The sequence below is a fragment of the Halalkalibacter suaedae genome (genome assembly GCF_017939705.1).
In the GTDB taxonomy this organism is placed as follows: Bacteria; Bacillota; Bacilli; order Bacillales; family Bacillaceae_D; genus Halalkalibacter; species Halalkalibacter suaedae.
Window position 1 is genome coordinate 1 of the sequence record NZ_JAGKSQ010000004.1, and the last position, 57,671, is coordinate 57,671.

50 protein-coding genes, 1 pseudogene and 1 riboswitch (1 of these 52 running past the window's edge) are annotated in these 57,671 nt (G+C 36.5%); of the genes and pseudogenes, 40 read left to right on the forward strand and 11 right to left on the reverse strand.

The window, feature by feature from the left end; translation table 11 throughout:
- Positions 1 to 261: 261 nt before the first annotated feature.
- Positions 262 to 1,110, reverse strand: a complete 849-nt coding sequence (locus J7W16_RS10345) for a mechanosensitive ion channel domain-containing protein (protein WP_210597243.1) — start codon at positions 1,108 to 1,110, stop codon at positions 262 to 264.
- A 306-nt stretch (positions 1,111 to 1,416) separates the two neighbouring features.
- Positions 1,417 to 2,148, reverse strand: coding sequence for a YqcI/YcgG family protein (locus J7W16_RS10350; protein WP_210597244.1), 732 nt, complete (start codon positions 2,146 to 2,148; stop codon positions 1,417 to 1,419).
- Between the two features lie 469 nt (positions 2,149 to 2,617).
- Here J7W16_RS10350 and J7W16_RS10355 point away from each other — a divergent pair, with 469 nt between their 5' ends.
- Both J7W16_RS10355 and J7W16_RS10360 read left to right on the forward strand, forming a co-directional pair.
- Positions 2,618 to 3,451, forward strand: coding sequence for a GGDEF domain-containing protein (locus J7W16_RS10355; protein ID WP_210597245.1), 834 nt, complete (start codon positions 2,618 to 2,620; stop codon positions 3,449 to 3,451).
- Positions 3,452 to 3,910: 459 nt separating this feature from the next.
- Positions 3,911 to 6,466, forward strand: a complete 2,556-nt coding sequence (locus J7W16_RS10360) for a diguanylate cyclase domain-containing protein (RefSeq protein WP_210597246.1) — start codon at positions 3,911 to 3,913, stop codon at positions 6,464 to 6,466.
- Between the two features lie 86 nt (positions 6,467 to 6,552).
- Here the strand turns inward: J7W16_RS10360 and J7W16_RS10365 are convergent, their stop codons facing one another.
- Positions 6,553 to 8,415 carry a sialate O-acetylesterase gene (locus J7W16_RS10365; protein ID WP_210597247.1) on the reverse strand — a complete coding sequence of 621 codons (1,863 nt, stop codon included), beginning with the start codon at positions 8,413 to 8,415 and terminating at the stop codon, positions 6,553 to 6,555.
- Positions 8,416 to 8,579: 164 nt separating this feature from the next.
- On the opposite strand from J7W16_RS10365, the gene J7W16_RS10370 reads away from it, so the two are divergent.
- From J7W16_RS10370 to J7W16_RS10470, 21 genes and pseudogenes are all read left to right on the forward strand, one after another.
- Positions 8,580 to 9,356, forward strand: coding sequence for a class I SAM-dependent methyltransferase (locus J7W16_RS10370; RefSeq protein WP_210597248.1), 777 nt, complete (start codon positions 8,580 to 8,582; stop codon positions 9,354 to 9,356).
- A gap of 551 nt (positions 9,357 to 9,907) precedes the next feature.
- Entirely contained in the window at positions 9,908 to 10,915 is a 1,008-nt protein-coding gene (locus J7W16_RS10375) for a sodium-dependent bicarbonate transport family permease (protein WP_210597249.1), read from the forward strand.
- An 11-nt stretch (positions 10,916 to 10,926) separates the two neighbouring features.
- Positions 10,927 to 11,412, forward strand: coding sequence for a carbonic anhydrase (locus J7W16_RS10380; RefSeq protein WP_210597250.1), 486 nt, complete (start codon positions 10,927 to 10,929; stop codon positions 11,410 to 11,412).
- Between the two features lie 214 nt (positions 11,413 to 11,626).
- Positions 11,627 to 12,058, forward strand: coding sequence for a VOC family protein (locus J7W16_RS10385; protein ID WP_210597251.1), 432 nt, complete (start codon positions 11,627 to 11,629; stop codon positions 12,056 to 12,058).
- Positions 12,059 to 12,135: 77 nt separating this feature from the next.
- Positions 12,136 to 12,288, forward strand: coding sequence for a hypothetical protein (locus tag J7W16_RS10390; RefSeq protein ID WP_210597252.1), 153 nt, complete (start codon positions 12,136 to 12,138; stop codon positions 12,286 to 12,288).
- Positions 12,289 to 12,339: 51 nt separating this feature from the next.
- Entirely contained in the window at positions 12,340 to 12,756 is a 417-nt protein-coding gene (locus J7W16_RS10395; protein WP_210597253.1) for a VOC family protein, read from the forward strand.
- 189 nt (positions 12,757 to 12,945) lie between these two features.
- Positions 12,946 to 13,503: a VanZ family protein gene (locus J7W16_RS10400; RefSeq protein WP_210597254.1), complete on the forward strand. Its 558-nt coding sequence runs from the start codon at positions 12,946 to 12,948 to the stop codon at positions 13,501 to 13,503.
- Positions 13,504 to 13,522: 19 nt separating this feature from the next.
- A complete protein-coding gene (locus tag J7W16_RS10405; protein WP_210597627.1) occupies positions 13,523 to 14,209 on the forward strand; it encodes a response regulator transcription factor in 687 nt (228 codons plus the stop codon).
- Entirely contained in the window at positions 14,199 to 15,308 is a 1,110-nt protein-coding gene (locus tag J7W16_RS10410; protein WP_210597255.1) for a sensor histidine kinase, read from the forward strand. The genes J7W16_RS10405 and J7W16_RS10410 overlap by 11 nt, the downstream gene beginning before the upstream one ends.
- Before the next feature lie 503 nt (positions 15,309 to 15,811).
- Positions 15,812 to 16,432: an NUDIX hydrolase gene (locus J7W16_RS10415; protein ID WP_210597256.1), complete on the forward strand. Its 621-nt coding sequence runs from the start codon at positions 15,812 to 15,814 to the stop codon at positions 16,430 to 16,432.
- 4 nt (positions 16,433 to 16,436) lie between these two features.
- Positions 16,437 to 16,594 (forward strand): annotated as a pseudogene (locus J7W16_RS10420) (GNAT family N-acetyltransferase); the annotation flags it as partial.
- A gap of 20 nt (positions 16,595 to 16,614) precedes the next feature.
- A complete protein-coding gene (locus tag J7W16_RS10425; RefSeq protein ID WP_210597257.1) occupies positions 16,615 to 16,872 on the forward strand; it encodes a hypothetical protein in 258 nt (85 codons plus the stop codon).
- Between the two features lie 20 nt (positions 16,873 to 16,892).
- Positions 16,893 to 17,267, forward strand: a complete 375-nt coding sequence (locus J7W16_RS10430; RefSeq protein WP_210597258.1) for a GrpB family protein — start codon at positions 16,893 to 16,895, stop codon at positions 17,265 to 17,267.
- Between the two features lie 26 nt (positions 17,268 to 17,293).
- Entirely contained in the window at positions 17,294 to 17,500 is a 207-nt protein-coding gene (locus tag J7W16_RS10435) for a hypothetical protein (RefSeq protein ID WP_210597259.1), read from the forward strand.
- A gap of 26 nt (positions 17,501 to 17,526) precedes the next feature.
- Positions 17,527 to 18,258: an alpha/beta fold hydrolase gene (locus J7W16_RS10440; RefSeq protein WP_210597260.1), complete on the forward strand. Its 732-nt coding sequence runs from the start codon at positions 17,527 to 17,529 to the stop codon at positions 18,256 to 18,258.
- Position 18,259: 1 nt separating this feature from the next.
- A complete protein-coding gene (locus J7W16_RS10445; protein WP_210597261.1) occupies positions 18,260 to 18,448 on the forward strand; it encodes a DUF4083 family protein in 189 nt (62 codons plus the stop codon).
- Between the two features lie 308 nt (positions 18,449 to 18,756).
- Entirely contained in the window at positions 18,757 to 20,388 is a 1,632-nt protein-coding gene (gene abc-f / locus J7W16_RS10450) for a ribosomal protection-like ABC-F family protein (protein WP_210597628.1), read from the forward strand.
- Between the two features lie 113 nt (positions 20,389 to 20,501).
- Entirely contained in the window at positions 20,502 to 21,167 is a 666-nt protein-coding gene (locus tag J7W16_RS10455) for an HAD family hydrolase (RefSeq protein ID WP_210597262.1), read from the forward strand.
- Positions 21,168 to 21,200: 33 nt separating this feature from the next.
- A complete protein-coding gene (locus J7W16_RS10460; RefSeq protein WP_210597263.1) occupies positions 21,201 to 21,929 on the forward strand; it encodes an AAA family ATPase in 729 nt (242 codons plus the stop codon).
- A gap of 281 nt (positions 21,930 to 22,210) precedes the next feature.
- Positions 22,211 to 24,511, forward strand: a complete 2,301-nt coding sequence (locus J7W16_RS10465) for a sensor domain-containing protein (protein ID WP_210597264.1) — start codon at positions 22,211 to 22,213, stop codon at positions 24,509 to 24,511.
- Positions 24,512 to 24,653: 142 nt separating this feature from the next.
- On the forward strand, positions 24,654 to 25,292 hold the full coding sequence (locus tag J7W16_RS10470) for a pyridoxamine 5'-phosphate oxidase family protein (protein ID WP_210597265.1): 639 nt from the start codon (positions 24,654 to 24,656) through the stop codon (positions 25,290 to 25,292).
- A gap of 21 nt (positions 25,293 to 25,313) precedes the next feature.
- Here J7W16_RS10470 and J7W16_RS10475 read toward each other — a convergent pair whose 3' ends face one another.
- The gene (locus J7W16_RS10475) at positions 25,314 to 25,535 is read right to left on the reverse strand and encodes a DUF5391 family protein (protein ID WP_210597266.1); all 222 of its coding nucleotides are present in this window, start codon (positions 25,533 to 25,535) and stop codon (positions 25,314 to 25,316) included.
- Between the two features lie 141 nt (positions 25,536 to 25,676).
- Here J7W16_RS10475 and J7W16_RS10480 point away from each other — a divergent pair, with 141 nt between their 5' ends.
- The 7 genes from J7W16_RS10480 to J7W16_RS10510 all read left to right on the forward strand — a co-directional run bounded on the left by J7W16_RS10480 (position 25,677) and on the right by J7W16_RS10510 (position 30,510).
- Positions 25,677 to 26,255 carry a GNAT family N-acetyltransferase gene (locus J7W16_RS10480; protein WP_210597267.1) on the forward strand — a complete coding sequence of 193 codons (579 nt, stop codon included), beginning with the start codon at positions 25,677 to 25,679 and terminating at the stop codon, positions 26,253 to 26,255.
- Positions 26,239 to 26,412 (forward strand): hypothetical protein, encoded by a 174-nt coding sequence (locus J7W16_RS10485; protein WP_210597268.1) that lies wholly within the window; start codon positions 26,239 to 26,241, stop codon positions 26,410 to 26,412. The genes J7W16_RS10480 and J7W16_RS10485 overlap by 17 nt, the downstream gene beginning before the upstream one ends.
- Before the next feature lie 167 nt (positions 26,413 to 26,579).
- Positions 26,580 to 26,906 (forward strand): PadR family transcriptional regulator, encoded by a 327-nt coding sequence (locus J7W16_RS10490; RefSeq protein WP_210597269.1) that lies wholly within the window; start codon positions 26,580 to 26,582, stop codon positions 26,904 to 26,906.
- A 2-nt stretch (positions 26,907 to 26,908) separates the two neighbouring features.
- The gene (locus J7W16_RS10495) at positions 26,909 to 27,667 is read left to right on the forward strand and encodes an HAAS domain-containing protein (RefSeq protein WP_210597270.1); all 759 of its coding nucleotides are present in this window, start codon (positions 26,909 to 26,911) and stop codon (positions 27,665 to 27,667) included.
- Positions 27,660 to 28,109 (forward strand): YhfM domain-containing protein, encoded by a 450-nt coding sequence (locus tag J7W16_RS10500; protein ID WP_210597271.1) that lies wholly within the window; start codon positions 27,660 to 27,662, stop codon positions 28,107 to 28,109. The genes J7W16_RS10495 and J7W16_RS10500 overlap by 8 nt, the downstream gene beginning before the upstream one ends.
- Before the next feature lie 231 nt (positions 28,110 to 28,340).
- The gene (locus J7W16_RS10505) at positions 28,341 to 29,843 is read left to right on the forward strand and encodes a malate:quinone oxidoreductase (RefSeq protein WP_210597272.1); all 1,503 of its coding nucleotides are present in this window, start codon (positions 28,341 to 28,343) and stop codon (positions 29,841 to 29,843) included.
- 133 nt (positions 29,844 to 29,976) lie between these two features.
- A complete protein-coding gene (locus J7W16_RS10510) occupies positions 29,977 to 30,510 on the forward strand; it encodes a GNAT family N-acetyltransferase (RefSeq protein ID WP_210597273.1) in 534 nt (177 codons plus the stop codon).
- 60 nt (positions 30,511 to 30,570) lie between these two features.
- Here the strand turns inward: J7W16_RS10510 and J7W16_RS10515 are convergent, their stop codons facing one another.
- Positions 30,571 to 31,095 carry a CBO0543 family protein gene (locus J7W16_RS10515; RefSeq protein WP_210597274.1) on the reverse strand — a complete coding sequence of 175 codons (525 nt, stop codon included), beginning with the start codon at positions 31,093 to 31,095 and terminating at the stop codon, positions 30,571 to 30,573.
- 563 nt (positions 31,096 to 31,658) lie between these two features.
- Complete coding sequence (locus J7W16_RS10520) at positions 31,659 to 33,761, reverse strand: DUF2339 domain-containing protein (RefSeq protein ID WP_210597275.1); 2,103 nt, start codon at positions 33,759 to 33,761, stop codon at positions 31,659 to 31,661.
- 203 nt (positions 33,762 to 33,964) lie between these two features.
- Here J7W16_RS10520 and J7W16_RS10525 point away from each other — a divergent pair, with 203 nt between their 5' ends.
- Together J7W16_RS10525 and J7W16_RS10530 are read left to right on the forward strand one after the other, a co-directional pair.
- Complete coding sequence (locus J7W16_RS10525) at positions 33,965 to 34,351, forward strand: BlaI/MecI/CopY family transcriptional regulator (protein WP_210597276.1); 387 nt, start codon at positions 33,965 to 33,967, stop codon at positions 34,349 to 34,351.
- The gene (locus tag J7W16_RS10530) at positions 34,344 to 36,233 is read left to right on the forward strand and encodes a M56 family metallopeptidase (RefSeq protein ID WP_210597277.1); all 1,890 of its coding nucleotides are present in this window, start codon (positions 34,344 to 34,346) and stop codon (positions 36,231 to 36,233) included. The genes J7W16_RS10525 and J7W16_RS10530 overlap by 8 nt, the downstream gene beginning before the upstream one ends.
- Positions 36,234 to 36,302: 69 nt before the next feature.
- Here the strand turns inward: J7W16_RS10530 and J7W16_RS10535 are convergent, their stop codons facing one another.
- On the reverse strand, positions 36,303 to 36,617 hold the full coding sequence (locus J7W16_RS10535; RefSeq protein ID WP_210597278.1) for a hypothetical protein: 315 nt from the start codon (positions 36,615 to 36,617) through the stop codon (positions 36,303 to 36,305).
- A 65-nt stretch (positions 36,618 to 36,682) separates the two neighbouring features.
- A riboswitch (cyclic di-GMP riboswitch) is annotated at positions 36,683 to 36,766 on the reverse strand.
- Positions 36,767 to 37,027: 261 nt separating this feature from the next.
- Here J7W16_RS10535 and J7W16_RS10540 point away from each other — a divergent pair.
- The 5 genes from J7W16_RS10540 (at position 37,028) to J7W16_RS10560 (ending at position 44,005) form a co-directional block, all read left to right on the forward strand.
- Entirely contained in the window at positions 37,028 to 37,996 is a 969-nt protein-coding gene (locus J7W16_RS10540) for an alpha/beta hydrolase (protein WP_210597279.1), read from the forward strand.
- Between the two features lie 223 nt (positions 37,997 to 38,219).
- Positions 38,220 to 41,042 carry a sensor domain-containing protein gene (locus J7W16_RS10545; RefSeq protein WP_210597280.1) on the forward strand — a complete coding sequence of 941 codons (2,823 nt, stop codon included), beginning with the start codon at positions 38,220 to 38,222 and terminating at the stop codon, positions 41,040 to 41,042.
- A 213-nt stretch (positions 41,043 to 41,255) separates the two neighbouring features.
- Positions 41,256 to 43,079 carry a MotA/TolQ/ExbB proton channel family protein gene (locus tag J7W16_RS10550; RefSeq protein ID WP_210597281.1) on the forward strand — a complete coding sequence of 608 codons (1,824 nt, stop codon included), beginning with the start codon at positions 41,256 to 41,258 and terminating at the stop codon, positions 43,077 to 43,079.
- On the forward strand, positions 43,072 to 43,776 hold the full coding sequence (locus tag J7W16_RS10555; RefSeq protein ID WP_210597282.1) for an OmpA family protein: 705 nt from the start codon (positions 43,072 to 43,074) through the stop codon (positions 43,774 to 43,776). Before J7W16_RS10550 ends, J7W16_RS10555 begins: the two co-directional genes overlap by 8 nt.
- 67 nt (positions 43,777 to 43,843) lie before the next feature.
- Positions 43,844 to 44,005 (forward strand): hypothetical protein, encoded by a 162-nt coding sequence (locus tag J7W16_RS10560; RefSeq protein WP_210597283.1) that lies wholly within the window; start codon positions 43,844 to 43,846, stop codon positions 44,003 to 44,005.
- A 78-nt stretch (positions 44,006 to 44,083) separates the two neighbouring features.
- On the opposite strand, the gene J7W16_RS10565 is transcribed toward J7W16_RS10560, so the two are convergent.
- Both J7W16_RS10565 and J7W16_RS10570 read right to left on the reverse strand, forming a co-directional pair.
- The gene (locus J7W16_RS10565; protein ID WP_210597284.1) at positions 44,084 to 45,031 is read right to left on the reverse strand and encodes a GGDEF domain-containing protein; all 948 of its coding nucleotides are present in this window, start codon (positions 45,029 to 45,031) and stop codon (positions 44,084 to 44,086) included.
- A gap of 45 nt (positions 45,032 to 45,076) precedes the next feature.
- On the reverse strand, positions 45,077 to 45,916 hold the full coding sequence (locus tag J7W16_RS10570) for an EAL domain-containing protein (RefSeq protein WP_210597285.1): 840 nt from the start codon (positions 45,914 to 45,916) through the stop codon (positions 45,077 to 45,079).
- A gap of 305 nt (positions 45,917 to 46,221) precedes the next feature.
- Between J7W16_RS10570 and J7W16_RS10575 the strand changes: the two genes are divergently transcribed.
- From J7W16_RS10575 to J7W16_RS10585, 3 genes are all read left to right on the forward strand, one after another.
- On the forward strand, positions 46,222 to 52,548 hold the full coding sequence (locus J7W16_RS10575; RefSeq protein WP_246879957.1) for a pullulanase: 6,327 nt from the start codon (positions 46,222 to 46,224) through the stop codon (positions 52,546 to 52,548).
- Between the two features lie 125 nt (positions 52,549 to 52,673).
- Positions 52,674 to 53,486, forward strand: coding sequence for a hydroxyethylthiazole kinase (thiM, locus tag J7W16_RS10580; RefSeq protein WP_210597286.1), 813 nt, complete (start codon positions 52,674 to 52,676; stop codon positions 53,484 to 53,486).
- A 177-nt stretch (positions 53,487 to 53,663) separates the two neighbouring features.
- Positions 53,664 to 54,752 carry a GGDEF domain-containing protein gene (locus J7W16_RS10585; protein ID WP_210597287.1) on the forward strand — a complete coding sequence of 363 codons (1,089 nt, stop codon included), beginning with the start codon at positions 53,664 to 53,666 and terminating at the stop codon, positions 54,750 to 54,752.
- A 123-nt stretch (positions 54,753 to 54,875) separates the two neighbouring features.
- Here the strand turns inward: J7W16_RS10585 and J7W16_RS10590 are convergent, their stop codons facing one another.
- Together J7W16_RS10590 and ltaS are read right to left on the reverse strand one after the other, a co-directional pair.
- Positions 54,876 to 55,850, reverse strand: coding sequence for an aldo/keto reductase family protein (locus tag J7W16_RS10590; protein ID WP_210597288.1), 975 nt, complete (start codon positions 55,848 to 55,850; stop codon positions 54,876 to 54,878).
- A gap of 165 nt (positions 55,851 to 56,015) precedes the next feature.
- Positions 56,016 to 57,671: the 3' portion of a lipoteichoic acid synthase gene (gene ltaS, locus J7W16_RS10595; RefSeq protein ID WP_210597289.1), read on the reverse strand. Its footprint extends 345 nt past the window's final position; 1,656 of the gene's 2,001 nt are visible here — the last part of the coding sequence; the start codon falls outside the window, past its right edge; the stop codon is at positions 56,016 to 56,018.

A 57,671-nucleotide genomic window follows, 5' to 3' on the forward strand; every position in this document is an offset into this window, starting at 1 on the left:
TGCAAATAAGCTTGAATGGAAGTGTTTTACACACTGCCAACGCAACGCGTCAAAGCTTTATCCATATTCTGTTTTAAATTACAGTATGTGTATATTAATCTTGGAGGACTGTACTAAAAGTTTTTTTAAGAGGACAAAAAAAGACGAAGACCCCCGTCAGATCAACTTTCTCTGAGGGAGTCTACGTATATTTCATCCGCTTCGTGATTGCTTTGTTCGGTATTTCAGTTAGACACTTTAAATATGTTCCAGCTTTTTGTTTTACGCTAGTTTAATTGCGGGATTATCTTTTGTGTACTGTAAAATCTCACGCCAGATGAGATCTTCGGTTACTCGTGAGTTTGTCGGATCAGTTAGGTACCGCATCGTTAATTGGATTACACCATTTTTTACAGTTATATAGATCAATGGTGTGAGAGTAAGGTTTTCATAATGCAGTCGGTACATTCTTGATGCTTCGTGAACTTTTTCCTTTGCCTCTTCTGCTAATGGCTGTGCATGCTTATTAACGATAGCCTCAAGCTCTGCTTTTGCAGCTTCCCAATCACTATCAAGTGTAAGCATGACATTAATTTCATTCCAAATGTATTCAAAGCCTTTGTTGGCGTTAGTGATCGAGTGTAGAAAGATATAGTTGTTTGGTATATGAACAATCTTCCCAGTACTTTGTTCGCCATCTGTTTTTGGAGACACTTCCATAACGACGAAGTGAAAGATTTTTTGATTGATTACATCTCCAGTCCGATCATTCACAGTGATCCGATCCCCAACCACAAATGGTTTTTGAATAACGATAATTAGTAATGCAGCGATATTTGTAAAGATCTCTCTAAGAGCAATTGCTATTCCAGCAGAAATAAAGCCTACATAGATTGTCAAATCTAATCGTGACTCTGACCACATAATGATAAAGATAACGAATAAAATAACGAAGTGAACATAATACAATCTTTTTCGAGTTGTATAATAGACGCCGTTATCTTTAATTGATTTGAACAAGAGTTTGTTAATAATCCGAATTAGTTTAAAGTAGATCATTAGGATGATAAATGACGACAAAAGTTTATAGATCATAGGATTTTGATTGAAATATTGAATGATATCTTGCATAGTTAGGTCCTTTCTGCTAAGTAAAAGTATATAAACGTATATACATAGCATTTTAGCAGGTTGCCTTCTTGGTAACAATTAAATGTATGTTTTGATTAGGCGCATATTCAGAAGGATGTAAGTGGATAGGTAATTAAGTGTAAGAATTGCGGGAAGTTTTGTTAGTGGTGAATTGTTAGTCCTCAATTAAGGTTGAACGTAGGTTTGTCCCCTGACCCCCAGCGTATCAGCAGTAGGAGTCAGGAACCTATTTAGTAGTAATCGATTTTCAATTGTAAAAATCATAAGAAAATATAAAGAGTTTAATTAGCTTTCCTTATGATGAAAAGGGCATTTTCCTTCGATTGGTTTACTATCGTCCCCAATGAAAAATTGCTTCCATTCATTATGTTCAGGGTCGCCGAAATGAGATATGTCGGGATGTTTTGGGAGGTTATCCCATTTCTCTACTCGTTCCCTAACTTTCTCGCGCGACATAATACCACCTTTTTCTGTTCCCTCAAGTCCCTCAAAAATTCTTCGTGGTTGAAAGCCAAGGACGAGACTGTTTCCGAGATCACGTGTTTTTCTTTGTTTATAGGCAGGAGCATTTCCGAAAACAAAAATCGGTTCTCCTGCAAAATGAAAATCCCATAAGTAATGTTCAGGGTCCTTCGGTTTGTTTGAAGGCCACGGCTTCGAATCGTGTTCGTGAAGGTTTTGTAAGATATCCCAAAAACGTTGTCGATAATGCTCAAGATCGTCCTGCTCTTCTTCAGGTTCGACAAAGACAAAAAGACCATGACGAATAAGTGGTGGTTGATCAAATAGCTTGAGAAAATCTTCTAAAGCTAGTGGCAGATTTGACCAATCATCTTGGGTGATATAGGCATAACGCAATTCACCCTTGTTTTCTGCCTTCATTCCGAAATAACATGGAAATGTTTTATTGGTAACTGTTTCATGGAAAGTTGTGTACTCGCGTATGACCCATTCAGGTACAATTGTCGGATCAGTCATTTCTTCTTTAGTTAGTAGCTTATTTGCTGTACGCTGCATCGTATCGTTCTCCTTTGCCGTTATCTCTCTTCTTAAGTACCCACAGACCGAGCAAATGAAACCCATCATGAATAATCATTATATTCTCAGAGTTGAATGTTTAGTATAAAATAATCCCATGACAAGAGGCATGAATGAATATATTAATGGGAGGGGAGAGTCGCTAATCATAGCAAGTAAATTTATATACAAAAACCCCTTTGAGAAATTGTTTCTTAAAGGGGTTTCTGTATTTACTGGCTGCTCATATTTCATCTTACCAATATTCCTCTTCTTAATTCCTTAAGAAAACAGCACTTAAAATTACTAATACACCATAGCTTATTTTCTCTAAATACAGGACTAATTAGAGGAGGAATAATGTAAAAACCATTGATTAGTAAAAAGCTTGATCTACTTACAGGAATTGCCCTTTGCTTTATTTTAAAATATAGGGCAATATGAAAATAAACGCTAAGGGTTGATCACCATGAGATATAATTGGCTACTATGGTTACTAGCTATATTGGCACTAATTATACCGATTTTTCTTAGAAGAGAGTTCCCTCCAGAGGCATGGAATCTTCTGCAAGTGTCTACTTTAATCATGATTTTTCTATATCCTAGCTGGGGCGTTTTTATCGCTATGATGAGTATCACTGGCTTAATTATATACACGGCGGAATTGCTGTTTCTTCATAACCCGGTTCCAGCAGCTCCTATTGCACTAGCAAACATTCTTTCAAATGGTTTCCTTCTGTGCTTTGTGGTGTATTACAGAATTCAAAATGATAAATCAATTAAAAAGTTACAAAACTTATCATATCGGGATCCAATGACAAATCTTTATAATCGTCGTTATTTAGATAATTATATGGTTATAGAACTTCAGCAATCTAATAAAAAGTTTGAGGAATCTAGTGTAATTATCTGTGATATTGACAAGTTTAAAAAAATCAATGATACATATGGTCATTTGTACGGTGACCACGTGATAAAGACGGTCGCACTTCAGCTTGAAAAATTCATTCATCAAGATGATGTATTAATTCGTCTTGGTGGAGAGGAATTCCTAATTTTTCTTCCTAAGTCTAATAAGAATGAAGCATATGAGATGGCTGAGGCGATTCGTCGTCAGATTAATCAGAGTGACATCTACTATATGGACCAAACGATTGCGATTACGATGAGCTTTGGAATTTCAGGGTTCAACTGCACGGGAACGATTGAAGAGGTTATTGACAACGCAGATAAGGCACTATACAAGGCAAAGAAAGAGGGACGAAATAGATCGTATATGTATGATAGCACCATCTCCAGTTGAGGAATGGGCTTCCCTTATTTAAGTAGGAATGGTGATAAATTAGCGTGTTGCAGTCTATACTTGTTAAATTTAGCATGATAGAATTACTTTGTCTGGCTATTTGTTTACATAAGTTTCTAAAATTCTTTTGTTAAGTAGTCGATCTATGACTAAGATGATTTCACTTCTTCGATTTCAATAGCACTCGCTGAAGGACTTTAAAAAGCATACACCCATAGACATAGATTCGGAGGATAAAGAAAAATGAATTTAGTTGCTTCTCATTCATATAAAAGACTAGAGAAATCGGCTCAACATATATTTAAATTATTAAGCAAAAACATGCATGTGAACACGTTTTGTATAACTCAGGTAGCTGACGGAGTACAAAGTAATGTTATTTACGTGTTCAACAGAAATCAAGTGCTATTTGAATCTGGCATCTCTCTTCCACTAGGAGATGCTTATTGACGTTTACTTATGGAAAGTGGTCGGGAACCACTTAAGATAGAAGACACTGCACAACATCCTATCGCAAGTAATCTTCCTCCAACAGAAGAGTTTGGAATTAAGTGTTTTTTAGGGGCTCCGATTATTTTAGGGGATGGTACACTATTTGGAAATATCTGTGCAGTAGGAACCGAAGAGTATACTTTTTCAGAAGATAATATTGAAATTATTAAAAGCATGGCTGATTTTTTTGCATATGTGATCGAGCTTGAGAATTCAGTATTTCAAGATTCATTGACAGGATTAAATAACCGCCGCTTTGTTGATCAGTTTTTATCAACGATCACTTTTCAAAGAGGTGCAGTTCTCTTTTTAGATTTGGATAACTTTAAAAGTATAAATGACAGCTACGGTCACGATATTGGGGATGGGGTACTAATAGAAGTGAGTCAACGATTAAAAAAGATCGTGCGGAAAAATGATCATCTAGTCCGACTTGCTGGCGATGAATTCTTAGTTATTCTACCTGATTTAGATCAAGAAGAATCGAGTCAGGTTGCAGAAAGAATGTTAGATGCTCTTTCAGAGACTGTGACACTAAAAGGTTATTCGTTCTCAGTGACTGCAAGTATAGGTAGTAGCTTCTTTCCTGAAGATGGAAAAACGCTAGAAGTATTGATGAAAAAGGCTGATATTTCGATGTATGCAGCCAAAAGGCAAGGGGACAACGTATATAAGACCTACTCAGAAGATAGGGATATTGAAAGTACTTCCTACTCAAAAGCTACTGAGGATTCCTCTATGGGTAGATCAGCATCGTTAATTAATGGTCAGAAGAAAATCCTGGAAATGGTATTAAATGAGTTTCCTCTCCAGGATATTTTACATTATTTAGTTAGCTGGATAGAAAAGCAAACTGATTCACATATTTGCTCTATTTCCCTATTTGATGAGATGTTACAATCGCTCATTTTGACTGCTGCCCCTAACTTACCAATTGAGTTTAGGGATGAAATAAAAGTACTTCCTATTGGTACGAATATCGGTTCATGCGGAGCGGCTGCAGCTGAAAAGCGTCTCGTTATTACTGAGAATATTTCTTTAGACCCAAAATGGACAGACTATAAGGAATCCGCATTACAATCAGGACTGCATTCTTGTTGGTCGATGCCAATACTCTCCTCAAAGAATAAATTAATAGGAACCTTTGCTATTTATGGTCTAAGTCCCAAAACACCGAATGAAGCAGATATTTATTTTCTTCAGAGTGTTAGTTATCTCATTTGTTTAGCAATTGAGCGAAAAGAGGCTGTAGAATCATTAGATCAACTATCTAATTGTGATTTGCTTACTGGTGTTGGTAACCGAACGTTTTTTTATCAACAGCTTAATCAGAGCCTTAAGACCTTGAACGATTCAACTAAATTGGCTTTACTCTTTGTTGATATAGATCGATTTAAAAAAATGAATAGTTCAATGGGTCTTTACTTCGGTGATCAAGTTTTAAAGGTGACAGTTGAGCGAATGAATCATGTGATTGATCAGACTCGTCATAAATTATTTCGGATTGATGGGGATGAATTTGTCATTATTTTGGATTTGAATCCGGGAGAAAATCCATCTGAAATAGCAAAAGATATCTTAAACGTCTTTAAGGAGCCTTTCCATTATCAAAATGAAGAGTTTACGATTCCGATAAGGGTCGGTGTGAGTATTCACCAAGAAGGTGAAGAAATAGAACAGCTAATAAACAAGGGATTAAAAGCACTCGTTTATGCAAAGAAATCCGACAATCTTTATATTGCAGGAAAGGTAGCTTCAGATACCTCACAGGATCATAACCGTTTTATACTCGAAAATGATTTGAGAAAAGTGATCGAACGTAATGAACTGTCTTTGGTCTATCAACCACAGTATGATATGAATCGTAATGAAATGATAGGGATGGAAGCTTTAATTCGTTGGAAACATGCAGAAAAGGGCTTTATATCTCCAGTCGACTTTATTCCGCTTGCTGAAGAGAATGGCTCCATTATCGCAATTGGAAATTGGGTATTACTAACAGTCTGTAATCAAATAAATGAATGGAAGGCTAAAGGCTTTCTCGTACCTACAGTTGCAGTCAACATCTCTCCAGTGCAGCTTCAAAATGAGAATTTCGTCCAATCTTTATTAGATATATTTACCTTAACTGGCTGTGAACCAACATCAATCTCTCTTGAGATCACAGAAAGCATGACATTAGACATTGAAAAGACAATGAGTCTCTTTAAGCAATTAAATGACATAAACATCAATATAAGTGTCGATGATTTTGGTACGGGCTATAGCTCATTGTATTATCTGGATCAATTGCCGATTGACCAAGTTAAAATTGATAAATCCTTTATTCAAAATAAGAGTAAGCAAGCGATTGTAAAAAGCATTGTTGAAATGGCTAATAATCTGCAAATAGAGGTCATTGCTGAAGGGGTAGAAACAAGTGAACAGGTACAATTTCTTCAGGAAATAAACTGCACCTATGCACAGGGTTACTACTTTAGCAAACCTATCTCCGATGTAGAAAAGTTATTACGATTGAAATAAATGAAAGCCCACCTGTAAAGAAGGTGGGCTTTTGTCTATTAGCCTAGTTGAAATCTCACAGCAATGAGACTCAATTAAACTAGCGATTACTGACCAGTTTCTGTTGAGAATGGTGATGCTGGTAGCCCTTCTTTATTATAAAGATTTGCTTCTACGGGATTATCCTCCCATGCATACCGAACATGGCAAGGTTCGTTTATTTGCTCGTGGTAAACAACGACCGTAGGGCCATGAATACTTGCTGTTGCGGGGACAAATCGACCATCCTTCCCACTTATCATAAAGCATTGTAATGCTCCATTTCGGGCGGTCAGTCCGCCTCCCACATGATCAAAATGCAAGTGAATCGAACTTCCGATTCGCTCCATTTTTTGATACAATGGGCCACTATATATAATGTCATCATTATAAGCAAGCTTCCTAGCAGATAAGGCTAGACGTTGTCCCAGTGTTTTCTTATTTTGTGGGTGTAAGTCATTAGACTCACCGATGTCAATCGTCACAGCCATTGCTGTATTGGGAAGAGTAAGCGACTTCCGCTGTTCTTCACGTAAGACGGCCCAGTTATTATTTTCGGTGTCTTTTGCCCCGGTATCGAAATTCGCAAGTTGAGTATAGATAAAGGGAAACTCACTGTTATCCCAATTAGCACGCCAGTCCTTAACGACGTTTCTGAACAGAGTCCTATACCCTTCAGGAGTGTGGGTGTTTGATTCCCCTTGATACCAAAGGACACCTTTTACTTGATAGTGATTTAGTGGTGCAATCATTCCATTATATAAACCAGCCGGTTCGTATTGAAAAAAAGTAGCTGGTTCAAGTTGCTTCATCATTGCTCCGATTCGGTAGTGCCAGGTTCCTGATAAGTCTAGTTCCTGATCATTTGCAAATAGCTTATATGGCATTTCTTTAATGAAGCTACCAGTATTCTGGGTTGTCATGACTCTGACTGCAATTGAATTTCTCCCAGGTTTCAGTAATCCACTTGGAATTGAATACCTTCTTGGCGGATACATATAGCCTGTGCTGCCAATAAGGATTCCATTAATATACGTTTCGTCAGCGTCAATAATTGTCCCCATTGCTAACTTGGCCTCGCAATCAGTCATTAAAGCAGGTAGCTCAAATTCTTTTCGAAACCAGACTGACCCGCGTATTGCTTCAAGCTCGCTTCCATGCCATGAGTTTGGTAGTTGAAATTCACTCCAAGCTGATGAATGAGCCAATTCCTTGTTAAACCAAGCTTCTTTTAGTCCAAGATCCTTTTCATTGAGAACATTAAACCAATTTGTCTGTCGTTCTTCGTCAGCTGATTTCGTTGTGGCAATATAAGAATCATCCTTACACTGAATTAGACGGTTTTCGTACCCACCTAGTTCTAGTAAGGTTTTCTCACTGATCCAAGCTTCTGCAGGTGTTCCACCTACAGCTGTGTGAATTAATCCGATGGGAACGCCATATAATTCATAAAGTTCTTTAGCAAAAAAATAACCAACTGCACTAAATTCTAAGACAGATTCTTGATTAGCAGCAACCCACTCACCTCTTGTTAAGATATGCTGTGGTTCATGAAAATCATAGTTCTGTGGAACATGAAACTTCCTAATAAAAGGTGAATTAACCGCTTTCATTTCTTCAGAAAATAAATCAAGCGTTCGGCTAATTGGCAGCTCCATATTTGATTGCCCACCAAGCACCCATACATCGCCAATTAATATATCTTGTAATAATATCTCTTCGTCTGCGCTGATTCTCATTTGGTGGGGACCACCTGCTTCTAAATTTTCCAACGTAATCTTCCATACTCCGTTACTATCTGAGATCGTTCGATAGGATTTTCCGAGAAAAGACATTTCCACCTGTTGAAATGGAGTCGTGTTACCTGATAGTGTTACTTTTTTATTACGCTGGAGGACCATACCGTCACTTATTATGCTTGATAGAATCATAGTTTCACCTCTTATAAGAAGAATTATCATCTTTAAAATGATCATACCTATTAAAGGGTTCAAAAGCAAAATCTTTCTTTGGATTAGTTCGGCACATCTAGCCTGTATGGATATTTATGGTAAACTGTAGTGGGTTTGATTAGTTAAGAGAAGAGGGATGAAAGATGGCAATTGATTTTCATAGTCAAGAAAACCGTAATACGTATACAACTAGAAGTGCGGACCATTCATGGACGGACATCATTAAAGGACTTGTACCTATCGAGAATCTATCTAAAGCTCTGGATATTGGCTGTGGTGGAGGAATTTATGCCAAGGCTCTATCAGACATGGGAGTGGACACAGTCACTGGTATTGATTTTTCCGAGGCAATCCTTGAAGGTGCAAGGCAGAACTGTAAAGAATACAAGAATATTTCATTCCAACTTGGTCATGCTTTTGAAACTAATTTAGATAGTGATAAATATGATTTACTGCTTGAAAGAGCATTGATTCACCATATTAAGGATTTGTCCTCATGTTTCCGAGAGGCATTTAGAGTGTTAGAACAAGGCGGAACGTATATTGTTCAAGATCGAACTCCAGAGGATTGTTTATTAGAGGGAGATGAAAATCATGTAAGGGGATATTTCTTTGAATTGTTCCCAAGGTTAATTGAAAAAGAAACTGAACGGCGTCATAAGAGCACTGTTGTTATCGAATTACTGAAGAAAGCTGGATTTAATAACATTCAAGAAGTTAGGTTATGGGAAACACGACAAGTTTGGAAACATAAAGAGCAGTTACTAACAGATCTAAGTGGACGAACAGGAAGAAGCATTTTATATGAATTAGATGATAATGAGATGAGGTTACTTATTACTCATATTGATCAGTCACTAACCAAGGATACGAATATAGTTGAAAAGGATCGATGGACTATATGGAAGGCGACCAAATAGTCTAAAGGTCTGCTGACAAACAGTAGACTTTTTTAATCATAGTAAAAGAAAACACCACGAAATTATTAATGTTCATAAAAAAGAAGATCTGTGCTATTGACTTTTTGGATAAATACGGTATAATATTTATAAATTAATAACCGAGAGATGCTTATTCAAACTCGAATCGATTAGGTCGCTTTAGCCAATTTTTAATAATAAATTATTGATTGTTGGAAAAAGAATCCTATTTGAAGTTCAGAGAAGAATAAAATAAATCGGTATATTTCTTGACTAAGTGACTAGTCTAGGGGTATACCGATTTTTTGTTTTTTGGGAGAGGATGCTTATTGAAAAGAGTAAGAAGGATGTTTTCTGAATTAGTGTGTATAAAAGGGTATGATTTGTGCTAGCTTACTAGCTAAATAACCTGTTAAATGAAAGGGAGATCTTTAAAAGACTCTAGGGTCAGTTAAAGGTAAACCGACAAATTTGTTTCAAATGACGAAATCATTTGAAGCTTGAATTTGTCGGTTTTTTTATTGGGTAATTAATCTTAAGGAGGAGTATTAATGAGCGAAATTATTTTACAGAATTTACTATCACCTGTTGTCTTATTTTTTATATTAGGTATTATTGCGGCTATATTTAAATCGGATTTGAAATTTCCAAGCGGTCTAAGTGAGGCACTAAGTATCTATTTATTAATTGCAATTGGAATCAAAGGAGGCATCGAGCTTTCACATTATTCGATTGAATCTGTAATAGCTCCAATTGCGGGTGCGTTATTCATAGGAATTATTATCCCGATCATTACGCTATTAATCTTAAAATTGATCAAAATGGATTTTAAAAATTCTATAGGTTTAGCTGCCACATACGGTTCAATCAGTATTGTTACATACGGAGCGGCAATCTCGTTTCTTGATAAAAGCGGGATAAGCTATGAAGGGTTTATGAATGCAATCGTTGTGCTTATGGAAAGTCCAGCAATTTTAGTTTCATTGCTACTATTAAAGATCGTTGAAAATAAGGATAATCCATCATCTCTTCCTACACAAAGTATGGGACTAGTTCATAGTTCTGGGAGTTTAATTAATAAAGAAGTCATAAGAGAGAGTCTTTTTGGGAAAAGTATTTTGCTTTTAGTCGGGAGTTTAGTTATAGGACTCATTTTAGGAGAACGTGCTGTTCCAATGGTTAAACCTTTATTCATGGATTTATACAATAGTGTCTTAATTCTCTTTTTATTAAATATGGGGCTAATTGCCGGACAGCGTCTGCCAGAGGTTAAAAAACACGGATTGAAACTATTATTATTTGGATTATTGACACCACTTCTTTTTGGAAGTTTAGGAGTACTTGTTGGTAGTGTAGTTGGTTTGTCTTTAGGTGGAACGACCTTAATGGGTGTATTAGCAGGGAGTGCCTCATATATCGCTGCTCCTGCAGCATTAAAAACGTCTGTACCAGAAGCAAACCCATCGATTTATTTAGGACTATCTTTAGGAGTAACCTTTCCTTTTAATCTGATCATTGGAATACCAGTTTACTATGAAATAGCGAAATGGATACAATAGGAGGAAGAGACATGGAAACGATAGATAAGACTAAGAATACAAAGTCCTTAACTATAACGAGTCTTAATGAAGAGGTTCTTTCTTTCCTGCCAGTCATTACAAATAAGAAGACGGACGAACTACTAGTTTTGAACTGTTTTGGAGAAATGAATTCAGATCAAGAGAGCTGTTTAATTAGAGATATTATTTTAGCCGTATATAGCGAACGGGTAGAAGAGGTATATATCATTGTTGAAGAAGATTATAAACCATATAGTATTACTGAGGACATACTACTTAGCAAACATAGTGTGTCAAAGACTGCTCTCAAAACCATCCGGCCTAATCAAATAGACGAGAAAAGCGTAACCGATTGGTTAAATGGTACAAGGTCTGTGACTGAAACAATAAGAAACAATCTAGAGATGATCAGGAATCATCCATTACTACCAAATTCAGTTTCAGTAAACGGTTTTATTGTCAATATAGAAACAAGTCAGTTTAGCGTTGTAGACTAATCATCTATGCTAGTAAATTGTATAAATCCATAATTCAAAAAATAGTTAAAATAAAGTTAAAGAGTTCTAAAACAATTAGACAACAACCAAGATACGCAGAAGTTAGAGCGAATCTTGGTTGTTTTTTTACTTACTTTTATTTGGGATTTTATGTTAAATTAATAGTGTGAAAAGAGGATTAGAAGTTGAACTTATACATAAGGAGAGGTACTGTATGAATCGAATTAATTTAATTACTTTAGGTGTGCATGATATGAAAGTCTCGTTGAAGTTCTATAGAGATGGACTGGGTTTTACAACATCTGTTAGTGAAGAAAACCCAGGTGTCGTCTTCTTTAGTAATGGTGGCACTAAGTTAGCTCTATATCCTCTAGATGAGTTAGCAAAGGATATTAATCAAGAGGAACCTCCAACTCGGAATGGTTTTTCGGGCATAACCTTGGCATATAACGCTAAATCAGCTGAAGAAGTAGATCTAATGATCAAAAGAGCTAAAATAGCTGGAGGGAAAATCGTCAAAATGCCCCAACGGGTTTTTTGGGGAGGGTATAGTGGATATTTTACCGACCCTGATGGCTACTATTGGGAAGTAGCTTATGGAGAAGACTGGAAATTTGATGAGCATGATATGTTAGTTGTTGGATAAATTTTTATATTGAAATAAGAGTTGAACGTGGGAATAGCTGTCTTAGATATGACAGAAAAGTATAGGGAGGCAATAGTATGATGAGGGTGATGTTTATCCTTGCTGCTTTATGTATTCCTTTTTTTGCTTATATTGATAAAGGAGCTACTGGGATTTTACTAGGGTTATTCTTTATGATTCTTGGTGCTTTTTTTAGTAAACCGAGATTTGGTAGGGACCGCAAGAATTGAATTGAGAGTTGCAGCCGACAGAAGTAGTACTAATTAGAAGGGGTTATGTAAATGAAAGAAAAATTAGTTAGAGTAGGAACAACCTATATACCTGTCACAAACATAGAGCAGTCTTCTGAGTGGTATACGAGTAATGTAGGAGCAGTATTAACCTATAAGGATCAAGACAAAGCAATCCTTAATCTAGCAAACCAAAGTATGTTCCTCGTGAAATCAAAAGAAAACCAACGAGCAAATTTCATTGATAGTTATGGTGAAGAGCGATTTTCTTTAACATTTGAAGTTGATGGGTTAGATGCGTTAAAGGCAATACATCAAGAATTTACTGATAAAGAAATAAGAGTTGGAGAAATTGAGGATAGAGGACATGCTGGCCGGAATTTCATTTTCTACGATATCGATGGAAATAAATTCGATGTTTGGAGTGAATTGAGTCCAGATTTCAAAGGTAATTCAAAATCTTATTAGAAAAAAAGTAGCAAGAGCAGCCCCGAATAAGTGATGGAGCTGCTCTTTTATTTTAATTTAACATTTAATAGATTTATCTTTTTCGATTTTTGTTAGATAATTTAGAAATCCTTAAATCCTTCTTTAGACTTTCTTTAGATTTGCTTTCTATACTGAGAAAGCAACAAAGAGAAATTGAGGAGGATGGTTATGGGAGATTCAGTTATGTTTACGATTCATTCATGGTATTTACTTGTTCCAATCTTTTTTATAGGGTTATTGTGGTTGGTGATATGGGCAAAACGAAGGAAAGAGAGAGTCAATCCAGCTCAGTTTGTTGTCTTACTTTCATTTGGGATATACTTGCTTTGCGTCTTTCATTTAGTATTTTTTCCGATTGATGTGAATATAGGGACATATGCAAATCAGACTCCGTGGTATAAGAGTATTAATTTTTTTCCTGTATTAACGATTGATCTAACAACTTTTGTGTTGAATATTATAATGTTAGTCCCGTTTGGAATGTACCTTCCGTTTCTGAAAAAAACCGTTGATTCTGTTAAAGATGCGGCAAAGCTGGGTTTCATGTTGAGTTTATCGTTTGAGATGATACAACTGCTTATACGGATAACATTGGGTAGTGGACGTAGCACAGATATTAATGACTTACTAGCAAATACAGCAGGTGCGGCTATCGGTTATCTTATCATCAAGAAATTGTTTCAGGTCTCACCTATTAAGAATTTGTTTGCAAAGTTTCAACTCTGACCTATGTAAGGAGGCAAAGCTGATGACGAGAATAGTCATTGTAGATGATGATCAGCATATAGCTGAGTTAATCGAAGTGTATCTCAAGAATGAAGGATATGAAATTGAAAAAGCAGGAGACGGACTAGAAGCACTAAAACTTATAGAGCGTGCTCCTGCAGACCTCATCATACTAGATATTATGATGCCAAGGATGGATGGGCTAGAGCTTTGCAAACATATCCGCAAAACAAATCAAGTTCCAATCCTAATGATCAGTGCAAAGGTTGAAGATATGGACAAGATTGTCGGCTTAATGACAGGAGCAGATGATTATATGAGTAAACCGTTTAATCCTTTAGAGTTAACAGCAAGGGTTAAAGCCCTCCTCCGACGAGCGAATTACAAATCTTTAGTGACTGAAGAGGATGTGATACAAATTGGTTCCTTAGAAGTTGATAAACAAAGTCATACGGTGATGGCAGCTGGAGTTGTAATTAAGCTCACGGCAATTGAATTCAATATTCTATTTCTACTAGCCAAAAATCGAGGACGTGTCTTTGCATCTGAAGAGATATTTGAAAAAATCTGGAATGAAGATGGTACTGGATCAAACAAAACCGTAATGGTCCATATTAGCAATCTTCGCGATAAAATCGAAGCGGCTTTGCCCGGGGAAGTGATTATCCAAACGGTTTGGGGAGTTGGGTATAAAATTGAAAAATAATCTGATTAAAGTCATTCGTTTTGTACCTAAGTGGAAGATTTTAGGGTATATTCTTCTCTCATTTTTCCTCGCGATGGGTACAGTAGTTATTCTATTTCCTGTTGTGTGGTATTTAGAGGACGAATCAAGATTTTTTGAGAGTTTATTTATTGTCCTATCTTATTTCCATTTGTTTGTCGTTTTCATATTTTATGGAATGGTCATGTGCTTATATTTACTACTCTTTTATCTATATGAGCGAAAACAGTATCTGGTGTTTCATTTGAAAAAAATAACGGAAAATGTTCAGCAATTAGCTGGAGGGAAACAATTCTCGGGAACTATTTCAGAGACAGAAGAATTCCAATCACTTGCTAGGGGTATTGAGCAAATAATGATAAGAGCCGAACAGGCAATCGAAGATGTGAAAAAAGCTGAACAGACGAAGAGTGAACTTATCACGAATGTAGCTCATGATCTTAGGTCACCACTCACCTCGATAATTGGCTATTTAGATCTTATTAATGAAGATCGTTATAGGGATGAAGTGGAGCTTCGTTATTACATTCAGGTGATACACGATAAGACCGCGAGCTTGCATGGGTTAATTAATGATATTTTTGATTATACATATGTCCAAAATCAGCAAGTCATTCTCAAACAAGACCAAATTGATATTGAAGAAATGATTAATCAATTAGTCGTTCAAACTCGAATTCAAGTGGAAGAAGCAAATATGGAATTACGACAATTGTCATTAGCTGAGGAAGCAATCATCCATGGCGATGGAAGTAAGCTTGCAAGAGTATTTGAAAATCTCTTTCAAAACGCGATTCGTTATGGTGAGGAAGGTACCTTAATTGACGTAAGCATTAGTGACACCGAGAAGGCAGTTAAGGTTGCCATTACAAACTATGGTCAAGTCATCCCAAGTTTTGATATACCTCATATTTTTGAACGATTTTATCGAGTAGAGAAATCACGGTCTCGCTTTACTGGGGGTTCTGGATTAGGGTTAGCCATTGCAAAAGGGATCATTGACCTCCACAAAGGAACCATTGAAGTGGAGAGTGCTAACGGGAGAACGACTTTTACAGTGGTGCTTTTAAAAGAACGATGAAGTAATAATTAGTATGATAGAAATAAATAACTGTTCAAACAATAGTCTGAATGTGGATTTTTGGGGAAGTAGAATCTGTGATCAAATAAAGCAACGAAATGTGCAACCAGTTCCTATGGGTTGCTCTTTTTTTGGTTCGATTGTTCATGAAAATACAGACAGGAACTTTTGATTATTGTTATAATTACCATAATATAGTTAATTTGCTCAGGAATATATACTACTAATAATCTTAATATGTTAAAAACAATGTTATGTGATTACTAGTGTCACACTAAGCGTATAGATTGGATGCGATAAAAATGTTCTATAAAATATTAATAATCATGGCGACAATTATTTTCATCGTAGATTTGTATCTAGCTCCTCTTATTTTTAACGTTGAACCAAACAATAATGGCTTATTCTTAGGTTTGATGTTTCTCTGTATTGTGATTCACAAACTACTAAATGACAATCAAAAAAGTAACAAGGAATAAATTATAATAGTAAGGAGAGTCTGTATGGAAAATGAACAGTTAAAAGTTTTTGATGACAACAAAAACCATATCGGTGTTGCTACTCGTGAGGAGGTACACCGAATAGGCTACTGGCATGAAGTGTTTCATTGTTGGTTCGTTAGCAAGGAAGGGGATACAGATTATCTTTTGCTTCAACTTCGGAGTGAAATGAAAAAAGACTATCCAAATCTTTTTGATATCACTGCAGCTGGACATTTACTTGCAAGTGAAACGGTTCAAGATGGAGTGAGAGAGATTAAAGAAGAGTTAGGTGTGAATGTGTCTTTTAATGAACTGGTTCCTCTAGGAGTCATTAACTATCATGAAACGAAAGGGAATTTTATAGATAAAGAAATAGCAAATGTATTTTTATTGAAGCGTAATTTAGCTTTTGAAGACTTTACGCTTCAAGATGAAGAAGTTGCAGGAATTGTGAAAGTGAAATTTAAGGATTTTGCTGATCTATGGCTTAGTGATAGAGAGGCTATTAACATTAAGGGATTTAAACTGAATAAGGATGGAACGACATGTTTAATTGATGAATACATAGGTAGAGATCAATTCGTATCTCATCCATTGTCGTTTTATCAAACGATTGTTCAAAAGATAAGAGTAAATCTTTAGAGATACGACCTGGTCAGGTAATGAGCGATGGTAAAAGTCGGTGAGAAGCTTGGTATGAAAATGGAAGCAAGATTAAGGAAGTGTCGCTATTATAATGGTGAATATTATGACTCAATTCGGATGGGTTTACTGCGTGAGGAATGGGAAGATCCAACTGATTAGTTATGTGAGGAGGTTATTTCATGAACTTTTTTCACGAAAATGAGAAGAAATTAGTGAAATCTTTAATCTATGGGCTTATTGCAGGAGTGTATTACAGTATTCTATATGTTAATAGAACGAAGGAGATCATTAACGGGAATACCCATACCTTTCATGAGGCTACTATATTTGAATACATAATAGAGATTTTGAGAACATCCGTAACGATATCGATTACAACTTTTATTATTGTAATGGTATATCTATATGTTCAACAGAATCAAAGGAAACTAAATTAGATTTTAGTAGGTGATAAATGATGATGAATCCAGAAATCTATTTGAGTGAACCTAATCCCCAATGGCAGAATCAATTTGCTTATCAGAAAAAAAGAATTATCAATGCTATTGGTAAAGAAATAATTGGAATTGAACATATCGGTAGCACCTCAATACCTAGATTAATGGCTAAACCAATCATTGATCTAATGTTCGGTATCAAGGATGTAGATGATGTAGCTAAGCTTATTGCTCCATTAGCTGAGTTTGAATATGTACCAAAACTAGAATTAGTAGGCAGGTACTTTTTTAGAAAAGGAGAATCTAAGTATGCGTTCGATAGATCTATATATACACTGAAGAAAGAACCCTTTATTAAAGAAATAATTGAAAAAGCAAAAAATGTCCTAAGCTAGACCGTATTTAATGAGGAGGGATTGGGATGACAGTAAGCTTTGTAGATATTTTACTACTCGGAGTACCGACAATACTAGTGATTGTTGGCATCTATTGGAATATGAAGGATGCTTTTTTCACCTTTTCTGAGAATAATAATAAGAGACTAGATCAACTTCAACAGCAGAATGCTGAAATATTGAAGGAGTTAGATGTATTAAGAAAAAAGCTTGAAGAAACAACTACTAAATAAGACATTAACAAAAAGAGGTGCACAATTTGATCTTACATACAACGATAAATGGTGAAGGGGAACCGCTAGTGCTTATTCATTCTGGTGGGATGACAGGACATACGGAATATGAAGAGCAAAGTGATTATTTTGCTGCTAATAATTATAAAGTCATTCGGCCTGATTTGAGAGGGCATGGGAAGTCTAACGGAAGGATTGAAAATTACTTTAGTCATTGTGCAGATGATATTCATGACACATTAGATTCGCTAAACCTTGAAGAATGTCATATTGCCGGTGTTTCAATAGGTGGAATCGTTGCATTACTTTTCGCTAAGAATTATCCAGAAAAGGTGAAATCCCTCAGTTTTTCGGGTATCTATCCAATTGAACCAGATAATTGGAATGAGCTTTCTAGAGAAGAGGCTGAAAGATATGAACAGTTATTTAATAACATGGAAGCAGTAGACTATCTAAGTGAAATTCATGGGGGAAATGATTGGAAGTCATTGCTTCATTCCTTTTGCGAAGACGACTTTTATCCTTTTCACGAAACAGGTGATGTATCGATGATCACCATTCCAACATTATGTATCGTAGGTGAAAAAGAGAACGTAGAGGTTTCGGCTGCCATCACATATAAACAGTTAAACCCTGCGTTTCATATCGCTATTATTCCATTTGCCGGACACCTAGTTCATAGAGAGCAACCAGAATTATATTCACACACATTAGAAGCATTTCTGAAAAATCAACAAATTGAAAGTGAGGAGAATTAGTATGGAGGTTCCTTGGGGGTCAATCATTTATCAGATATTTTCCTTTGCGGTTATCCTTTTTTTCATTATTTTTATAGGGATTGCAATAAAAAGATTCCTTAATAAACCAAGCCAAAGCACTGTTCAAAATGATCAGCTTGAGAAGAAGCTAGATAGAATTATAGAGTTGTTGGAGAAGGACAAGAAATAGCTGTAATGCTTTTGTTAAAAAATGTTAAAATGCTTTGCGCGAGAAGCTGAACCTGTGCTAAACTAAAAATATTAAAGTAGAAGGGAAGATGGGTGGCTAATGTATAACTAATCTAACTTTTGAGAAATTTGAAATTTTTTTATATTTCAAGTCTAACGAAATTGGATTAGTCTGCCCATTTCCTTTATATGAATCACTAGATTATTATCATACTAGTTCTTATTTAGTGATCTTTAGGTGCGGCTAATCCTTCCAAGTGAATTGGGAGGATTTTTTTGTTCTCCCTTTTAAAGAGAGGGATTGATGGATTGAAGGAATTATTAAAGTTAATAAAAGTGGGCTATGAAGTGGAAAATGTTAACATTTTTGCCGAGGTCGAAGCAAGTATACAACAGCGGGATGTGATCGGGATTATTGGCAAAAATGGTGCTGGGAAATCGACGCTTCTACAGTTATTGAACAATGATCTCATGCCAACAGCTGGACAAATAAAATGGTTTGACCAGAATTTAAGGATTACGATCGTCGAGCAGGAGATTGAAGAGTATACTAGCTCTCGAAATCAACCTATGGAGAAGAAGCTCTTAGATAAGTGGAGGGTACCTAATCATCATTTTTCGCAATTAAGTGGTGGTGAAAGATTAAAGGCGAGACTTGCCAAAGGTTTTTCAATGGAGGCAGATCTTTTACTTTTAGATGAGCCAACCAACCATCTTGATAATCAAAGTACTGAATTGCTCAAACATCAAATTGAAGCATACAAAGGAACGATTGTCTTTGTCTCGCATGATCGTTATTTCTTAGATGCTGTTGCAACGAAAATCTGGTCAATTGAAGACACTAAATTAATTGAACATAAAGGGAATTATTCTAGCTATATGGACGCTAGGAAACAGAAGAAATTGACAGAGCAACGTGAATACGAAAAGCAACAAAAAATGATTGAACAGATTAAGGGGCAAATGAGTGAGCTTGAGTCTTGGTCACAAAAAGCCCATAGCCAATCGACGAAAAAGGAAGGGTTTAAAGAACATTATCGTGTAAAAGCGAAGCGTATGGACGCACAGATCAAATCAAAACAAAAGCGTCTAGAAATGGAGCTTAAAAAAGCAAAAGCTGAACGACCTGAACTAGATCATGAGGTGTATTTTTCATTGAACGCGAACGCTAAGGTTGGAAAACGTTTTTTAGAAGTGAAAAACGTAAGAAAAGCTTTTGGTGACAGAACACTGTTTGAAAATGTGAATTTCACGATCCAACATGGTGAAAAGATAGCAATTATTGGACCGAATGGGTCAGGAAAGACGACATTCTTGAAACTTATTATGGCGGAGGAAACGACAGAAGGAGAAGTTTGGCTATCGCCCTCAGCGAAAGTCGGTTATCTAACACAAGAAGTCTTTGATTTACCACTTGAGCAAACACCGGAGCAATTGTTTTATACTGGAGCATTTGAAAAAAGAGGGAAGATTCAAACACTGATGAAGCATTTAGGATTTAGTGCTTCTCAATGGACGGAACCTATTAAGAATATGAGTATGGGCGAGCGGGTGAAGTGTAAACTAATGGGATATATTATTGAAAATAAAGATGTACTCATTTTAGATGAGCCAACGAACCACCTTGATTTACCATCGCGTGAGCAGCTTGAGAATACGTTAGCTGAATATTCTGGTACGCTACTCATTGTCTCACATGATCGTTATTTTCTTGATAAGACAACAACTAGCAAGCTTGTGCTCGTAAATGGAAGCGTCCAAAAGCAATGGAAAGAACCATTAGAAGAATTAGAACATTATGATGAAGTACTGCTTACTCTTGAGACAGAAAGACAAGAAGTGTTAGGGAAGCTCAGTTATATGACAGTAGATGATAAGGAATACTGTGGTCTTGATAAGCGTTTTAAAGACTTAACCAAGCAGATTAATGAATTGAAGTAGCGTTTTTGATGCGTTCTTTGCAGTTATAGCAGAGACGCATTTCTTATTTCCATTTTAAGGAATAGGTGCTAAGATCGTTATAGGAGAGCTTTTCGAGAGAGGGGGAAAGATCGATGATTAAAGCAGCTATATTTGATTTAGATGGAACTTTATTGAATAGAGATGAATCGGTCAAACAGTTTATCTGCAATCAGTATGATCGATTGATTGATTTTCTAGGACATATTGAAAAAGCTACATACGTTAACCGTTTTATCGAACTTGATATGCGAGGATATGTCTGGAAGGATAGAGTCTATCAGCAACTAGTTGAAGAATATAGTATTAATGGCATCACTCCGGAACAACTACTAGAGGATTATAAGAAAGAGTTTAAGAATTACTGCATTCCTTTTCCTCACTTAACTGAGATGCTAGTTACTTTAAAAGAAAACAATCTTCTTCTAGGTATGATTACAAATGGATATGGTCAGTTTCAAATGGACAATATCAACGCTTTGGCTATTAAAGAGTACTTTAATGTAATCCTAATATCTGAATGGGAAGGAATAAAAAAACCAGACCAGGAGATTTTTAATAGAGCGATACAATCATTAGGTGTAGAACCGGGGGAATGTGTCTTTGTAGGAGATCATCCAGAGAACGATATCCGAGCAGCTAAAAAGGTTGGGATGATTGGGATTTGGAAGAAGAATTTCCAATGGGAACATGTCGCTTCAGATTACACCATAGAAGATTTGGCTGAACTACGTGTAATTGTTAAACAACATAAGGTTTAATGCGAGCTACTATACTATCCGCGGGTGATAAAAATGTTTTTGAAAAGAATAACACTTTTACAAGAAAAGGTCCCTTCCACTAACCGGTTTCCTTTTTCGATTCCATCGATAAAAAACCTTGATGAAATTCAATTAGAAAAAAATGTAACCTTCTTTGTCGGAGAAAATGGTTCTGGTAAATCAACCTTGTTAGAAGCGATTGCAGACAAATGTGAGTTCAATACTGCTGGTGGTGGACGAAATAATTTGTATGATGTCCATAAGTCGGAATCGGTGCTAGGTGACTATATCAGACTTTCATGGTTACCGAAAGTATCAAATGGCTTTTTTTTACGTGCTGAATCTTTTTATAATTTTGCCACGCATATTGATGAACTTGATCCGTCTATTTTAAGTGCGTACGGCGGGCGTTCTTTACATGAACAATCACATGGGGAATCATTTCTCTCACTATTTCTCCATCGCTTCAAAGGTGAGGCAATCTATCTTTTGGACGAGCCAGAGGCGGCCTTGTCACCAGCTAGACAATTAACCTTCCTAAAAATCATTCATGACTTAGCATCTACAGGGAATGCTCAGTTTGTTATCGCAACACATTCTCCCATTCTACTCGGATATCCAGAAGCAGATATACTAAGCTTTGATGATGATCGGATCTCAAAGATTGACTATGAAATGACAGAGCATTATCAAATAACAAGTTATTTTTTGCAAAATCGTCAAAGGTTTTTGTCTGAATTGTTTCGAGATGATGATGAATAGGTATAAGATTAACAATCATAATCGATTTTTACTAGATCTTAACGAAGTCGTTAAAAATGACTTCGTTTTTGATTTGAGCTACTTTCCTTATAGATAATGAAAAAGATTGACCAAGCAAGAACCTTCATTTAAAATTGAAATTGATAATCATTATCAGTGTAAGGAGTAATATATAATTAGAGAGAGAATGAGCAATCAGGTAAATAAGTAATCTATCGTTCTTGTCATAATAGAATATGATAATTTCTAAAGGTTACCCTAATTGTTTTATGGGGTGGGATATGAGAACAATTGGTAGCAAGAATGTACTTAAGATCTTAAAAAAGAATTTCAAAATTATTAGTATCTTTTTCAGTTTAACTTTCATGAAAGAGATTCTTGAATTAAGTGGTTTGAATGTTAGCAACACAATTTATGAGCCAACTATAAGGCTCTTATCTTTCTTGATCATTGTTTATATCTTCTATCATTATCTAAAACGATTAGCTGAAATTAAAGAAAAGTTGAGATTTAATGAGTCATTCGGCAATAGTGTGCTTGAAAATATGGAAGATGGCATTACAATCTATGATAAACAGGGACAAGTCCTTTATTCAAATGAAGCTGCTCGGACATTTGGCATTTCAGAAATAAAGGATCCGCTCGAGCAATGTAGTGAGGTGTATGGATTATACTACCCTAATTGGACATCGCATCTATTAAAGGAAGATCTACCAATTTCAAAAATTCTACATGGAGAATCTGTCTATAATCAGGAAGTTTGGGTGATGCCAAAGGGGAAGCCATTACGGGTTTTATTATTTAATGGAAAACCAGTACAACTTTCTTCACATGACACTGTCCTATACTTAATGATGGCCCAGGATGCGACACAGCGTAGATGGACTGAACAGAGGTTAGCTGTTAGTGAGCAAAGATTTAAATCCCTATTCAAGCATAATCCAGATATGGTGTTTTGGATTGATGTAAATGGACGCTTCTTAGGTGCGAACGCTGTTGCAGAAACAATAATCGGGTACGAAGAGAGAGAACTTCTTCAAAAATCGTATAGAGATGTAATGGCTGATGATGAGGTTGACCAAGTAATCAAGCAATTTAAACAAACAATTAAAGGAGAACCACAGACTTTCGAATCACGAATAATGAATAGTGAGAAGGATGTTCTGGAAGTGAATGTAACGGTTATGCCAATTACAGTTGATCAAAACATTGTTGGTGTTTATGCAGTTGTAAAGGATATCACCGAGCGAAAAAAGACTGATGAAATGGTCCAATACTTAGCCTATCACGATACATTGACTGGTCTAGCTAATCGGCGATTATTTTATAATGAATTGAGTGAAGCCTTTTCGGCAGCGAAACAACATGATCATATAGTAGGTCTAATGTTTCTTGATTTAGACCGTTTTAAATTTATTAATGATACATTGGGTCATGACATTGGTGATCTATTACTAGTAGCTGTAGCAAGAAGATTGGAAGGTTGTATAAGCAGTTTGGATACGATTTCTCGACTTGGTGGCGATGAATTTACGTTTATTCTACCAAATAGTACGAGAGAGAAGACAGCCAAAGTAGCAAAGAAAATTTCAGAGGTGTTATCACAAGTCTTTATCATTGAAGGACAAGAGGTATACATAACAGCTAGCATTGGGATTAGCATCTATCCATCAGACGGGGGAAATATAGAAACGTTAATTAAGCATGCTGATACGGCGATGTACGCTGCTAAGGACAGTGGAAAAGACAATTTCAGATTCTATACTCCTAGCATGAATGAAGTTTTCTCTCGTCATATGCTGCTAGAAAAGGGGCTTCGTGAGGCATTAAAGAACAACGAATTGGAGCTTTATTATCAACCGAAAATACATATTATCACAGGTCAAGTCGTCGGTTTCGAGGCGTTAATTCGTTGGAATCATCCATATTTGGGACTCGTTTCACCGGCAGAATTCATACCTTTAGCAGAAGAGACAGGATTAATCATTCCAATAGGTAAGTGGGTACTGAGATCGGCATGTTTACAAGCGAGGATTTGGCAGCAACAAGGGTATTCATTTGTCAAAATGGCTGTAAATTTATCGGTGGTCCAATTTCAAGATGAGGGATTGATTAGTGAGATTATTCGTGTTTTAGCAGAGACGGGTCTTGCTCATGATAGTTTGGAACTAGAAATTACTGAAGGGATTTCAATCGACGATAATCAATCGTTCCTTGCAAAGTTAATAGAGTTAAAGGCATTAGGTATTCGGATTTCAATAGATGATTTCGGAAAAGGATATAGTTCGCTCAGTTATTTACAGAAACTACCTATTGATACATTAAAGATTGATAAATCATTTATTCAAGGAATGACAAGCGAAAAAGGAATAGATTTAGTTGAAGCGATCTTAACAATAGGACATCAACTTAATCTCACTATCGTTGCAGAGGGTGTAGAGGAACCCTCTCAGTTAGAGATGTTGAGAAGGTTAGGTTGTGATGAATTACAGGGATACTTATTTAGTAAGCCAATCCCAGCAGAAGCGGTCGAAGAGAAGCTAATTGAGCTTGGTCAAATAAAGTATCTAGAGCACCATTAATTATATAGGCATTCCTGCAACTGAGTGCAGGGATGTTTTTTTGTTATCCTCCAAAAGGAAATTAATGTTAAAATAATTATAGATGTTGTTGTATAAGCTGGTGTTCTAAAGAGAGAACAAACAAACTACTGGGGGCTCTTATATGAATGAAACCTATCAATTTAATAATACAATTCGCACAGAAAAAGAACTCCGATCTCTGATTGGATTTCCTAGTGAGTTAGTGAAAAATAAGGCGATTACCTATTTAGATGAAAACTGTCGAGAGTTCATCTCGAAATCACCATTTGTGCTTCTCTCTACTTCTGATCAAAATGGTCATTGCGATGTTTCTCCAAGAGGTGACAAGTCTGGCTTTGTTCAAGTCTTAAGTGAAAAGCAGTTAGTTATCCCTGAAAGACCAGGAAATAAGCGAATAGACTCGATGAGGAATATTATAACAAATCCTAAGGTAGGTCTTCTTTTTCTAATACCAGGATTAGGTGAGACGTTACGAGTGAACGGTAAAGCAACACTGGTAACTGATGACTTGCTCCTTGAGAGAATGAAGGTTAACGGGAAAAAACCGCTCTTAGCTATTGGGGTAGAAGTCGAGGAATGCTTCATTCATTGTGCCAAGGCTTTCAAACGTTCGCACCTGTGGGAGCCGGATTCATGGATGGACCGAGAATTATTACCGTCGGCTGCACAAATCGTATTTGCTCATGCCAAGTTACCAAATACGAGTGTTGAAAGTATTCAAGCAAGACTTGAAGAAAGCTATTCTAAGAGACTTTATTAGTGTGTAGAGACTAGAAGAAGATCATCTAGGGAACGAAAGGTTGAAAAACAGTATCAATGGCAGAAGAAAAAGAATTAAAACGAAGCCTACTGCTGACCACATTCCAATATCACCGAACTGATTTGTGTTTGTTCCCAAATCAGCAAGTGGTGAAAGGGAACCCACTACTATCATGGAGCAGAAAAGAAAAGCAGATAGCAGGGTTAATAAAACAATACTGGATTTTGAATCATTATTTTTCATAAGATATCTCTCCTTTATTTCTATTACATATACCAATAAAATACCATTTTTTGGATAATGCGTTAAACGTTTTATTTCGATCTTAATAACATTATTTAGTATTTAGAGTGTAACAAAAGCTGAAGGAAAGGTGTTGAATATATGGTCAACGTTCAATTAGTGCCTCATTGCGACGATTTTTGCGAGCGGATTTACGACCTGTCCTCGGACCCACCAGTTAAAGATGCATTAGGACTTCCAGACGGAACGATTGAAAGTACGAAACAATTTATTAAGTCTATGATTTTAGAAGAAGCTGAGGGCAAGACAGTGTCACGAGTAATTCTTGATGAAAATAGCAAAGTAATAGGAATTACTACGTTAATGTTTATTGATCATGTCACTAAATCTTGTCATATTGGTTCATGGATCGGACACCAGTATTGGGGAAGAGGATACAACCTGGCTTCGAAAATAGCTATATTACGGATCGCTTTTAATGAATTAAATTTAAATTATGTATTTGCAGGTGCAAGGAAGTCGAATATTCGTTCACAAAAGGCCCAAGAAAAACTTCCATTTATCAGACTGAATGTTGAGACTAAGTTTCCTATAGAACATGGCAAACTTGAATATAAAGAAAGACAACCATGTGTGTTAAATGCTTTTTATAGGGATGATTTTGTTCATTTTCTCAACAGTAAGGAACCTGAAGGGGCTTATAATGAAAAAATGGGGTAAATATATAGTACTAGCGATTTGGATGTTTCTATTTAGCTATATTGGTGAGGTACTAGAAGTCCCGAAAGATAGGTATTATTTAATATTTGGCTTTCCTATTCTCCTTGGAGGAGGATTTCTTATTTTTTATTTGTTTGAAAAAGAACGTATTAGATAAAACTATTTGTTTTGGTGATTTCTAAGCAGTAAAAAAAATGTATTGACTTAATTTTCCTATCTGTTAAATTTAAACTATATTGCATAACAAGTTAGTTGGTGTTATGCATTTTCTTCGCTTAACTATATTGCATAACAAGTTAGTTTGGTCCTTAAGGAGTGAAGTAAGTGTCTTCAAGTCAAATGTTAAAAGGAATATTAGATGGCTGCATTCTTTCAATCATTGCAAAAGGGGAAACCTATGGATATGAAATGATGGAAAAGTTAAATTCATATGGATTTTCAATGGTCAGTGAAGGAAGTATTTATCCGTTGCTACTTCGTATGAAGAAGGAAGGGCTTGTGGAAACAAGTCAAAAGAAGCTCCCCTCGGGTGGTCCTGTCAGAAAATATTATTCATTGACAGAGGAAGGAATGAAGGAGTTAGAGGAATTCAAGAAAAGATGGGGAACGATTTCAAACAGTGTCGATCTTTTATTAAGAGAGGAAGGTTAATCATGAGATTATCAAAACAAAGTAGTGAGTTTTTAGGTAATTTAAGAGTGTATTTATTTTCGAGTGGTAAAAATGAAGGAGAGATCGAAGAAATTGTTGCTGAATTGGAAGACCATTTATATGAAGCAGAGAAACAAGGAAAAAATATAGAGGATATTACAGGGAAAACACCAAAAGAATATATGAAAAACATAGCGAATGAAATGAAATTTGATTTAACAGGGTGGTTAAAATATATTCCGATTCTGATTCTAGGAGTGTATTCTTATCATTTGTTAGGTGACGCTCTGAATGGTGGGGTGAAATACTCATTATTAGAACTAATTGGGGATAGTGTAATCCTGATCATATTTTTGCTACTTACGATAATCACCTTTAAATACGTTGCCAGTACAAAAATTTCAAAAACAAACGAATATTTGTTGTTTGCATTACTTGGTTTCACCCCATTAGTTTTATTTGTTGGCTTACTCTTATTCGATAGGTCATTTGAAACGCCGACAATCCATTTCAATCAGGCGGGGAATGTAGCAACCATCATTGTAACAATAATGGTGTTTATCGGAATATCAGTTTGGAGTAAAACATGGATTTCCATCATTCTTCCGTTGATTTTGTTCGTACCGGAAATTCTTATCAACACAACTAATTTATCAGAGGAAAGAAGGCTTATTTTAACAAGTATTGCTACCCCACTTCTATTCTTGATTTACTTTCTTATCGTATTGAAAATGGAGAAAAGAAAAGAGCAGAATGTCTAGATTGCTGACTTTGGGAATTGAGGGAGGAGTGGCGTTAGCGTTAATTTCTATATGTGCTTTCATCCTGTCAGGTTGTCTAAATCAAGGTGATACGATGACACTACTGGATGAGAAGATAACAATGGTTGAGATCTCACTGTCAAATGGGGATGGTGCCGTTAATGAGGACATCCTCATTTCAATAGAAGATAAGGAATCCATAGAAAGAATTAGGCAGATTATCCAAACTTCAGTTAGTCAAAAACGAGATATTAACAATCAACCTGACTATGATATCGTTGTCTCATACGGTGATGAATTTCCTAAGCATGCAATCCATTTGTGGTTAGGTAATGAAGATGAAGAAAGTGTCTTAACTTATTTAACTGGGGAAGGAGAATCCTACACTTCTTCATCTCAAGCTACCAATCAACTAAGAGAATTGATTCACAAAGAAAATTAAAGTGTAGTGATGAGTGCATATCGTGGTGAATGTACTCTTTGATAAATGTTACGAGGATGCTAAACTTTTTACCAGCCTTTTAATTAACTAATAATTATCATATAATAGTAGATATCTTAATCTATATAATAAATTTAGTTCACTATCATATCGTTTAAATAGGCAAGAAAAGATGTGATTAGAGTCATGCTGCATCTTTTTTACAAATTTTAAAGGAAAAGGTTGATAAAAATGAACAGCGTAGATACTAAAACAGACGTCATTTTAATTGGCGCCGGAATTATGAGTGCAACTTTAGGGACAATCTTGAAAGAACTAGTACCAGAATGGAAAATCACTATGTTTGAGAAGCTCGCAAAAGCGGGTGAGGAAAGCTCTAACGAATGGAATAATGCTGGAACAGGTCATGCCGCATTATGTGAGCTAAACTATACGACTGAAAAATCAGATGGATCAATAGACATTAGTAAAGCGATTACAGTTAATGAGAATTTTCAGATCTCTATGCAATTTTGGTCTTTCCTTGTAAATCGCAAGCTGATCGATAATCCAAAGGACTTTATTATGCCGATGCCTCATATTAGTTTAGTCCAGGGTGAACAGAATGTAAATTTCTTAAAGAAACGTTTTAAAGCGTTATCAAATAATCCATTATTCGCTGGGATGGAATTCTCTGATGATCCTGAAAAGCTGAAGGAATGGCTTCCGTTAGTTATGAAGGATCGAACTTCAAAGGATCCAATTGCCGCTACCAAAATTGACACGGGTACGGATGTTAACTTTGGTGCATTAACTCGAATGCTATTTGAGCACCTAGAGAGTGAGAATGTTGATATTCACTATAAGCATAGTGTAAATGATATTAAACGAACGAGCGATGGTTTATGGGAAGTCAAGGTACGTAATGAACAGAGCGGTGCGATTGAAAATCATACAGCTAAGTTCGTCTTTATCGGCGGTGGAGGAGGTAGTCTACACCTACTGCAGAAGTCTGGTATTCCTGAAAGAAAGCATATTGGAGGCTTCCCAGTAAGTGGACTATTTATGGTCTGTAATAATCCGGATGTTATCAAACTGCATCATGCAAAAGTGTACGGCAAAGCAAAAGTTGGTGCTCCGCCAATGTCTGTTCCGCATCTGGATACGAGATATATTGACGATAAAAAGTCACTACTGTTTGGACCGTTTGCTGGCTTTACACCGAAATTCTTAAAAACAGGGTCAATGTTCGATTTAGTAACTTCTGTTAAGCCTTATAATATTCTAACAATGCTGGCTGCAGGTGCAAAAGAGATGTCATTGACAAAATACCTTATTCAGCAAGTTATGTTATCGAAAGAACAGCGTATGGAAGAGCTACGCGAATTTATTCCTAATGCCAAAACTGAGGAATGGGATCTAGTCGTTGCAGGTCAACGCGTACAGGTAATTAAAGACACTGAAACTGGCGGCAAGGGAACACTGCAATTTGGGACAGAAGTGATTACCGGTGAGGATGGATCAATTGCAGCATTACTGGGTGCCTCTCCAGGTGCTTCTACAGCAGCAAATGTTATGCTTGAGATCATTAACAAATGTTTCCCGCAGCATATGAAAGAATGGGAACCTAAAATCAAAGAAATGATTCCCTCTTATGGCTTGGCTTTAATGGATAATCCAGAGCTTTTGAATGAGGTCCATTCTTCAACTGCCAAGACACTTCGGTTACGTGAAAAAGAGTCGGTTTTAAATTAAGTTAAGATGAGTTCCGTTATTAAAAATTTCTAAACATGCGATGCGATTGCTCACAAAAGGGTGATCGCATTTTTATGATGGTTTTAGTTTGCCTACTAAGACATGCTACTTGGATGAAGAAGGGACTTAAACGATGCTATTTAAAAATGGTGATATTACTGTTCGAAAATTAGAAGTTAGCGATAAATATCTGCTTGCTAAATGGCTTTCAGATCCAACTATTCTTGAGTTCTATGAAGGCAGAGATCAGCAGTTTGATTTAGATAAGGTAACTCGAGTATTTTATACCCTTGAAGAGGAAGAAGTGAAATGTATTGTAGAATATCAGGAGCGAGCAATAGGCTATATTCAATTCTATCAATTAGATGATCTCACGAAAGAAGAATATGGATATGGGAAAGAAAATATGTATGGTATAGACCAATTCATAGGTGAAGCGGAGTGCTGGAATAAAGGGATTGGAACATTACTTGTTACATCAATGGCGGCATTCTTAAGTGAACGTATGGAAGCAAACAAAATAGTAGTTGACCCTCAATCGACGAACCTGAGAGCAATCGCTTGCTATGAGAAATGTGGTTTTAAGAAAGTGAAGTTCCTCCCAAAACGTGAGCTCCATGAAGGGGAGTATCGAGATTGTTGGTTAATGGTGTATCAGTCAGTATAAAGGACAAAAGCGATTTAACTATTAGAAAATCGAAACAAATAGTTGGCGGACGTGGTTAGGCTATAATAAATCAGTTGAGTCTGTTTTACTAATCTTATAAGCAAGCAAATAAATAAGTATGTAAATAGGAAATGAGTACAGATGGCTCCAGTGAATAGGATTGTATAGACCAATCCATATAAAAATAGGTTCTCCAATAAAGGACGCGATGACTGAGAATGAAAAAGCTTTTATGAAAGGATTCATTCTTGGTTTGAATTGTAACCAAATCATAATTGAGACAGGGACGACAGAGATATCCCATGGCATGAAGGAAGGAATTGTAGGGATTAGCATTGCTTTGTATTCCCATAAACCAAATGCAATTCCTAAAAAATCAAACCAACTTGCAACAATAACGGCAAAAGCTCCTGAAAGCAGCAGTCTTGCCTCACTTCCACGTTTTCGAATAATAAACCAAACAACCCAAGGAGCAACGGCTAAAAATAATAAAACCCAAAACTCCCAATGCCATAACGTATGTTCCCTCCAATAAGAAAAATGCTCCATTTGAACAGTAGTAAATTCGTTCATTATATCCTTCATATCATCACTCTTTACTTGAATAATTATATAAAAATAGTCTTTCCAAAAATAGATAACTTAATCTTAATTTAAAATAAATGTATAAGTTGTCTAAGAAACATTCTTGAATACAAAGAGGCTGGGACATAACTAAAGTATCTAACTGAAATATCGAACAAAGCAATCACGTAGCAGATGAAAGATACGTAGACTCCTGCGGGATGCAAAAGAGGCCACTGAAAAAGGTGTGATTTTCACCTTTTTTCAGTGGCCTTTAAGCAATGAGCGTAACCGTTGCATTGTCTTAAGCCTGCTATGAGTGGGTTTCTCATAGCAGGCGTGCAACGTGTGGAGCCATTGCTGCTTCCTCGAATCTGCTAAAAGTGACTTTTTCAGGTGGCTTCATGCAAAAGCCGAAGGTGAGACCCCGCGGTGCTGAGGCACGAGGAGGCTCAACGGCTTCCCGCGGAAAGCGAAGTATATTTCAGGAGCGGTTTACTTCCGCCAACTATCATTGTTCGGATTTTCCTTTAGATAAATCACTTTTGTCTGAGCCTTTTTGTTTAGACTGAGTAAACCTATAGTTATTTTTGATAAAGAGTTCTTGAATACCATACCCCTGTAATACCAACTAGAATAAATAAAATGGCTCTTACGACAATTGAAACTTGGACTAAATCGATAAAGAACAGCTTAAATATCGTTACACCTATTAAAATCACACCAAGAATTCGAACCCATCTCCATGAAAACTTACGTCCAGCTGTAGTTGAAGCAAAGGCGAAAAATAGAAGAACAAAAGAGTGAATGAAATAGACGTAATCTGAACTGATGTTGAACTGTGCTGAGATTCCGAATGTCCATTTATTCACAAAAAGAAAGATAATTATTTGCATACTAATAATGATACTTCCGAATTTATCTAATAATTTCTTTTCCAATATAGTGAACTTCTTCTTCCAAACTAAATGTGTAAAGTAAATTAATGTAGCTAGAAATATTAATTCAATCAATAGCATTGCGATGAATTCTAGATGCGATCCATAAAGATAGGGCACAAGTAAGAAAGCAGGAATCATTAATAGAATAACGGCAAAGCCGACGTAGCTCATGTATTTACCATGAGACCAAAGGTAGGCCTTATAGAAACTTAAGACTAGCAAAAACAAACCAAACAATTGCAAGTGAAGAGCCATCGCATAGGTTACATCTACGTATGAAACAAGTTCTTGAAGGATCATCCCAAAATAAATCAAAAATAACAGCTGACCAACAGTGAGACTTATATCCATTGTTTTGATACGTAATGAAAAGTGTTTAGGTAAATAGCGATAACCTGCGACATATAAGACCATAAGTGACGTTAGAAAGCTAATCCATAACATATGCTCAAACGAAAAAAACTCATAGACTGGCTGTGAGGTAACAATGAATAAGCTAGTTAGTAGATAGATCAAACCACTTGTGCAGATCATTCTTACATTTTTAAATTGAAAAGCCAGCCATAAACCGAGGGTACTTTCGAGCACTAACAGAAGAGTATACATTCTCTGCTCAACAAAATTAAACGAAAGCAGGAATACTCCTACAGCAAAAACACTAATCGCGGACAATACACTTTGCAAAGAAGTCCTATCTTGTTTGTAGGAATGTAGTGCCAGTCCAATGTATATGATGGCTAATCCACCATACATATAAGGTTCATAACTATTATTAAATAATTTCAGCCATCCGATTCCGAATAAGAAATTGGTATATAGAAGTACTTCTGAAAACACTTGAACAGATACCTTATTCCTCACAAACATAAGAAGTAAGAATAAGTGTTGAATAAGCACAGTTAGAGCGATAATTGTCTCTTGATTGTTTACAGTGGCGTTTAAGAAAGTGAATAATGTTATATGAAATAGCCCAAAAATCACATAAAACGTATATTTGTGATTTTCACGAAGCGAAAGGTAAAATAGTGCTAAAAATAAGCTCAGTATATATATGCAAAAAAACAATGTACTCGGACTCGTGCTCTCTAATAGAAATGGAATTAAGAAGGCACCAAAGGCACAAAAAACAGCTAGGGTTTCTGACTTTAGTTTGTGGGACAAGAAAATACCTATAACGACAAATACTAGATTAATAATTAGAGCAAACGGCACTCCGAAAAACTGATAAAGTGAATGTGCAGCGAAAGTAGTGACCATGCCAAGAGCAACCATTCCTCCAATTAAGCTAAGTCCCAAAGCATGCCGGCTATTTATGTATTGCTTATACCCCAACCAAGCGAGTAATACGGTCCCACTGTAGCCTAGAATGACACGAATTGGATTCGTTATAAAACCGTTATCCATTCCGATCTTCAGTCCCCATAATAAACCGATCAGAAGAATGATCATAAACACACGGGGCATCCATTGGATTAATACTTTCTCTAGATCTAATGTAGGTTCTAAAGACTTTTGCATCGGTTTAACCGGATTAGGAGCAGTTGCTTTTGACTCTATATTACTAGGTAGAGGTGTTGCCTTTCTTTCTATATTGCTAGGCGTATTTCGTTTCCATGTATCGTAATTTTTCTGTGAATAGAAAGGTTTTTCCCTAAAGGAGTTCCTATTTGTCTGCTCCTTTAGTGCTTTAACCTCAGACTCTAATTTCTGCACACGTTCCTCAAGTAGTTGGTATTTATCATCCATCGACAATCATCCTTTCAATTACTTACATTTCTACAAAAAACTTTCAAATCCTTTCAATCTGTTTACTTTGATCCTTTTTAAATCATTAAAGAACCGATGAGAAACTCAGAAGAAATTTGTAAATTCATATTTGACAATAATAGGTTACAGTTGTAAACTCAACATGAGTGGTTACAACTGTAACCTTGAATAGGAGGGTGTATGTGACGAAGTTGATTTCTAAAATAACTGACTCAGAAGTTGAGGTATTACGTGTGTTATGGGCAGTAGGAGAGGCTCTTCCGATGGCAGAGATTCGCAAAACACTTTTGCAAACAAGTAAATGGGAAACGTCTACAATCAAAACACTCCTTCGAAGACTGTGTGAAAAAGGTGTTGTCAAGGCGAAGAAAAAAGAGGTCTACTACTATCAACCGCTTGTGACGGAAAAAGAATACAATGATTATACGACACAAAGCTTGATCGATCGTCTGTACTCTGGAAGTGCGAAAAGCCTTGTTGCTTCATTGCTTGGAAGTAAAAAACTAAATCAAGACGATATAGAAGAATTACGTGATCTCTTCAAGGTAGAAGGTGATAGCAATGAGTGAAGTGTTGAAAATGGTATTGTCTCTTTCTCTAGCGGGAAGTATTTTGGCTCTCATTTTATTTGCACTTAAACCTTTTGTTAAACACAGGCTTTCTAAAACGATTCAATATTACCTTTGGCTTGTTATTCTAATCAGACTTGTTTTTCCATTTTCATTTGAAAACAGTATGATGAATGACTTATTTTACAATGATAATCGAGCTGTTGAGCAGAATAAGCAAGTGACTGTAACACTAGCTGATAATGAAGGCATTGAAGAAACCCATGCCTCTGTAAAGGTTAATGGTAATGAAATAAGTAATGCCCTCTCTAATGGTGAAGCTAATTCGACTGAAGGTCTTGGAACTGTAATGAAATTTTCTCTGAGTTATCTTTGGCTAGCAGGGGTTATTGTTGTCCTCTCGATTAATCTGTTTGGATACATGAAATTTAAGTTCTATCTAAACCGTGGGAATCAACCGGCCGCGAGGGAAGAGGAACAAATGTTAAATGAAATAGTCAAACGGCGAATTAGACTCAAGCGGAATCGTTTTATCGGAACGCCAATGCTTGTCGGAATCTTTCGTCCGATGATCATTATCCCGGACATCCCTTTCACAGACAAACAGTTAAGAAACGTTTTGCTCCATGAAGTGACTCATTTCAAACGTTTTGATGTTGGAGTGAAATGGCTAATCATGATTGTGACATCAATTCATTGGTTCAACCCATTGATGTATATAGTTAGAAAGGAAATAAATCGTGCTTGTGAATTAGCTTGTGATGAAGCGGTTATTAAGCATTTAAATCCATCTGAAAAACAAGAATACGGTGAAACATTATTAGCGGTTGTTGCTGAAAATAACGTTCCCGTTGGAACCTTACAAGCGACGCTGTCAGAAGAAAAAAAGACGTTAAAAGAAAGATTACTAGCGATTATGAATCATAGAAAAAAATCAAAAACGGTCATTATTGGTTCAGTTCTCTTGTTTAGTATTATTACTTTGACTGGTGCTTATTTAGGGGCAGGTATAGGAATGGGTCAAAACGGGCCAGCACCCATTTATATTAGTGCTGAAGGTGAGCCGATCAAGGAGGCGTTAATTGGAAGTTATTCTTGGGACAATGTGATAGTGAATTCAGACCACCCTATTCAGTTTAACTATCAATTTGACAATGCTCTTAGTGTGACGGGTAATCAACAGCTTAACCTTAGCACGCAAAAAATGAAAAATGATAAACAATATGATTTCACAGTAAAAAAATTGGAAGTTTATAAAAATGGTGAATTAGTTGAAGGAGAAAACAAGGCAGAATCTCCTTTGGAAGGATATGGGGATGTCTATATTAACGCACCAGCAGCGTCAGGAGAATATATTTATTCATTGATTCTAGACTACCCTGATAAAGGAACCGTAAGTTATGGCTTTAAAGTAAGAGTGGATATGATGACATATGATCTTACGGAGATCTCAAAACATAAAACCCCTTATATAGGTGCTAATGGCAAAGTGTCTTCACTTGCTCAAAATCTACCAGTGCCAGATTCTTATTTTCAGCAGCGATTTATATCAATGGAAACAGATCAAACACCGTATAAGCTAACTGTTTACTATGAACCAGCGTCAAATCGTGATTATAATAAATCCTGGCCGATCACTGTGAAAGACTCGGTCCTTGAAGCAAATTCACGATCTAATGCACTTGTCTTGTTCTCGATGATTGATAATTTAGATGAAGTAACATTAGCATACCGAATCTCGCAATCGAATGGACAGCTTGATGAAGCTCAATATGACACGACGTTTACGTTTGTAAGAAAGGAATTTGAGGACATATACGGAGGTCTTGGAACTCTTCGTGATGATTTAGAGATTCTCGAACATATTTTAACAGGTAAATAATAGAAAAGGACTCATGAGTAGCGCTCATGAGTCCTTTTGGTTTTCTGAATTATGGCATAGGTAAAGTGTCTATTGAAGAAGCTTGCGCATCTCAGATAGTTTTTTATTAGCCTTTTCATAATCCATTTCTATATTTGTTAGAAAATAAAGAGTTGGGTCATGCTTTGATTGTTTTTTTAGTAAATAAGTAATATTTGGTCTCTCATGTTTGATGACAGCCATTACCTCAGAAGTAGGTAAATTGATGGATTTCACTTTGACACGTAAGAAATTTTTTAAATAATTCTTATAAGGAATAAAGGCCTTTGAGCTGTCAGGATAGTCATGAAGTAGCTTATCTAACTTATTTAAAGCTGCTTTTAACTCGGGTTCTTGGTGTTTCACGAAAGTTCCTCCTCCTAATTTAATGTGCCTAATTAATTCATCACAATGAAAAGGAGTAATGTTAAGTAGGCAACTGGCTGGCATAGATGTACTCGTTAGCCCCTATAGCTTTGCGTCCTTACCTTTAAGTAAGTTTGCCTTTGTCACTCTTGATTATAGAAATCATTTGAGCAAAAGTAAATGAGGGTAATTAATGGAATTTATGGGTGGAACTAATGCTTTAACAATAATATAAAGGTTTTCGAAAAGAATTGAGATTATTGAAAGGATTATGAACAAGGTTCAAAAAGTGAGACGGTCATGAAATTTCGTAGTAATATAGTATATGACCATTTTGAACTGTGACAAATGACCTGTTGTTCATGTTCTAATATGATAGATTTTAACAACAAAGAAATGAGAGGGAAGATATGAAGAAAAAAACATTTATCGTTTTAGGGATCGTTGCAATTATTGGTATAGGTGGCTATGGATTCGTTGGTAACTATTTTTTCAATTTCGCATTAAATGCTAAGGCAGAGAAGGAGTTCCTTCAAGGGAATCCACACTTAGCCGAGAGTGAAGCGGTTTTGGGCTCGGTTGCAGAGGAAGCAGAGCTAGCTGACGAACTTTTCAAGAAGGAACATGAGCCAACTCAATTGAGTATTGTATCGACAGACGAGCATAAATTAAACTTAAATGCTTATCTCTATGAAAATGAGTCAGCCGATCATAAATGGGCAGTTGTTGTTCATGGGTACACAGGTAATGCCCTTTCAATGGCGAGATATAGTCGTAATTTCTACGAAAGAGGCTATAATGTGTTAGCTCCTGATCTTCGTGGACATGGCGAGAGTGAAGGCGACTACATTGGAATGGGGTGGCATGACAGAAAGGATTTACTTCTATGGATTGATCAAATTCTAGAAAAGGATCCACAAGCAGAGATTGCTTTGTTTGGTATTTCAATGGGGGGGGCAACCGTAATGATGACTTCAGGCGAAGAGGACTTGCCTTCAAATGTAAAAGTCATCGTCGAGGATTGTGGCTATACTTCTGTTAGTGATGTATTTACCTATCAGCTTGATGATCTATTTAGTTTGCCTCCATTTCCGGTTCTGAATGCTGCCAACACAGTCACTAAAATCCGTGCAGGATATGATTTATTTGAAGCATCTGCAATCGACCAAGTTGCTAAGAGTCAAACGCCAATGTTGTTTATCCATGGTGAGGCCGATACTTTTGTTCCATATGAGATGTTAGATAAGGTCTACGCTGCAGCAAATGTCGAGAAAGACAAACTGATTATTCCAGGTGCAGGTCATGGTGAGGCAGAAAAGGTTGATCCAATTACCTATTGGAACAGTGTTTGGGGATTTGTTGAAACGTATATTAACTAAAAGAATTAAGTAACACCTACAGAAATTAATTAAGGCCCATAAAAGAGGTTTAGGTTTACCTTTTTCATGGGCCTTAATTTATCTATAGGGGTCCCTCTATCAGTAATTTAAGTATCCATATAAAGGATAAAGTTGTAAAATGAAGAAAATGGTAGTAGTTATACATATAGAATAACTTCATTAATAGACTGTTTTAGATTTTATCGTAAAGGGAGTTAAGAGAATGAAAGATGTAGAACGTGAGGTATTTGATGTTACATTTAACACAATACTAGATGGAATCATTGTTACTGACAAATGGGGAGCAATTATTCAAGTCAACGATGGATTTTCTACTCTTTTTGGCTGGTCAAAAAATATGGTGCTTGGTAAAACTGTGATGGATCTTCAAATGATTCCAGAACAAGTAATTGCTGATTATAAAGCATTAGTAGACAGAGCTCATCTCGGTGAGAAGATTAACTGCTACTCTATGAAACAGAGAACAAAAGCAAGTCAGCTCATAGATATTACATTATCTATCACTCCTATATATAACCATGAAGGACAGCTGTCTTATATAACTATGATTTTAAGAGACGTGTCTGAAACACTCAACTTGCAGGATGAACTCATTCACATTACAGAGAAGTATAAATCCTTGTTTCGCTATCAACCTAATATGATCTTTTTATTAACTACTGATTTCGAATGGATGGATTTTAATGATCAAGTGGTAACGAACACAGGAATAAAGAGGAGTCAGATAACCAAGTCGAATTTCATTACATATTTTCATAAAGATGACCATGAGGAGATTATAAATAGTCTTAACAAAGCAATTGAGGGCGGGCATACTGAAACACTTTCACTTTTGAAGCATATAGATGGGGGATACCAGACCGTTCGTATGTCCTTTTTTCCGTGTAATTCTAAAGGTCAAGTAAACGGGGTGTTTGTGGTTGCAAATGATGAATCAGAACAGCAAACAGCAAAGGACAAGCTTAGAAACGCTCAAACTGAGCTAGAAATGATTTATCACAATACAACAGATGGTATTTTTTCGATGGGGCATGATGGAGGTGTGCTTGATGTAAATAAGCCTTTTACTAAAATGCTCGGTTGGGAGCTTAAAGAGATTAGGAATCCTGCAGAAAATCTAATTCCACAAGAAGAATTGAAATTTGAAATAAGATCAAAACTCTTAAAAAATGAAGCTGTGATTAACAAGGAAGTAAAAAGAATCCATAAAAATGGTGAAATCAAAACGATCCTCGCATCATATCAACCAGTACAGCATGATGAAATCTTTGCAGTAGGTGTTTATAAGGATATTACAAATGAAGCTCATTTAAGACAGCAATTAAAGCTAAGTGCTGAACACTATAAATCACTTTTCTATCATAATTATGATTGCGTCTATACGTTAGATATTAATGGGGGATTTCTAGAATGCAATCCAGCAACTGAAAAAGTAACAGGTTATACTGTTGAAGAATTCCTTACTGTTCCGTTTGAGTCTATTATTGCGATAGAAGATCTTGAAAAGGTTAACCAAACATTTGCACAGGCAGTTAATGGAATTTCCAAAAGTTATGAATGTACAATTGTGACGAAGAGTCGAAAGAGGCGTACAATCAATGTAACCAATGTGCCGATGATTATCGATGGTCAGGTAAAGGGTGTATTTGGAATTGCCAAAGATATCACAGATCAGCGAAAGCGTGAAAGAGAAATTCATGAAATGGCATACTACGACCAATTAACAAAGCTAGCGAATCGTTCCTTATTTACCGATCGATTAAATCAAGCGTGGCAACGGGTTAGAAAAGAACGGACATTAATGGCCCTACTATATCTTGATCTGGACGGATTTAAGCTTGTTAATGATTCATTAGGGCATGATGTTGGTGATCAATTGTTAATTGATGTTTCAGAAAGGATCAAACAAGTAGTACCGGATACAGCTACATTTGCTCGTAAAGGTGGTGATGAGTTTGCGGTGCTACTGCCAACAATTAAGCACACTGCAGAAGCGCTTCGTTGTGCCAAAGAAATCCTAGAAGCATTAAAAATACCGTTTATTTTTCAAGAATTTGAATTTCATATTACGACAAGTATCGGAATTACCTATTATAGCGGCGACCCGGATGTGTCGACCCAGACTCTAGTGAAACAAGCTGATTGGGCAATGTATCATGTGAAGGATCATAATAAAAACGGATATGCGATTTACAATGAGCAGATGAACAAGAAAGCCCTCAGAAGAGTGGTTTTAGAGACGAATCTAAGAGAGGCTATTGCAAATGAAGACTTTTTCTTAGAGTATCAACCAATTATTGAACTTTCTACCGGAAGTATTGTCGGGATGGAAGTATTGGTTAGGTGGGATCATGCTAGCTTAGGAACAATTTCTCCGGGTGAATTTATTCCATTAGCAGAAGAAACAGGACTTATTATCCCATTAGGTGAGTGGATTTTACGCGAAGCATGCCTGCAGACGAAGCGGTGGCAATTGCAGGGCTTACAATCACTAAGGGTATCTATTAATGTATCGGTTAGACAACTTCAGCAACAGGGTAGATTTGTTGATAGTGTAAAACGAATACTTGATGAAGTCGAGCTTGAGACAAAATGGATTGACTTTGAAATTACTGAGACTGCATTAATGAAAAATGAAGAGGAAATGATTGGAGTCCTAAATGAAATTAAATCGTTAGGTATCAATATCTCTATTGATGATTTCGGTACAGGCTATTCGTCAATGTATCATTTGAAGAGTTTTTCAGTTGATACGTTAAAAATTGATTGTTCCTTCATTGGAGAGATGCATACAAATCCAAAAAGTAAAGCAATAGTGACGTCGATCATTAAACTAGCCCAGGCATTAAACCTCAAGACGATTGCAGAAGGGGTAGAGGTAGGGGATCAACTGCGGTTATTAAGTAGTGAAAAAGCAAATGCAATACAAGGCTATTATTTTAGTCCCCCAGTGTCATCAAAAGAATTCGAAAACTACTTGCTTGAAGGCTATATGTTTCAATTGAATCAGAAGGAAAGGGTCTAACCTAGAGTTAGGCCTTTTTCTTTTGAGACTGGATGTGCATAAGGCATTAGAGCTACTAAGTCATTAAAATTTGACCGAAGTCTTGAATAACTGTAGAAATATCCTTCTTTTATCGATATGCATGAATTGTCCTTGTTGTGAATAGCAATAAACAAAGGAAAGAGACAAGGCTTACTACGTTTAAATGAAAAAGATAAAAAAGGAGGTTTTTAAATGATTGAAGCGATTCTTACATTCTTTACGAGTGAACAAAAAGCTCAATCGATTGTATCAGATCCTATGATTGAATTGATTTTTATGGTGCTGTTTGTAACATTTATCGTTGCTACCTTCGTCCATTTTAGTTTATACCTTAAACTAAGAAGGATAAGAAATTATATAAGTGAGACAAATTCCTTAGAGATCGCTCCTGTTAATACGTTTCAAGGAGAATTCGAATATAAAAACAAAGAAGAATCAGTAAAGGTAGAGACTTTTGTTCAGAAGAAATTTTCGAGCTGGCGTGTCTTTAATATTCCAGTGGTGAGTTTGATTAAGATGATTCAAATGACGGTCTCTATTTTCATATTAGTTGGGGTTCTAGGAACGTTTATAGGACTTGCTATGTCGCTTGGAAGTATTACTACAGCAGGTGACCAGCTTGTTGAAAATGTTGCTCTAGTACTAGCTGGTATTGATGTCGCATTTTATACAAGTATTGCTGGTATGGGACTATCGCTATTAATGACGGTCATCACCAGAATTGCAAATACTGAGTATTTATTAACAGATATTATGTTAAAGACTGAATCCTATTTAGAGGAAAATGAGCAAGATGCAATGGCTCGTCTAATTACTGTGTCTGAAACGATTAATTCTTCAATCAACGAGTTAAGAGAGACAAATCAAGAATCATTACAGAGTATCGTCCAATCGTTTCATGGTTTCCAGGAATATACGGTTGGTTTACAGCAGTCAGCGAAGGATTTAGCTGCATTTAATGAAGGTTTATCTGAAAATTTAAAGGATTTCACCGTCCTCATTCATAGTGTAAAAGAAGTAACAGATGGTTTTGATAAGGGAGTCACGAAGCTAAATAAGAATTTTGATCAATTATTTTCTTATTTTTATAAAATGGATCAAAGAAATGAACGAATGACGAGTGCGTTTACCGAAACCTATAAAAAAATCGATGAGCTCTCTACATCACAAATTGAATCGATGAATCAGTTTCAAGAATCAGTTGTTGATTTAAAGGATTATTTTTCAGTAATCACTACAAAACAAGAATCCATTCATCATGCATTTGAGAGAATGATTGGTCAGAGTGATCAACTTGCTAGAATGATGAAGGAGAACAATCAGCAATTTGAAAGAATATTGGGTAGTGATGTGAGCTCTAAGTTAACAGGAATCAACCAGTATTTAGGCGAAATGAAGAATGATTTTCACAAGCTAGGACACGCAATTGGAAGGCTACCAGATGAATTAGAAACGATTAACAGAACTCAGGGGGACTACAAACAGCTTCTTACAAATCGTTTTGATGAGCTGAAGCAATACAATCAAGATTTCTACAATCATTTAAGCAGTCATTCAGCTAACAATCAAGCGAATGAGAAATGGATGAGTGATGCATCTAGGCAATTTGAACAACAAGGGGCAAAGAATCAACAATTACTAAGCGACATTAATCGCACGGTCATACAGATGTCTGATTCATTTACTTCTAGAGAACATAATTTAGAATCAAATGTTACTATTCTGAAGGAGTCATTATCTAGATATGTTACTGCGGTAGAAGGAACGCTTGGTGAAAAGTTAGAGAAGGTTAGTCGATTCTTCGCTGAATATGTTAATGATAGTAATGAGGCTATAAAAAAAGAATTTAAACAAATAAGTGAGATGGAAATAGAGAATCAAACGAGAAGTGCACGACAATTACAGCAAACGATTCAAGAGCTAGGTTATGAGATTCAGCAACTCCACCGACAGCTTCAACTCGTGCAAGAAGCATCAAATCAAGCTAGTCGAATAAGGGTTGGTACTAATGATTAGGAAATATCAACGTTTGTTCCATCGAGAAGAGGAGGAAAGTCACTTTTGGCCATCATTCACTGATTTATTAACAGCGATTCTTCTTTGTTTTATACTGATCTTCATTGTGATGATGGTAATTAAATCATTTCAAATTGAAGAGATGAAGCGAACAATTGATCAGATTATGGGTGTTCGAGTGAACATCATTGAGGATCTGAATGAAGAATTTAGTGGCTCTGATTTAAGTATTGAAATTGATGAAAAAACAGGTGCATTAATTTTTAATACAGATATTTTGTTTGAATTTGATGCGGCAGTATTAAAACCTGAGGCATTTGAATTTTTAGATGAATTTGTCCCTGCCTATTTAGATGTATTGCTAGAGAATGGGTATGAAGAGTATATTTCAGAAATAATCATTGAAGGCCATGCAGATAATAATGGTAGCTATTTGTATAATCTTGAGCTGTCACAACAAAGAGCGTTCAGTGTAGCAGAGTATATATTAAGTGAGGATTTCCCTTACAAGAATATACAGGAGCACCTAAAGGACAAATTAACGGTTAACGGTCGATCGTATACAGAAGGGCGAGTAGATGAAGAAGGGAATTATAGTCCAAACGCATCCAGACGAGTCGAATTTAAATTTCGCTTAAAGGATGAAGAGATCCTTGAGAAAACTAGGGAATTATTAGGGGAGACGACGAATGAATAAATTCTGGAGAGACTTTTTAAAATATTTCCTTTAGGGTAATCTACACACTAAGGGGGTGTAATGGCTAGTGAAGAAAAAAGAAACTGAAGCAGAATATGCAAATAAGAAAATTGATGAATTTTTCAATGGAGATAGTAAGGTAAAGAGACTTGATCTAGATCCTTTAGTGAATAACAATAATATTTCACTTGTTGTAAAAGATTTAGATGCAGAAGATGACCATCTCTAAGTGAAAAATATAAAAAAGTAAATGCCTGTCATTTTTGGTTTCAAGAATGACAGGTAATAATAATAGAACGGGGTTGAGTTATATACAATTATAGTTATTAGCGACAAAACAACTATAATTATTTTTTTTGCAAATCTTTTTCATTTCAGTAGCTACACTAACAATCTCGTGAGCAGAGGAATAGCTATATCCTTGGTTAGTGACAATAGCAATTGAAATCGAAACGAGAGGAATGTTTTCTTTTATTCCGAAGCGATTCTCGGTTATTACGTATCCCTGGTTCCAATGCTCCTCAGAGTAGAATTGTTGAATAGCTAGATCAAACTCGTGAATAATTTGATTGGCCGATTCTGTATATTCATCTTGCTTCAATATACCGACAAAATCATCTCCACCAATATGACCAACAAAATGGTGTGGAAGACAATTCTGTAATATGCGGGCAGTTTCTAAGATGAGTTTGTCCCCATTTTTAAAGCCGTATGTATCGTTATATGCCTTAAAGTTATCTAGGTCGATATAGAGAACACAAAAATGATCGGCATTGATTAACTTTGAGAGTTCTAAATCAATTAAGTTATTACCAGGTAGACCTGTAAGTGGACTTAAAAATCTTGCGGCTTCTTTTTGAATGTCGGCAAAGGTTAAAAGTAATTTTTGAATACTCACAACACCTATATATTTGTCTTCCTTTGTTACAATGACATAATCGTAAAGTTCTTCCTCAGGGCGTTCCATAGCTTTTTGGCTTACCTCGACGATAGGTTGCGTACAGTCAACGATAAAAGGGAATTTATTCATGACAAGTTCAATAGCTCTTCCCATGTATAAATTATAGCCGTAAAGACCACCAATTTTTTGATAGAAACGTGATCTCATTACAAGGGCAACAGGCATATCTTCCTCTATAACTACGATGCCTTGTAATTTAGGATTGTCTTTAAAAATCAAATGCACTTCCTGACTGTGCGTTTTAGGATCTACCCAAGGTACTTGTTCGCAAATTTCCTCGATGTATGTAGTCATATATAACCCCACTCCTGAAAACAGTACCAGCTGTTCTTGTTTCACCTATTGGAGGTGTTGTTTCGGCTTGCCAATTGCATAGCCTTGTCCAATATGAACGCCATGCTCCTTTAAAAATACTAACTCTTCATTTCTTTCGATTCCCTCTGCAACAAGCTTTGTCTGTGATTTCGTTGAAAACTCAGTTAACATTTTGACAAGCTGTTGTTTTGTTAGGTCTTGATCAATATTTTGAATGAGCATTTTATCTAATTTGATAAATTCTGGCTTTAAATATACAAGCGTAATTAAACTATTGTATCCGGAACCTACATCGTCAAGGGCGAATCTAAATCCATGTAAACGATATTGAGAAAGTACTTTCTCGAATTCCTTGTATTCTTCGATTGACGTCTTTTCAGAAATTTCAAAAACGACCCTAGAAGTCGGGATTTGATATTTGTTGAATAGCTGTATTGTAGACATTAGTGTATCAACCGAATTTTTCAGTAGTTTAGGATGAACATTCAAAAAGATACTGGATTCCATTTCTTCTCTACCTTGCTGATCTTGTATAGAGGAAGAATAACGTTCTAATGAAAGAGTACGGCAAATTTCCTCGACCCTATAAATCAAGTCGCTTTGACCAACAAAATCGTAGAAATTTTCGGTGGAAGGAAACGATTGTGATATAGGAGGTCGATTAAAAACTTCATAGCCAATCTTTTTTCCCGTATCTAGCTCGACAAGTGGCTGGAAATAAGTTGTAAAGGATTTCGTATCCATAACTGAATGAAGTTCTTTGAGTTTATTAAACTCGTTGTTCGATGCCCTCTTTCTTATAGAAAGATAACGAAGATATGAACAGAGTGGCTTCTCGCGAATAAATGAGAGATTTGGTTGCATTATGTACTCCTTTTATGACGATATGTGTAGAGATCTCTCTAAACAAAACTATAACAGTGATATGTTAAATACTAGTAAACTTATTGTAAAATTTTGTTTAACAATTTTATGAGGAGTTAAAAAAAGAACTACTGAAATTCAATAAAAACGTTTGCACATTAATTGCACAAAATGTTGCACAATTAAATTGTTATTCTTATGAATAGGCACTAGATTCATAAAAAAAATTAGTATATAATCAAAAATATAATGTAAGCGTTATCTGAAAACGATTGCATATATTAATATCAAGGGGGAATGAAAGAATGCATAGTCGAAAGAGATTTTTAGCTTTATTGATGGTGTTCACGCTTATTTTTTCTCTATTTGTGCAACCGATTGCTCAAATTGCCGATGCGGCAGAGGGGGAGCAAGTATATGACAGTGTTGTTTTAAGAGGAAGTGCTGATTCACTTGATTGGTCTAGTGATAATAATCCTTTAGTATATGACACTGAAGAGAAAAGGTGGATCAGTGAACCGATCTCGCTACAAGGAGGGGAAGCAGTAGAATTTAAGTTCGTGATGGATGGAACCTGGTTGGAAGGAGAGAACTTAACTTTCACCCCTCCTCAGGATGGAGAGTATTACTTTTTCTTTGATCCTAGTAACGAGCGTGCAGTTGATGTTCGCTTTGATTCTACGAAATATTCAGGAAGACTTACGTTAGAAGTCACCCTTCCTGAAGAAACGCCTGGTTGGATCACACCGACAGTTGCGTCTAGTTTAAACGGCTTTAACTATACAGTAACACCAATGAATAAAACTGAAGATGGTAAATGGCGTATTGAGTTAGCTGGTGAAGCTGGCGATACAATTACATACTTGTACGCTTTAGGTGATAAAAAATTTGCTGAAGCGGTTTCTGACAATCGTCAAGCGGAATTTACAGCTGAAGGAACACTTTATGAAGATACAGTAGTTGAATGGAAAGCGATTCCAGTTGCAAAAAATGTATCTCATGATTTTCAATATGCACCGTCAATTCCAAGTAGTGCAGATGAAGTAACGATCACAACGACAGTTCAGCATTACGGTCCAATAACGAATGGAGGAATCTACTATACTATTGATGGCTCCTCTCCGGAAGGACAAAGAGGAGAAGCGACTGTTGGTTCGTTTGCACCGATGGAAGTGTCATCTTCTGAGGATCAGAATGGCCTTTTCACCACGATTTTTACTGGGGTGATTCCAGCACAAGCTAATGAAACACCAGTAAAGTACAAGGTTGATGTTTGGGACGAGGCTGGTGCGAACTCGCAATTTGCTGATACGAATAGTCAAACAGCAGCTGAAGCAACAGAATTCGCATATTATGTAGATGCATTTGCAACCCCTGACTGGGCGAAGAATGCTACGATTTATCATATATTCGTTGATCGGTTTAAAGATGGGAATACTGAAAATAATTATGATGTTAATACAAGTCTTCCGGTAGAGGAACGCTTAAAAGGCTGGATGGGTGGCGACCTTGAAGGTGTCATTCAAGAGTTAGATTACCTTGATGAACTAGGTGTAGATACATTATGGCTTTCGCCAGTATTTGAGGGTCCGTATTCACATGGTTATCACCCTGCTGATTTCAAAAACATTGATCAGAATTTTGGAACGATCGAATTAATGAAAGAGTTAATTGATCAAGCACATGCGAAAGGGTTTAAGGTTATTTATGATTTTGTACCGAATCATACTTCTGAACACCATCCTTACTTCCAAGAAGCAAAAAAGGATCAAGGAAGTGAGTATTTTGATTGGTACACATTTACAAATTGGCCGACAGAATATAACGCATTTCAAGGAATCGGTGAATTGCCAGAACTTAATAATGATCATCCAGAAACACGTGAGTACATTCTAAACGACGTCGTTCCATTCTGGTTGGAGGAATTAAACTTCGATGGATTCCGATTAGATTATGCCAAAGGACCAAGCTATAGCTACTGGGTAGACTTCAGACATGCTGTTAAACAGTTGGACGAGGATGCCTATATCTTTGGTGAAGTGTGGGATAGTCGTGAGAAAATTAATTCATACGCAGGAAAGTTAGATGGTGCTGTTGACTTTGGATTCCATGACACTGCTAAAAGTGTTTTTGCAAATGACGGTTCATTCCGTGATTTAAATAACTTGATTATAGAAAATGCTAGCACGTATCACTCTGAATATATTATGACGTCATTCCTTGATAATCATGATGTACCTCGATTTCTTCATGCAGCTGAAAATGATGTTGAAAAATTAAAGTTAGCATCTGTTGCTCAATTTACATTACCAGGATCACCAGTGATTTATTACGGGACAGAGGTTGGTTTGTCGCAATCACAGGATCACTCGAACTATACCGAGTGGGCGGATCGTTGGTACAGAGAAATGATGCTATGGGAAGACGGAGAGCAAGATTTAGATCTTCTTCAGCATTACAAAGATATTATTGAAATGAGAAATGATCATAGTACATTACGTAATGGTGTATACAAGGACATACTAGTTGAACAAGATGTGATGGCATATGAACGTTCTGATAAAAATGGCACCTATCTTGTTGTGTTAAACAAATCTAGTGAAACAAAAACTTTCGATCTGGCAGAATTATATAACCGTTCTTCCGCCGAGTCTGTTAAGTTAACGAATCTATTAACGGATGTTGAACATGGTGCAGAAGACGGTAAAGTAGGAATTACAATAGATAGTAATGCTTTTGCTGTCTATCAATTAAATGGGGAATTTGGAGAACCGAGTGTAGTAGACCCCGGAGAAATTCCTGAAAATACATTACGCGTTCATTATGAAAGAGCAGACAATAATTTTGAAACGATTGGTCTATGGCTGTGGGATGATGTAGCAACGCCATCAACAAATTGGTCATCTGGAGCGACTCCATTTAATAAGGAGCAAACGGATGATTACGGTGCGTACGTAGATGTCGAATTAATAGAAGACCCGGGTAAAGTCGGTTTTCTTCTTGTTGATCGAGTTAGTGGAGAAAAGGAAGGCGGGGATAAGGCTGTTGATTTGTCTTCAGGAATAAATGAAATTTGGATTAAACAAGGATCAGATGAAGTATTCACGTATGAGCCTGTTGATCTACCTGAAAACACAGTGAGAATTCATTACGATAGAGATGATAATGCTTTTAACGATCTTGGTGTGTGGGTTTGGGAAGATGTCGTAGCACCTTCCGAGAATTGGCCAATGGGTGCCATTCCCTTTAATGAGGAACAAATGGATCGTTACGGAGCATATGTTGATGTCGAATTAACAGAGGGAGCAGAAAAATTAGGCTTTCTCCTCGTAAATAGAGCTACTGGTGAAAATATTGACGGTGATAAGAGTTTTTCTTTGCTAGATCGCTACAATCGATTATGGATTAAAGAGGGGGATGATACTGTTTATACATCACCAGCCTGGGAAGTACCGATTGCATTGCAAACAGGTGAATTGCTGTCTACTTCTAAAATCCGTCTTGGTTTTACAATGACTGAGGGATTAAATGAGGAAGAATTAGTCGACTTGATTCAGATTACTGACAAAGATAGCAAAGCTGTAAATGTCGAAGCTGCCTCCATTACAGGAGACAAAACCGTTGAAGTGACGGCGGCTTTTGAAACAAATAAAGCCCCTTATCTTGTAACATTTGGCGGAAAAACCGTTACGGCAAAGGCTGGATGGAGAATGCTTGACGAAATGTATCAATATGATGGTGACGATCTTGGTGCTACTTATCACGAGGACGGTCATGTGTCATTAAAGCTATGGGCACCAGTAGCGAGTGAGGTTGTAGTTAATTTCTATGACAAAGCTGATCCAACGACTGAGATAGGTGTACGTAATTTAACTAAAGGTGAACATGGGGTTTGGTCCGTTGATATAACTTCTAAAGATTTGGATGTTAAAGATCTACGGGGCTACTATTATCAATATGAAGTAACAAATAACGGAGAGACGAAAAAGGTATTAGACCCTTATGCTAAATCGATGGCTCCTTTCACAGTTAGCTCCTCAGGAGAAACTGGTGAAGACGGAGATAGTGTTGGTAAAGCGGCAATTGTAGATTTAGCTGAAACAAATCCAGAAGGGTTTGATTTTGCAAACATTGAAGGCTATGAGCAAAGAGAAGATGCGATTATTTGGGAAGTTCATGTAAGAGATTTCACTTCAGATCCTAGTATTGAAGAAGATTTAGGAGAGAGATGGGGTACGTACAGAGCTTTCATTGATAAACTTGATTATATTAAATCTCTTGGAGTGACGCATGTTCAGCTATTGCCTGTTATGGCTTGGTACTACGGAAATGAAACAAACATGGGGGAAAGAGAATTAGAATATTCATCAGCAGATAATGACTATAACTGGGGCTATGACCCGCATAATTATTTCACTCCAGACGGTGCGTATTCTGAGAATCCAGAAGATGCAGAACTAAGAATTAAAGAACTGAAAGAACTTATTGACGCAATCCATGATGCTGGTATGGGTGTTGTTCTTGATAATGTTTACACACATATGGCTTCGTCAAGCCTACTAGAGGACATCGTACCAGATTACTACTTCTGGAAAAATGCGAACGGAAACTTTGTAGGTGGATTCGGTAATAATCTTGCTACAAATCACAAGATGGCAGAAAAATTAATGATTGATTCAGTTAAGTATTGGTTTGAGGAATTTAAAATTGATGGAATGAGATGGGATATGATGGGAGATGGCACGTATGAAGCTGTACAAAATGCATACGATGCAGCTGCCGAAATTAATCCTAATGCATTATTCATAGGAGAGGGTTGGAGAACCTTTTCTGGACATCTTGCAGACCTTGAATTAGAAGGAAAGGGTGCTGACCAAGATTGGATGGATCAGACTGATAGTGTTGGGGTATTCTCAGATGAGCTAAGAAACGAACTGAAATCTGGATTTGGCTCAGAAGGTGAGCCGAGGTTTATCACAGGCGGTGCAAGAAACATTGATAGTATTTTTAACAACATCAAAGCACAGCCTTCAAATACACCTTCAGATGACCCGGGTGATATGGTTCAGTATATCGCTGCCCATGATAATCTACCATTGTATGATGTGATTGCACAATCGATCAAAAAGGATCCATCGGTAGCTGAAAATAATTTAGAAATTCATAAGCGTATTAGAATCGGAAATGCGATGGTGCTCACGTCACAAGGAACTGCTTTTATCCATGCAGGTCAAGAATATGGGAGAACGAAGCAGTGGAAAGGTGAAGGAGTTCCTGAACAGAAATATCATGAGTTAACTGACGAAGATGGAAATTCATTCGGATATTTCATTCATGATTCCTATGATTCTTCTGATGCAATTAATATGTTTGATTGGTCTAAAGCAACTGATGATAATTTGTATCCCGTAAATCATACAACTAGAGAATATACAGCGGGACTTATTAAATTAAGGAAATCGACAAATGCATTTAGATTAGGAACGATGGATTTAGTAAATACAAATGTTACTTTGATTGAAGCTCCTGAAATGAAAGAAACGGATTTAATTATTGGATTTAAGAATGTTTCAACAGATGAGACAGGAACCTACTATACATTTATTAATGCGGATAATGCACAAAGAACACTGACACTAGAGGAAGATTTAACTCAAGGTACGATTATTGTTGATAACGACGAAGCTGGAACTGTAGAAGTTTCGAGTAGATCAGGTGTCGAACTGACATCAAATAGTATTATAATCGAACCTTTGACAACTGTTGTTATAAAGGTTGGTGGACCCCCGACTACAGGAACGCCAGGTGAGCCAGAAACGCCAGAGACACCAGCACCAGAAACGCCAGGTGAGCCAGAAAGACCAGAGACACCAGCACCAGGAACGCCAGGTGAGCCAGAAAGACCAGAGACACCAGCACCAGGAACGCCAGGTGAATCAGAAACACCGGAAAATCCTAGTAGTCCTAATAAGCAAGAGGATTTGGTGACTGTTCAACCTGATATAACTGAAAACATTGCGAAGATAAAAAATGATTTTATTGAAAAAATGACAATGAATGGAACACTCGAATTAAACCTCACAGAAAATAATGAGGTAGAACAGGTTTTATTAACAAATGAACAAATCAAAGCATTGAAAGAGAAAAATGGTAAACTTGTACTGAAGAATAAACATGTTGAGTTGGCAATTCCGGTAGTGATCTTCCCTAACGAGGAAATTACGATTGAGTTAAAAAGACTAAAACAATTCAATAATGACATCAGTTCAGTTTATAATTTCACGATTTTTGTTGGAGATGATGGAGAAAAACTTTCTAGCTTTGAAGAGGGTATAGAACTTATATTTACTGTTGATACCACCGCGGTTAAGTCTCTAGACACCCTAAAAGTCTTTTATTTAAACGAAGAAACGAACAATTGGGAGGTTGTAGGTGGTAGCTATAAGGACGGAAAGGTCACTGCCACAACCACTCATTTTAGTACTTTTACTGTACTAGAAGCAGAGGAAGGATCTGAGGTTTTACCTAACACGGCGACGTCAACGTATAACGGGCTTTTATTTGGCTTGTTAATCCTAGTATTTGGTTTTGTCGTTGCACTTGTAAGTAACAGAAAAAAGAATATGCTCTAGACACATGAAGCCTTGTCCTATTTAAAATAGGATAAGGCTTTTTTGAAAAATTTGAGTAGATTCGGCTATAACTGTTTGACCAATACGAGTCAATATGATCAAATAAAACAAAAGGAGCTGAATTAATGAGTACTGAAATTGAACATGCTGTGCGTTCTTTGGAACGACTTAGGGAGCAAAGTCCTCTTGTACATAATATTACAAATGTTGTTGTAACAAACTTCACCGCTAATGGTTTATATGCATTAGGGGCATCACCTGTCATGGCTTATGCGAAAGAAGAAGTGGCGGATATGGCTAAAATAGCTGGTGCTCTTGTTTTGAATATTGGAACACTAACTTATGATGAAGTAGAGTCGATGCTAATTGCTGGTAAATCGGCAAATGAGCACGGAGTCCCGATTATTTTTGATCCGGTGGGTGCAGGAGCAACTCCATACCGTACGAAGACTGCTCGTCAGATAGTGAAGGAACTAGATATAGCTATAATTAGAGGAAATGCTGCAGAAATCGCAAATGTCATTGGTGAAACTTGGATGATTAAGGGCGTTGATGCTGGAGAAGGCTCTGGAGATCCAGTTGTATTAGCAAGAAACGCAGCGAAAGCGTTACAAACGACTATCGTTATCACTGGTAAAGAAGATGTGATTACCGATGGTGACACAACATACATCGTGCAAAATGGCCATCCGATTTTAACGAAGGTCACAGGGACGGGTTGTTTACTTAGTTCGGTTGTTGGTGCTTTTGCAGCAATTGAAAAAGACTTAGTCATGGCAAGCCTGTCTGCTCTAGTATCCTATGAGGTAGCTGCCGAAATTGCTGCAAGGAAATCTGAAGTAGAAGGACCGGGAAGCTTTCAAATTGAATTTTTAAATCAATTGTCCAAAGTCTCCTCTGAGGATGTCCGTAAATTAGGAAAAATCATTAAAGTCTAAGTGGAAAGTGAGAGGGGCAAAATCGTAAAAGATGATGTTCCTTTTCTCGTTCTATTGGAAACTAATTATAATAGACAATTTTCGACAATATCAACCTCTAGTTAAAATAGGAAAAAAGTAGTATGATATATGTACTGGATGAACTATTTAGGCTATTTGATAAGGAGGATGGACAAGTTGAACAACACGTCAGGAATGGACTACAAATACTGGTCCAAAAAAATCCTCGAATTTTATTGGTTGATAATTGCTATTACAATCTTTGGCCAGTTTATTGGGTTGTTATTAACGATTTATTTTTCTCTTAAAGATCCATGGGAATTTATCGGCATGAAGATCCTGTTGCCAACAAGTTTTCAATTGATCGTGATGTTGATATGTATTTACTTCACAACGATTAAGAAAATATATAGTCCAAAGTTACTGATGGTTACTGGAACATTGGTTGCTTTAGTTATTATCGTTATTCACGATTCTGTTCCAGGTCTACAAGTTCTGTTATTATTACCAATGTCTGTTGCACTAATCTTTTTCGAGAAAAAGAGTTTGCGATTTAGCTTCATCATTAATATTATTGCATTGATTAGTGTATATTTGCTTCCTTCAGTAAGAGCATCGGTTACTGAGTTCGAATTCTCATCCTATTTGCTAGGATTAGTAGCTGGATATGTAATTTTCCTAGCAATTTTGCAAAGAGGTCATGAGGTATTGAGAAATCTGCATCTAGCAAATGAAAAGGAAAAAGAGTTGATCGCGAAAAGTGCTATGATGGAAAGATTATCCAAGGTTGATGCTTTGACGGGGTTGTACAATCATAAGACGTTTTATGAATATTTGGAGGATCTTGTTGAGCAAAGTAAGGTGTATTCAATGCAGCTTCAGCTAGCTATCTTAGATATAGATAATTTCAAAGGAACTAACGACATGTTTGGGCATAATGTAGGTGATATAGTTCTTAGACGAGTGGCAGAAGCGATTGTTCAAAACGTGAGTGAAAACGATATTGTTGCACGTTATGGTGGCGAGGAATTTGCAATTATTCTAACAAATAAAAGCCTAGAAGAAGCGTATCAGGTTGTGGAACAAGCTCGTCAACATATTAGTACCATTTTACATAGTGAATTAAATGAGACTGCAGTTACGGTGAGTATTGGGTTAAAGAATTATCAACATCCTTTAACGAGGCTGTCTCTTTTTAAACAAGCAGATGCACTTCTGTACGAAGCGAAGAGGAGTGGAAAGAACAAAGTGGTATTTTCTAAATAAAACTTCTAAGAAGGTCCCATTCCTACTATCAGATGAGGCCACTGAAAAAGGTAAGGTTTTCACCTTTTTTAGTGGCCTTTAAGATACTGTAGGAATAGGACCTTTTTAATGTCTAAAAAAAGATTAACGAAGAGGTGCAAAATCTTTTATTTTTGCTAATATGTTTTCAATTTCTTCTAAAACATCTGACTTAAGTTCTACTTCAACTGCTTTTACATTTTCGATAATTTGTTCAGGGCGACTTGCTCCAATCAATGCAGAACTAACCCCTTTATGTCTGAGTACCCAGGCTAATGAGAGCTGTGCTAAAGAAAGATTGAGTTCTTTTGCTACATTGTCTAGTTCTTGGACACATGAAAGGACGTCGTCTCTTAAATAGCTGTTAATGACACCGTTAACATGATTGTTAGCGGCTCTACTGTTTTGTGGGATATTCTTTCCTGGTTTGTACTTTCCAGTTAATATTCCTTGAGCAAGTGGTGAAAATACGATTTGTCCGATTCCTTCAGAGTGGCTTACTTCCAATACTTCATTCTCAATATATCGTTCAAACATATTGTATATTGGTTGATTTGAAATAAGCGGATATAAGTTGTGTCGGTCTCTTATTCGAGCTGCCTCGGATATTTGCGATGAACTCCACTCGCTTACACCTGCATATAGAATTTTACCTTGGCGAGTAAGATCATCAAGAGTACGAAGTGTTTCTTCAGTAGGTGTCTGGTCATCATAGCGATGACAAAAATAAATATCTATATAGTCCACACCTAATCGTTTAAGGCTTGCATCGCATTGTTCAATAATGTGTTTTCTTGAAAGTCCTCGATCATTAGGACCTTCTCCCATCGGGAAAAATACTTTTGTTGAAAGAACGTAGCTTGACCTATTGTATGGTCTGAGAGCGGAACCCAAAGCTTCCTCACCAGCCCCATTATTGTAAGCGTTCGCTGTATCAAAGAAATTAATACCACTTTCAAAAGCTTGTTGAATACAAGCATCAGCAGCCGCTTGCTCAGAGGCTGTACCATATGTAAGCCAGCTACCTAGACCAATTTCACTTACATTAATACCGCTATTTCCTACACGTCTATATTTCAATTTACATGCACCATCCTTTAAGAATTAACTCTACACAAATTAATGAAATTAAACAACATAATATATTTCGAGAAATGGAAGTGGAATTCCTTGTTTCATTATCATAAAGCCAACAAAATAAAAAGGACAATTGAAAAAATCAATTGTCCTTTTGCTAATTAGGTATTATCTAATACGTTCATTTCCTAGAATTGGATCGCTATTCTGCTCGCCAAACCCATCCGTATCCTCATGATAGACCCGAATATAATTGTAATCGGTTCGATCAACAGGAGTGAAATGATCTGGTGTGTAGAACCTAAGCAAATCGCCATTTACAACCATATCCGAAAGTGCCAAGGTTTCTTGAACCTTATCTTGCAAGAGCTGAGCTTCCTCAAATCGATCTTCTTCTAACTCAATACCAGTCGTTGAGTCATAATAAATCCCCTCAGCTGACGTGATCGTTGGGCTAACAAAATCTCCATTTCTAAACGGAATCAGATCATTGTGCTTGTCTGATAATACATCGGTTCCGAAATGAACATAATCTTTTGTCTCCGCACCCAAGAGGTGAAGAAGAGTAGGGAGAAGGTCAATTTGTCCCATGTACTCCTCGTTCAAACCACCTTCCATACCCGGTACTCGAATAAATAGCGGTGTGCGTTGTAAACCTGCACTTTCAAAAGGTGTTACTTCTTTACCAATGACATCTGCCATTGCCTTATTGTGATTAGTGGAAATACCGTAATGATCCCCGTACATAATGATAATAGAATTATCATATAATCCAGCTTCTTTTAGATCATTGAAAAATTGTTCTAGAGCTTCATCTGCATATCTAGCAGTTTGAAAATAATTATTAACGGTTTTGCTTCCTGTCGTATGCTTGGCAATTGTTGCGTCTTCTTCATCAATCGTAAATGGATAATGATGTGTAACAGTAATGAAATTCGCATAAAACGGTTGCGGTAATGAATTCAAATAAGCTTTAGATTGCTCGAAAAATGGTTTATCCATTAATCCATAATCAGCCAAGTCTTCTGGATTCATCTCGTAGTAACTAGAATCGAAAAACTTATCATATCCTAGTGATTTATAAATCTCATTCCGGTTCCAAAACGTTCCATTGTTTCCGTGTAAAACAGCTGAAGTATAGCCTTGCTGACCAAGAATAGCTGGTGCAGCTTGATAGGTGTTCAGCCCTTTTGTTGTAAAGGCGGCACCTTGAGGGAGGCCATAAAGAGAATTAGCTACCATAAATTCAGCATCAGCCGTTTTTCCTTGTGCTGTTTGATGAAAGAAATTGTTAAAGTAAAGAGTGTTTTCTTCATTTGTTAACGAGTTTAAAAATGGTGTGACTTCCTCGCCGTGTAACTCATAATCAATTAAGAAGTTCTGAATCGACTCCATATGAACATAAATTACATTCATTCCTTTACCGATTCCGAAATAATCAGGATTAGGTTCAGCATAGTTTTTCTGAGTGAAGTCACGGACAATCGTGATGTCGTTACTATCAGCTAAAACTCTTTGGGAAGAAGCCTTTGTGCTTTCAACAGCATCATAAATCGTATAATTGTACATTCCTAAATATTTAACAATATAGGTGCGGTCAAAACCTCTTGTTAGTAATTCAGGTCGATCTTTTTCTGCAATTGCTAAGTTAATACCAGAAATACTTAAAGCAATCATAATTAAAGCAACTACTTTTATTCGAGTGATTCTCTTTATTTCTATTCTATTAGACTTCATTGAAAACAAAATAATAAGTAGAATCACATCCGCAAAAAAGAAAATATCCCATGGCTTTAGTAGTGTTGCAATACTACCACTTACATT

Bases quoted from the DNA above. Each gene is read 5' to 3' on its own strand.
- J7W16_RS10345 (WP_210597243.1), bottom strand. From the start codon at position 1,110: ATGCAAGATATCATTCAATATTTCAATCAAAATCCTATGATCTATAAA.
- J7W16_RS10350 (WP_210597244.1), bottom strand. From the start codon at position 2,148: ATGCAGCGTACAGCAAATAAGCTACTAACTAAAGAAGAAATGACTGAT.
- J7W16_RS10355 (WP_210597245.1), top strand. From the start codon at position 2,618: ATGAGATATAATTGGCTACTATGGTTACTAGCTATATTGGCACTAATT.
- J7W16_RS10360 (WP_210597246.1), top strand. From the start codon at position 3,911: ATGGAAAGTGGTCGGGAACCACTTAAGATAGAAGACACTGCACAACAT.
- J7W16_RS10365 (WP_210597247.1), bottom strand. From the start codon at position 8,415: ATGATTCTATCAAGCATAATAAGTGACGGTATGGTCCTCCAGCGTAAT.
- J7W16_RS10370 (WP_210597248.1), top strand. From the start codon at position 8,580: ATGGCAATTGATTTTCATAGTCAAGAAAACCGTAATACGTATACAACT.
- J7W16_RS10375 (WP_210597249.1), top strand. From the start codon at position 9,908: ATGAGCGAAATTATTTTACAGAATTTACTATCACCTGTTGTCTTATTT.
- J7W16_RS10380 (WP_210597250.1), top strand. From the start codon at position 10,927: ATGGAAACGATAGATAAGACTAAGAATACAAAGTCCTTAACTATAACG.
- J7W16_RS10385 (WP_210597251.1), top strand. From the start codon at position 11,627: ATGAATCGAATTAATTTAATTACTTTAGGTGTGCATGATATGAAAGTC.
- J7W16_RS10390 (WP_210597252.1), top strand. From the start codon at position 12,136: ATGATGAGGGTGATGTTTATCCTTGCTGCTTTATGTATTCCTTTTTTT.
- J7W16_RS10395 (WP_210597253.1), top strand. From the start codon at position 12,340: ATGAAAGAAAAATTAGTTAGAGTAGGAACAACCTATATACCTGTCACA.
- J7W16_RS10400 (WP_210597254.1), top strand. From the start codon at position 12,946: ATGGGAGATTCAGTTATGTTTACGATTCATTCATGGTATTTACTTGTT.
- J7W16_RS10415 (WP_210597256.1), top strand. From the start codon at position 15,812: ATGGAAAATGAACAGTTAAAAGTTTTTGATGACAACAAAAACCATATC.
- J7W16_RS10425 (WP_210597257.1), top strand. From the start codon at position 16,615: ATGAACTTTTTTCACGAAAATGAGAAGAAATTAGTGAAATCTTTAATC.
- J7W16_RS10430 (WP_210597258.1), top strand. From the start codon at position 16,893: ATGATGAATCCAGAAATCTATTTGAGTGAACCTAATCCCCAATGGCAG.
- J7W16_RS10435 (WP_210597259.1), top strand. From the start codon at position 17,294: ATGACAGTAAGCTTTGTAGATATTTTACTACTCGGAGTACCGACAATA.
- J7W16_RS10445 (WP_210597261.1), top strand. From the start codon at position 18,260: ATGGAGGTTCCTTGGGGGTCAATCATTTATCAGATATTTTCCTTTGCG.
- J7W16_RS10455 (WP_210597262.1), top strand. From the start codon at position 20,502: ATGATTAAAGCAGCTATATTTGATTTAGATGGAACTTTATTGAATAGA.
- J7W16_RS10460 (WP_210597263.1), top strand. From the start codon at position 21,201: ATGTTTTTGAAAAGAATAACACTTTTACAAGAAAAGGTCCCTTCCACT.
- J7W16_RS10465 (WP_210597264.1), top strand. From the start codon at position 22,211: ATGAGAACAATTGGTAGCAAGAATGTACTTAAGATCTTAAAAAAGAAT.
- J7W16_RS10470 (WP_210597265.1), top strand. From the start codon at position 24,654: ATGAATGAAACCTATCAATTTAATAATACAATTCGCACAGAAAAAGAA.
- J7W16_RS10475 (WP_210597266.1), bottom strand. From the start codon at position 25,535: ATGAAAAATAATGATTCAAAATCCAGTATTGTTTTATTAACCCTGCTA.
- J7W16_RS10480 (WP_210597267.1), top strand. From the start codon at position 25,677: ATGGTCAACGTTCAATTAGTGCCTCATTGCGACGATTTTTGCGAGCGG.
- J7W16_RS10485 (WP_210597268.1), top strand. From the start codon at position 26,239: ATGAAAAAATGGGGTAAATATATAGTACTAGCGATTTGGATGTTTCTA.
- J7W16_RS10495 (WP_210597270.1), top strand. From the start codon at position 26,909: ATGAGATTATCAAAACAAAGTAGTGAGTTTTTAGGTAATTTAAGAGTG.
- J7W16_RS10500 (WP_210597271.1), top strand. From the start codon at position 27,660: ATGTCTAGATTGCTGACTTTGGGAATTGAGGGAGGAGTGGCGTTAGCG.
- J7W16_RS10505 (WP_210597272.1), top strand. From the start codon at position 28,341: ATGAACAGCGTAGATACTAAAACAGACGTCATTTTAATTGGCGCCGGA.
- J7W16_RS10510 (WP_210597273.1), top strand. From the start codon at position 29,977: ATGCTATTTAAAAATGGTGATATTACTGTTCGAAAATTAGAAGTTAGC.
- J7W16_RS10515 (WP_210597274.1), bottom strand. From the start codon at position 31,095: ATGAAGGATATAATGAACGAATTTACTACTGTTCAAATGGAGCATTTT.
- J7W16_RS10520 (WP_210597275.1), bottom strand. From the start codon at position 33,761: ATGGATGATAAATACCAACTACTTGAGGAACGTGTGCAGAAATTAGAG.
- J7W16_RS10530 (WP_210597277.1), top strand. From the start codon at position 34,344: ATGAGTGAAGTGTTGAAAATGGTATTGTCTCTTTCTCTAGCGGGAAGT.
- J7W16_RS10540 (WP_210597279.1), top strand. From the start codon at position 37,028: ATGAAGAAAAAAACATTTATCGTTTTAGGGATCGTTGCAATTATTGGT.
- J7W16_RS10545 (WP_210597280.1), top strand. From the start codon at position 38,220: ATGAAAGATGTAGAACGTGAGGTATTTGATGTTACATTTAACACAATA.
- J7W16_RS10550 (WP_210597281.1), top strand. From the start codon at position 41,256: ATGATTGAAGCGATTCTTACATTCTTTACGAGTGAACAAAAAGCTCAA.
- J7W16_RS10555 (WP_210597282.1), top strand. From the start codon at position 43,072: ATGATTAGGAAATATCAACGTTTGTTCCATCGAGAAGAGGAGGAAAGT.
- J7W16_RS10565 (WP_210597284.1), bottom strand. From the start codon at position 45,031: ATGACTACATACATCGAGGAAATTTGCGAACAAGTACCTTGGGTAGAT.
- J7W16_RS10570 (WP_210597285.1), bottom strand. From the start codon at position 45,916: ATGCAACCAAATCTCTCATTTATTCGCGAGAAGCCACTCTGTTCATAT.
- J7W16_RS10575 (WP_246879957.1), top strand. From the start codon at position 46,222: ATGCATAGTCGAAAGAGATTTTTAGCTTTATTGATGGTGTTCACGCTT.
- thiM (WP_210597286.1), top strand. From the start codon at position 52,674: ATGAGTACTGAAATTGAACATGCTGTGCGTTCTTTGGAACGACTTAGG.